The 55,697-nt window shown below is 74.3% G+C and carries 55 protein-coding genes, 1 other RNA gene and 1 riboswitch (2 of these 57 running past the window's edge); of the genes, 40 read left to right on the forward strand and 16 right to left on the reverse strand.

Annotation, left to right across the window (positions count from 1 at the left end):
* Together BMW62_RS06315 and BMW62_RS06320 are read left to right on the forward strand one after the other, a co-directional pair.
* Positions 1-167, forward strand: partial view of a putative bifunctional diguanylate cyclase/phosphodiesterase gene (locus BMW62_RS06315; RefSeq protein WP_091929999.1) — the 3' end only. The gene continues 1,591 nt to the left of window position 1, outside the view; 167 of the gene's 1,758 nt are visible here — the last part of the coding sequence; its start codon lies beyond the left edge, outside the window; it ends in the stop codon at positions 165-167.
* Positions 168-451: 284 nt separating this feature from the next.
* Positions 452-1,480 (forward strand): lipase family alpha/beta hydrolase, encoded by a 1,029-nt coding sequence (locus BMW62_RS06320; protein ID WP_091930000.1) that lies wholly within the window; start codon positions 452-454, stop codon positions 1,478-1,480.
* Positions 1,481-1,500: 20 nt separating this feature from the next.
* On the opposite strand, the gene BMW62_RS06325 is transcribed toward BMW62_RS06320, so the two are convergent.
* A complete protein-coding gene (locus tag BMW62_RS06325; protein ID WP_091930001.1) occupies positions 1,501-1,791 on the reverse strand; it encodes a DUF6343 family protein in 291 nt (96 codons plus the stop codon).
* Positions 1,792-1,837: 46 nt separating this feature from the next.
* Here BMW62_RS06325 and prfB point away from each other — a divergent pair, with 46 nt between their 5' ends.
* From prfB to BMW62_RS06380, 11 genes are all read left to right on the forward strand, one after another.
* Complete coding sequence (gene prfB, locus BMW62_RS06330; RefSeq protein WP_091930002.1) at positions 1,838-2,950, forward strand: peptide chain release factor 2; 1,113 nt, start codon at positions 1,838-1,840, stop codon at positions 2,948-2,950.
* Positions 2,951-3,133: 183 nt separating this feature from the next.
* Positions 3,134-3,823, forward strand: coding sequence for a cell division ATP-binding protein FtsE (gene ftsE, locus BMW62_RS06335; RefSeq protein ID WP_091930003.1), 690 nt, complete (start codon positions 3,134-3,136; stop codon positions 3,821-3,823).
* Between the two features lie 57 nt (positions 3,824-3,880).
* Positions 3,881-4,765, forward strand: a complete 885-nt coding sequence (ftsX, locus tag BMW62_RS06340; protein WP_091930004.1) for a permease-like cell division protein FtsX — start codon at positions 3,881-3,883, stop codon at positions 4,763-4,765.
* Positions 4,766-4,907: 142 nt separating this feature from the next.
* Positions 4,908-5,384, forward strand: a complete 477-nt coding sequence (gene smpB, locus BMW62_RS06345) for an SsrA-binding protein SmpB (RefSeq protein ID WP_091930005.1) — start codon at positions 4,908-4,910, stop codon at positions 5,382-5,384.
* A gap of 66 nt (positions 5,385-5,450) precedes the next feature.
* Positions 5,451-6,371, forward strand: a complete 921-nt coding sequence (locus BMW62_RS06350; RefSeq protein ID WP_091930006.1) for an NADP-dependent oxidoreductase — start codon at positions 5,451-5,453, stop codon at positions 6,369-6,371.
* Positions 6,371-7,264 carry an amidohydrolase family protein gene (locus BMW62_RS06355; protein WP_091930007.1) on the forward strand — a complete coding sequence of 298 codons (894 nt, stop codon included), beginning with the start codon at positions 6,371-6,373 and terminating at the stop codon, positions 7,262-7,264. The genes BMW62_RS06350 and BMW62_RS06355 overlap by 1 nt, the downstream gene beginning before the upstream one ends.
* Positions 7,261-7,641 (forward strand): VOC family protein, encoded by a 381-nt coding sequence (locus BMW62_RS06360; protein WP_091930008.1) that lies wholly within the window; start codon positions 7,261-7,263, stop codon positions 7,639-7,641. Before BMW62_RS06355 ends, BMW62_RS06360 begins: the two co-directional genes overlap by 4 nt.
* A 44-nt stretch (positions 7,642-7,685) precedes the next feature.
* Positions 7,686-8,684 (forward strand): GNAT family N-acetyltransferase, encoded by a 999-nt coding sequence (locus BMW62_RS06365; protein WP_170852236.1) that lies wholly within the window; start codon positions 7,686-7,688, stop codon positions 8,682-8,684.
* Between the two features lie 9 nt (positions 8,685-8,693).
* Positions 8,694-9,572 carry an SCO6745 family protein gene (locus tag BMW62_RS06370; RefSeq protein ID WP_091930010.1) on the forward strand — a complete coding sequence of 293 codons (879 nt, stop codon included), beginning with the start codon at positions 8,694-8,696 and terminating at the stop codon, positions 9,570-9,572.
* Between the two features lie 116 nt (positions 9,573-9,688).
* Entirely contained in the window at positions 9,689-11,335 is a 1,647-nt protein-coding gene (locus tag BMW62_RS06375) for an SLC13 family permease (RefSeq protein WP_091930011.1), read from the forward strand.
* Positions 11,336-11,660: 325 nt separating this feature from the next.
* On the forward strand, positions 11,661-12,812 hold the full coding sequence (locus BMW62_RS06380; RefSeq protein WP_091930096.1) for a magnesium and cobalt transport protein CorA: 1,152 nt from the start codon (positions 11,661-11,663) through the stop codon (positions 12,810-12,812).
* A gap of 146 nt (positions 12,813-12,958) precedes the next feature.
* Here BMW62_RS06380 and BMW62_RS06385 read toward each other — a convergent pair whose 3' ends face one another.
* The gene (locus BMW62_RS06385) at positions 12,959-13,855 is read right to left on the reverse strand and encodes an aminotransferase class IV (RefSeq protein WP_091930012.1); all 897 of its coding nucleotides are present in this window, start codon (positions 13,853-13,855) and stop codon (positions 12,959-12,961) included.
* Positions 13,856-13,858: 3 nt separating this feature from the next.
* On the reverse strand, positions 13,859-14,596 hold the full coding sequence (locus tag BMW62_RS06390) for a sulfotransferase-like domain-containing protein (RefSeq protein ID WP_211435012.1): 738 nt from the start codon (positions 14,594-14,596) through the stop codon (positions 13,859-13,861).
* A 93-nt stretch (positions 14,597-14,689) separates the two neighbouring features.
* Here BMW62_RS06390 and ssrA point away from each other — a divergent pair.
* The 8 genes from ssrA (at position 14,690) to BMW62_RS06430 (ending at position 22,275) form a co-directional block, all read left to right on the forward strand.
* Positions 14,690-15,064, forward strand: a transfer-messenger RNA (tmRNA) gene (ssrA, locus tag BMW62_RS06395).
* Between the two features lie 239 nt (positions 15,065-15,303).
* Positions 15,304-15,398, forward strand: a riboswitch (SAM riboswitch).
* Between the two features lie 252 nt (positions 15,399-15,650).
* Complete coding sequence (locus BMW62_RS06400) at positions 15,651-16,667, forward strand: methionine ABC transporter ATP-binding protein (protein ID WP_091930013.1); 1,017 nt, start codon at positions 15,651-15,653, stop codon at positions 16,665-16,667.
* Positions 16,664-17,323, forward strand: a complete 660-nt coding sequence (locus BMW62_RS06405; protein ID WP_091930014.1) for a methionine ABC transporter permease — start codon at positions 16,664-16,666, stop codon at positions 17,321-17,323. Before BMW62_RS06400 ends, BMW62_RS06405 begins: the two co-directional genes overlap by 4 nt.
* A 62-nt stretch (positions 17,324-17,385) precedes the next feature.
* A complete protein-coding gene (locus tag BMW62_RS06410; protein WP_091930015.1) occupies positions 17,386-18,201 on the forward strand; it encodes a MetQ/NlpA family ABC transporter substrate-binding protein in 816 nt (271 codons plus the stop codon).
* 76 nt (positions 18,202-18,277) lie between these two features.
* Positions 18,278-18,874: a sugar O-acetyltransferase gene (locus BMW62_RS06415; protein WP_091930016.1), complete on the forward strand. Its 597-nt coding sequence runs from the start codon at positions 18,278-18,280 to the stop codon at positions 18,872-18,874.
* Positions 18,871-19,434 carry a TetR/AcrR family transcriptional regulator gene (locus BMW62_RS06420; protein ID WP_091930017.1) on the forward strand — a complete coding sequence of 188 codons (564 nt, stop codon included), beginning with the start codon at positions 18,871-18,873 and terminating at the stop codon, positions 19,432-19,434. Before BMW62_RS06415 ends, BMW62_RS06420 begins: the two co-directional genes overlap by 4 nt.
* Before the next feature lie 19 nt (positions 19,435-19,453).
* Complete coding sequence (locus tag BMW62_RS06425; protein ID WP_091930098.1) at positions 19,454-20,692, forward strand: MFS transporter; 1,239 nt, start codon at positions 19,454-19,456, stop codon at positions 20,690-20,692.
* A gap of 68 nt (positions 20,693-20,760) precedes the next feature.
* A complete protein-coding gene (locus BMW62_RS06430) occupies positions 20,761-22,275 on the forward strand; it encodes an adenylate/guanylate cyclase domain-containing protein (protein ID WP_211435013.1) in 1,515 nt (504 codons plus the stop codon).
* Positions 22,276-22,476: 201 nt separating this feature from the next.
* Here the strand turns inward: BMW62_RS06430 and BMW62_RS06435 are convergent, their stop codons facing one another.
* Together BMW62_RS06435 and BMW62_RS06440 are read right to left on the reverse strand one after the other, a co-directional pair.
* The gene (locus tag BMW62_RS06435; RefSeq protein WP_170852237.1) at positions 22,477-23,535 is read right to left on the reverse strand and encodes a potassium channel family protein; all 1,059 of its coding nucleotides are present in this window, start codon (positions 23,533-23,535) and stop codon (positions 22,477-22,479) included.
* A 74-nt stretch (positions 23,536-23,609) separates the two neighbouring features.
* The gene (locus BMW62_RS06440) at positions 23,610-25,352 is read right to left on the reverse strand and encodes a class I adenylate-forming enzyme family protein (RefSeq protein WP_091930018.1); all 1,743 of its coding nucleotides are present in this window, start codon (positions 25,350-25,352) and stop codon (positions 23,610-23,612) included.
* Positions 25,353-25,434: 82 nt separating this feature from the next.
* Between BMW62_RS06440 and BMW62_RS06445 the strand changes: the two genes are divergently transcribed.
* Both BMW62_RS06445 and BMW62_RS06450 read left to right on the forward strand, forming a co-directional pair.
* Positions 25,435-26,289 (forward strand): patatin-like phospholipase family protein, encoded by an 855-nt coding sequence (locus BMW62_RS06445; RefSeq protein WP_091930019.1) that lies wholly within the window; start codon positions 25,435-25,437, stop codon positions 26,287-26,289.
* A 133-nt stretch (positions 26,290-26,422) separates the two neighbouring features.
* The gene (locus BMW62_RS06450) at positions 26,423-27,574 is read left to right on the forward strand and encodes a glycerophosphodiester phosphodiesterase (protein WP_091930020.1); all 1,152 of its coding nucleotides are present in this window, start codon (positions 26,423-26,425) and stop codon (positions 27,572-27,574) included.
* Between the two features lie 95 nt (positions 27,575-27,669).
* Here the strand turns inward: BMW62_RS06450 and BMW62_RS06455 are convergent, their stop codons facing one another.
* Both BMW62_RS06455 and BMW62_RS06460 read right to left on the reverse strand, forming a co-directional pair.
* A complete protein-coding gene (locus BMW62_RS06455; protein ID WP_211435014.1) occupies positions 27,670-29,265 on the reverse strand; it encodes a long-chain-fatty-acid--CoA ligase in 1,596 nt (531 codons plus the stop codon).
* A 62-nt stretch (positions 29,266-29,327) separates the two neighbouring features.
* Entirely contained in the window at positions 29,328-29,981 is a 654-nt protein-coding gene (locus tag BMW62_RS06460; RefSeq protein ID WP_091930021.1) for a TetR/AcrR family transcriptional regulator, read from the reverse strand.
* 110 nt (positions 29,982-30,091) lie between these two features.
* Between BMW62_RS06460 and BMW62_RS06465 the strand changes: the two genes are divergently transcribed.
* The 3 genes from BMW62_RS06465 to BMW62_RS06475 all read left to right on the forward strand — a co-directional run bounded on the left by BMW62_RS06465 (position 30,092) and on the right by BMW62_RS06475 (position 33,339).
* Entirely contained in the window at positions 30,092-31,312 is a 1,221-nt protein-coding gene (locus BMW62_RS06465; protein ID WP_091930102.1) for an acyl-CoA dehydrogenase family protein, read from the forward strand.
* On the forward strand, positions 31,309-32,301 hold the full coding sequence (locus BMW62_RS06470; protein ID WP_091930022.1) for an acyl-CoA dehydrogenase family protein: 993 nt from the start codon (positions 31,309-31,311) through the stop codon (positions 32,299-32,301). The genes BMW62_RS06465 and BMW62_RS06470 overlap by 4 nt, the downstream gene beginning before the upstream one ends.
* Positions 32,302-32,409: 108 nt before the next feature.
* Positions 32,410-33,339, forward strand: a complete 930-nt coding sequence (locus BMW62_RS06475; protein WP_091930023.1) for an enoyl-CoA hydratase-related protein — start codon at positions 32,410-32,412, stop codon at positions 33,337-33,339.
* A 3-nt stretch (positions 33,340-33,342) separates the two neighbouring features.
* On the opposite strand, the gene BMW62_RS06480 is transcribed toward BMW62_RS06475, so the two are convergent.
* From BMW62_RS06480 to BMW62_RS06490, 3 genes are all read right to left on the reverse strand, one after another.
* Complete coding sequence (locus BMW62_RS06480; protein WP_244523873.1) at positions 33,343-33,981, reverse strand: response regulator; 639 nt, start codon at positions 33,979-33,981, stop codon at positions 33,343-33,345.
* A 1-nt stretch (position 33,982) separates the two neighbouring features.
* On the reverse strand, positions 33,983-36,061 hold the full coding sequence (locus BMW62_RS06485) for a sensor histidine kinase (protein ID WP_091930024.1): 2,079 nt from the start codon (positions 36,059-36,061) through the stop codon (positions 33,983-33,985).
* A 98-nt stretch (positions 36,062-36,159) separates the two neighbouring features.
* Positions 36,160-36,786, reverse strand: a complete 627-nt coding sequence (locus tag BMW62_RS06490; RefSeq protein ID WP_091930025.1) for a hypothetical protein — start codon at positions 36,784-36,786, stop codon at positions 36,160-36,162.
* 648 nt (positions 36,787-37,434) lie between these two features.
* Between BMW62_RS06490 and BMW62_RS06495 the strand changes: the two genes are divergently transcribed.
* Positions 37,435-39,138: an OmpL47-type beta-barrel domain-containing protein gene (locus tag BMW62_RS06495; RefSeq protein ID WP_091930026.1), complete on the forward strand. Its 1,704-nt coding sequence runs from the start codon at positions 37,435-37,437 to the stop codon at positions 39,136-39,138.
* A gap of 59 nt (positions 39,139-39,197) precedes the next feature.
* Here the strand turns inward: BMW62_RS06495 and BMW62_RS06500 are convergent, their stop codons facing one another.
* Entirely contained in the window at positions 39,198-39,698 is a 501-nt protein-coding gene (locus tag BMW62_RS06500; RefSeq protein ID WP_091930027.1) for a MarR family winged helix-turn-helix transcriptional regulator, read from the reverse strand.
* An 86-nt stretch (positions 39,699-39,784) separates the two neighbouring features.
* Between BMW62_RS06500 and BMW62_RS06505 the strand changes: the two genes are divergently transcribed.
* On the forward strand, positions 39,785-40,348 hold the full coding sequence (locus tag BMW62_RS06505) for a YceI family protein (RefSeq protein WP_091930028.1): 564 nt from the start codon (positions 39,785-39,787) through the stop codon (positions 40,346-40,348).
* 132 nt (positions 40,349-40,480) lie between these two features.
* Here BMW62_RS06505 and BMW62_RS06510 read toward each other — a convergent pair whose 3' ends face one another.
* Entirely contained in the window at positions 40,481-41,008 is a 528-nt protein-coding gene (locus BMW62_RS06510; protein WP_091930104.1) for a GNAT family N-acetyltransferase, read from the reverse strand.
* Between the two features lie 65 nt (positions 41,009-41,073).
* Here BMW62_RS06510 and BMW62_RS06515 point away from each other — a divergent pair, with 65 nt between their 5' ends.
* The 5 genes from BMW62_RS06515 to BMW62_RS23130 all read left to right on the forward strand — a co-directional run bounded on the left by BMW62_RS06515 (position 41,074) and on the right by BMW62_RS23130 (position 45,241).
* The gene (locus tag BMW62_RS06515) at positions 41,074-41,415 is read left to right on the forward strand and encodes a hypothetical protein (RefSeq protein ID WP_091930029.1); all 342 of its coding nucleotides are present in this window, start codon (positions 41,074-41,076) and stop codon (positions 41,413-41,415) included.
* 102 nt (positions 41,416-41,517) lie between these two features.
* A complete protein-coding gene (typA, locus tag BMW62_RS06520; protein WP_091930030.1) occupies positions 41,518-43,407 on the forward strand; it encodes a translational GTPase TypA in 1,890 nt (629 codons plus the stop codon).
* Positions 43,408-43,653: 246 nt separating this feature from the next.
* Positions 43,654-44,178 (forward strand): DUF5994 family protein, encoded by a 525-nt coding sequence (locus BMW62_RS06525; RefSeq protein ID WP_244523874.1) that lies wholly within the window; start codon positions 43,654-43,656, stop codon positions 44,176-44,178.
* Between the two features lie 76 nt (positions 44,179-44,254).
* Positions 44,255-44,755 (forward strand): NAD-dependent epimerase/dehydratase family protein, encoded by a 501-nt coding sequence (locus tag BMW62_RS23125; RefSeq protein ID WP_244523875.1) that lies wholly within the window; start codon positions 44,255-44,257, stop codon positions 44,753-44,755.
* A 126-nt stretch (positions 44,756-44,881) separates the two neighbouring features.
* Entirely contained in the window at positions 44,882-45,241 is a 360-nt protein-coding gene (locus tag BMW62_RS23130) for a hypothetical protein (protein WP_244523876.1), read from the forward strand.
* Positions 45,242-45,330: 89 nt separating this feature from the next.
* On the opposite strand, the gene BMW62_RS06535 is transcribed toward BMW62_RS23130, so the two are convergent.
* Together BMW62_RS06535 and BMW62_RS06540 are read right to left on the reverse strand one after the other, a co-directional pair.
* Positions 45,331-46,302, reverse strand: a complete 972-nt coding sequence (locus tag BMW62_RS06535; RefSeq protein WP_091930032.1) for a sulfite exporter TauE/SafE family protein — start codon at positions 46,300-46,302, stop codon at positions 45,331-45,333.
* A 305-nt stretch (positions 46,303-46,607) separates the two neighbouring features.
* Positions 46,608-47,171: a sigma-70 family RNA polymerase sigma factor gene (locus tag BMW62_RS06540; RefSeq protein WP_091930033.1), complete on the reverse strand. Its 564-nt coding sequence runs from the start codon at positions 47,169-47,171 to the stop codon at positions 46,608-46,610.
* Between the two features lie 74 nt (positions 47,172-47,245).
* Between BMW62_RS06540 and BMW62_RS06545 the strand changes: the two genes are divergently transcribed.
* From BMW62_RS06545 to BMW62_RS06565, 5 genes are read left to right on the forward strand one after another with little or no spacing between them, the layout of a single operon-like run.
* Positions 47,246-47,887: a zf-HC2 domain-containing protein gene (locus BMW62_RS06545; RefSeq protein ID WP_091930034.1), complete on the forward strand. Its 642-nt coding sequence runs from the start codon at positions 47,246-47,248 to the stop codon at positions 47,885-47,887.
* Positions 47,884-49,668 carry a copper resistance CopC/CopD family protein gene (locus tag BMW62_RS06550; protein WP_091930105.1) on the forward strand — a complete coding sequence of 595 codons (1,785 nt, stop codon included), beginning with the start codon at positions 47,884-47,886 and terminating at the stop codon, positions 49,666-49,668. Before BMW62_RS06545 ends, BMW62_RS06550 begins: the two co-directional genes overlap by 4 nt.
* 40 nt (positions 49,669-49,708) lie before the next feature.
* Positions 49,709-50,440 carry a YcnI family copper-binding membrane protein gene (locus tag BMW62_RS06555; RefSeq protein WP_091930035.1) on the forward strand — a complete coding sequence of 244 codons (732 nt, stop codon included), beginning with the start codon at positions 49,709-49,711 and terminating at the stop codon, positions 50,438-50,440.
* Positions 50,437-51,120: an SCO family protein gene (locus BMW62_RS06560; protein WP_091930036.1), complete on the forward strand. Its 684-nt coding sequence runs from the start codon at positions 50,437-50,439 to the stop codon at positions 51,118-51,120. The genes BMW62_RS06555 and BMW62_RS06560 overlap by 4 nt, the downstream gene beginning before the upstream one ends.
* The gene (locus BMW62_RS06565; protein WP_091930037.1) at positions 51,117-52,193 is read left to right on the forward strand and encodes a hypothetical protein; all 1,077 of its coding nucleotides are present in this window, start codon (positions 51,117-51,119) and stop codon (positions 52,191-52,193) included. Before BMW62_RS06560 ends, BMW62_RS06565 begins: the two co-directional genes overlap by 4 nt.
* Before the next feature lie 17 nt (positions 52,194-52,210).
* Here BMW62_RS06565 and BMW62_RS06570 read toward each other — a convergent pair whose 3' ends face one another.
* Positions 52,211-53,035, reverse strand: coding sequence for a phosphocholine cytidylyltransferase family protein (locus BMW62_RS06570; protein WP_244523877.1), 825 nt, complete (start codon positions 53,033-53,035; stop codon positions 52,211-52,213).
* Positions 53,013-54,143, reverse strand: a complete 1,131-nt coding sequence (locus BMW62_RS06575) for a CDP-glycerol glycerophosphotransferase family protein (RefSeq protein ID WP_091930039.1) — start codon at positions 54,141-54,143, stop codon at positions 53,013-53,015. Before BMW62_RS06575 ends, BMW62_RS06570 begins: the two co-directional genes overlap by 23 nt.
* A 465-nt stretch (positions 54,144-54,608) precedes the next feature.
* Here BMW62_RS06575 and BMW62_RS06580 point away from each other — a divergent pair, with 465 nt between their 5' ends.
* Together BMW62_RS06580 and BMW62_RS06585 are read left to right on the forward strand one after the other, a co-directional pair.
* Positions 54,609-55,400 carry a M23 family metallopeptidase gene (locus tag BMW62_RS06580; protein ID WP_091930040.1) on the forward strand — a complete coding sequence of 264 codons (792 nt, stop codon included), beginning with the start codon at positions 54,609-54,611 and terminating at the stop codon, positions 55,398-55,400.
* A 29-nt stretch (positions 55,401-55,429) separates the two neighbouring features.
* A protein-coding gene (locus tag BMW62_RS06585) for a helix-turn-helix domain-containing protein (RefSeq protein ID WP_091930041.1) crosses the window boundary here: on the forward strand, positions 55,430-55,697 show its 5' portion. It continues 167 nt past the right edge of the window; 268 of the gene's 435 nt are visible here — the first part of the coding sequence; its start codon is at positions 55,430-55,432; its stop codon lies beyond the right edge, outside the window.

The following is a 55,697-nucleotide window of genomic DNA, read 5'->3' on the forward strand; positions in this document are numbered from 1 at the left end:
TGCGCAGCCTGGCCGAAGGCGTGGAGACGGCCGCGCAGCTGCGGCGGGTCGTCGACCTGGGCTGTTCGTACGCCCAGGGATTCCACCTCGGCCGGCCGGTGCCGGCCGAGGAGTTCCTCGGGTGGATGCGCGCCAACGGCGGGCGGCTGGACCTCTCCGCCGGCTGAGGCGTCAGCAGGGGCGCGCTCGGCCGGGGGAAGTCCCCGCCCGTCATGGATGACCGCCGGTTCCGGGTCGGGATCGCCCGGCAGGGGGTCGCTGCACCATGTCCGCTCGCGGGTCGAGCCGGGCCAGGGAACGTCGAGCCGCGTGGGAACGCGGCTGGACGTTCCCTGGAGCGGCCAGAGGTGTCCCACCTCCCTGTGGCACCGACCACAACCCTCCGGGCGCCCGCTCGTTGTGCCCGGCGAGCGAGCGCGCGAGGGCGCGCCCCGGCCCGAGGAGACGCCCGATGCAGAGGTCCCGGCTGCTGACCGCACTGACCGCCGCGCTGGCCGCCGTCGTGCTGACCGGTGGCGCCGCCACGGCCGCGCCGGCCCCGACGACGGGGGAGTACGCCCCGCTGGACCAGCGCGGCCCGGCGCTCTCGGTTCCGCAGACCGACCTGCGGGCGAGCCTCACCTGCAACGGCTCCCTGCGCGGGCTGCGGCAGGACCCGATCCTGCTCGTGCCCGGCACCACGATGGATCCCTACGTCGGGTTCGGCTGGAACTACATGCGGGCCTTCGACCAGCGCGGGTGGCGCTGGTGCGCGGTGACCCTGCCCTTCGACGCCACCGGCGACATCCAGGTGGCCGGTGAGCACCTCGTGCACGCCATCCGGACGATGAGCCAGCAGGCGCGGCGCGACGTCGACGTCGTCGGCTGGAGCCAGGGCGGGATGGTGCCGCGCTGGGCGCTGCGCTTCTGGCCGGACACCCGGGATCTCGTCGACGACCTCGTGGGCCTCTCCCCGTCCAACCACGGCACGGTGCTGGCCGACGCGTCCTGCGGCACCGGCCCGTGCACGCCGGCCAACCACCAGCAGGCCTCGCAGTCGGAGTTCCTGCGCGCGCTCAACAGCGGGGCAGAGACCTTCGCCGGCGTCGACTACACCGTCGCCTACACCGCCGCCGACGAGATCGTCGTCCCGAACACCCCGCCGGTGGCCAGTTCGGCGCTGCGCACCGGTGCCGGCCGGATCGCCAACATCGCCACCCAGGAGGTGTGCCCGGCCAACGCGGCCGACCACTTCGCCATCGGCAGCTACGACCCGGTCGGCTACGCGATCGTGGTCGATGCGCTCACCCACGACGGGCCGGCCGAGCGCGGCCGCATCCCGCTCACCACGTGCGCCCAGGTGTTCCAGCCCGGCGTGGACCCGGCGACCTTCGCGGCCGACCACGCCGCCTTCGTCGGGTACGCCGTCGACAGCGAGGGCGACGCGCCGGAGGTCGACGACGAGCCGGCGCTCGCGCCGTACGTGCGCGCCCGCCGCTGAGCCGGCGCCCGGGCTCGCTGTCAGCCCGGTTCGCCGCGCGCCTTGCGCCGCAGCACCACCACCAGGTCGACCGCCGCGACGACGGCGAGCACCAGCAGGACGATCCCGGGCCAGGTGGGCAGGTCGGCCACGGCCAGCCAGCCCAGCCCGGCGAGCAGGCAGAAGACGAGGCCGAAGCCGGCCAGCACCGCGCGCAGGGTGAGCGCCGAGCGGGCCGGGCGAGCCCCGCCGATGCCGGCCGTGGGGTCGTGGTGGTCGGGCAGGCCGCGCGCGTAGTCCTCCCGCGAGCGGGGTCGGTCAGGTTCGCTCATGGCACGCCTGCCTACCCGCGGCGGGGGCGCACTACCCTGGGTCGACGTGGCCGCTGACTTCTCCGTCGTCCTGGACGAACTCGACACGACCCTGACGTCGATCGAGGCCGTCCTCGACGTCGACCGACTCCGCCGCGAGGTGGCCGAGCTCGAGCAGCAGGCCGCCGCACCGGACCTCTGGGACGACGTCGAGGCCGCGCAGGCGCTGACCTCCAAGCTCTCCTACATGCAGGGCGACGTGCGCCGGGTCGAGGAGCTGCGGAGCCGGCTCGAGGACGTCGGGCTGCTGCACGAGATGGCCGCCGAGGAGAACGACGACGCCACGACCGCCGAGACCGAGCGGGAGCTGGAGAGCCTGCGCAAGGCCATCGACGAGCTCGAGGTGCGCACCCTGCTCTCCGGTGAGTACGACTCCCGCGAGGCGCTGGTGACGATCCGGTCCGAGGCCGGCGGCGTCGACGCGGCGGACTTCGCCGAGATGCTCATGCGGATGTACCTGCGCTGGGCCGAGCGCCACAAGTACCCGACCGAGGTGCTCGACATCAGCTACGCGGAGGAGGCCGGCATCAAGTCGGCCACCTTCTCGGTCAGGGTGCCCTACGCCTACGGCACCCTCTCGGTCGAGCAGGGCACCCACCGGCTGGTGCGCATCTCGCCGTTCGACAACCAGGGCCGCCGGCAGACCTCGTTCGCCGGCGTCGAGGTGCTGCCCGTCGTCGAGCAGACCGACCACGTCGACATCCCCGAGAACGAGATCCGGGTCGACGTCTTCCGCTCCTCGGGCCCCGGTGGGCAGAGCGTGAACACCACCGACTCCGCCGTCCGGATGACGCACATCCCCACCGGCATCGTGGTCTCCTGCCAGAACGAGAAGAGCCAGATCCAGAACCGCGCCGCGGCCCTGCGCGTCCTCCAGGCCCGGCTGCTCGTGGTCCGCCAGCAGGAGCAGAAGGCGGAGATGGACGCGCTCAAGGGCGAGGGCAGCAGCTGGGGCAACCAGATGCGTTCCTACGTGCTACACCCCTACCAGATGGTCAAGGACCTGCGCACCGAGCAGGAGACGGGCAACACGACCGCGGTGCTCGACGGCGACATCGACGCGTTCATCGAGGCCGGCATCCGGTGGCGCCGTCAGCAGGAGGCCGTGCCGTCGTCCTGACCCGGCCTGTCTCCTGAGCCGGCGTGCCTCGCTGATCGGGGCATCCGGACCCGTCGTCCCCGTCACAGGAAACTGACAGTTCCTGGGTTTGACGAGGCCAGCGGGGCGGGCAAGACGACGTGCTGCGCGCGTTCCTCCCGGAACGGCGCATCCTGGGTCGCGGGGCAGGTACCGTGGCCCCTCGTGATCGAACTGCAACACGTCACCAAGCTGTACCCGGCCAGCGGCCGGCCTGCCCTCGACGACGTCTCCACGGAGATCGAGAAGGGCGAGTTCGTCTTCCTCATCGGGTCGTCGGGGTCGGGCAAGTCGACCTTCCTGCGGCTGCTGCTGAAGGAGGAGGACCCGACGTCGGGCACGATCACGGTGAACGGTCAGACGCTGGGCACGCTCAGCAAGTGGAAGGTGCCCAAGCTCCGCCGCACCATGGGCTGCGTCTTCCAGGACTTCCGCCTGCTGCGCAACCGCACGGTGGCGCAGAACGTCGCGTTCGCCCTCGAGGTCATCAACAAGCCGCACCGCACCATCAAGCGGGTCGTCCCCGAGGTGCTGGAGATGGTCGGGCTCGAGGGGAAGGCCAACCGGCTGCCCGGTGAGCTCTCCGGTGGTGAGCAGCAGCGGGTCGCGATCGCCCGCGCGTTCGTCAACCGGCCGCTGGTGCTCCTGGCCGACGAGCCGACCGGCAACCTCGACCCGGAGACCAGCGAGGGCATCATGCTGCTGCTCGAGCGGATCAACCGGACCGGCACCACGGTGCTGATGGCGACGCACGACTACCACATCGTCGACTCCATGCGGCGCCGCGTCATCGAGCTCAACGGGGGAGTCCTCACCCGCGACCAGTCGCGCGGTGTCTACGGCGTGGGCCGCTAGCAGCGCCCGCCGCACCACCGCCGACCGCGTCCGAACGCACTCCACGACAGGGAATCCATGCGCGTCAACTTCGTGCTCTCCGAGGTGGCCACCGGGCTTCGTCGCAACCTGACCATGACGGTCGCGATGATCCTGACGACGGCCATCTCGCTCGGCCTCATGGGCACCGGCCTGCTCATCGCCGGGATGATCTCCGAGATGAAGGAGATCTACTACGACAAGGTGCAGGTCTCCATCTTCCTCGCCGACGACGTCACCGACGAGCAGCGGCAGGCGATCCAGGGCGAGCTCGAGTCCTCCGAGGAGGTCGCGAGCTTCCTCTACGAGTCGCGCGAGGAGGCCTACGCGCGCTTCCAGCAGCAGTTCAGCCAGCAGCCGGAGCTGGTGGCGAACACCCCGCCGGACGCGCTCCCGGAGAGCTTCCGCGTCGAGCTGGTCAACCCCGAGCGCTACGAGGTCATCGCCGCGCAGTTCCCGAACGGCGAGAACGGTGTCGACCAGGTGCGCGACGAGGGCGAGTTCCTCGACCGGCTGTTCAGCCTGCTCAACGGCGCGCGCAACGCGACCATCGCCGTCGCGGTGGTGCAGGCGCTGGCGGCCCTGCTGCTGATCTCCAACACCATCCAGCTCGCGGCGTTCAACCGGCGCAACGAGACGAACATCATGCGGCTGGTCGGCGCCTCCCGCTGGTACACCCAGCTGCCGTTCATCCTCGAGGCGGCGATCGCCGGTCTCGTCGGTGGCCTGCTCGCCGCGGGCGGCCTGATCCTCACCAAGGTGCTGTTCATCGACCGCACGCTCTCCGGCCCGATCCGGGCGGGGATCATCCCGCAGGTCGAGTGGGACGCGATCATCACCAACAGCGTGATCGTCTCGGGGGTGGGCGTCGCCCTGGCCGGCATCGCCGCCTACGTGACGCTGCGGCTCTACGTCCGCATGTAGCCCTGGGCGGTCTGGCCGTCTCGACCGGTCCGCCGGCACGCCGAGTGCGACGAACTCGTGGTCATCGAGCGCTGATGGCCACCAGTTCGTCGCACTCGCGATCCGCGGGGAGGGGCGCGCGCCGCCCGGTAGCCTGGTGCCCATGCCGCGGGAACAGGGGCGCAAGTTCATCGCCCAGAACAAGAAGGCGCGGCACGACTACTCGATCCTCGACACCTACGAGGTGGGCCTGGTGCTCACCGGCACCGAGGTGAAGAGCCTGCGGGCCGGCCGTGCCTCGCTCGTCGACGGGTTCGCCTCGATCGACGACGGCGAGGTGTGGCTGCAGCACGTGCACATCCCCGAGTACACGCAGGGCACCTGGACCAATCACGCCCCGCGCCGCAAGCGCAAGGTGCTCATGCACCGCGAGGAGATCGACAAGCTGATGGGCAAGACCCGCGAGGGCGGCCTGACGCTGGTCCCGCTGGACCTGTACTTCAAGGACGGCAAGGTCAAGGCCACCCTCGCCCTCGCCAAGGGCAAGAAGTCCTACGACAAGCGGCACGACCTCGCCGAGCGCGATTCCCGCCGGGAGATCCAGAAGGCGTTCGGCCGCTACGTGAAGGGCCGTCGCTGAACCTCGCCTGAACGGCGTCCGGGGACGGGCATGCGGCGCTGACGGCGGCGCGCATACGGTGAGCCCATGAGAGGCATCGCCTACGACCGGTTCGGCGGGGTCGACGTGCTGCGGCTGCGGGACGACCTGCCCGAGCCGCCCGTCGGCCCCGACACGGTGCTGGTGCGCACCCGCGCCGCGGGCGTCAACCCGGTCGACATCGGCATCCGCGAGGGCGGGCTGGCCGCGTTCTTCCCGCACCACTTCCCGATCGTGCCGGGCTGGGACCTCGCCGGCGTCGTGGAGTCCGTAGGCCCGGCCGTCGTCGACTTCGCCCCCGGCGACGAGGTGTTCGGCTACCTGCGCCGCGACGACGTCCAGTGGGGGACGGCGGCCGAGCTGGTGCCCGCCCCGCAGCGCTGCCTGGCGCACAAGCCGGGGTCGCTGTCGTTCACCGAGGCCGGGGGCGTGCCGCTGGCCGGGCTGACCGCCTACCAGGCGCTCACCGAGGCCCTCTCCGTCGGCGAGGGCGACCGGGTGCTGGTGCACCGTGCATCCGGCGGCGTCGGCTTCTTCGCCGTGCAGATCGCCGTCGCCCTCGGCGCGCACGTCATCGGCACCGCGAGCCCCCGCAACCACGGCTTCCTCGCCGAGGCCGGCTGCGCCGAGGTGCTCGACTACTCGGCCGGCCCGATCAGCGGGCAGCTCTCCGAGCCCGTCGACGCCGTCCTGGACCTCAACGGCGGGGACACGCTGGCCGACGCGCCGAAGCAGGTGCGTGACGTCTCCCGGATCGCCGGCGTGGTGGACCCCTCGGTCAACGGGATGGGCGGGCGCTACGTCTTCGTGCGCCCGGAGCGGCACGACCTGGAGGAGCTCGCCCGGATGGCCGACGCCGGCCAGCTGCGGGTCGCCGTCGCCAGGGCGTTCCCGCTGGAGCAGACCGCGCAGGCCCACGAGCTCGTCGCCGGTGGCCACGTGCGCGGCAAGGTCGTCGTCACCCTCTGATGACGGTCCAGCCACCCGTCGACGACGGCGACGTCCCGCGGTACTGGCGCGAGCTGGGGCTGCCCGGGCTGGTCGACGTGCACGTGCACGTCCTGCCCGAGCGGGTGCAGGCGAAGGTCTGGCAGTACTTCGAGGCGGCCGGCACGCACTACGGCGCGGAGTGGCCGGTGGCCTACCGGCTGCCCGAGGAGGAGCGGCTCGCGGTCCTGGAGCGGCTGGGGGTCCGCGCCTTCCCGACGCTGCCCTACCCGCACAAGCCGGGCATGGCCGCCTGGCTCAACGAATGGTCGGCCGGGTTCGCCGCGGGCCGCCCGCAGGTCCTGCAGTCGGCGACGTTCTTCCCCGAGCCGGGCGTCGCGGGCTACGTGGCCGAGGCGCTCGACCGCGGTGCCCGGGTGTTCAAGGTGCACGTGCAGGTCGGCGCCTTCGACCCGCGGCACCGGCTGCTCGACGACGTCTGGGCGCGGCTGGAGGAGACCGGCACACCGGTGGTCATCCACTGCGGCTCGGGACCGCTGGCCGGCGAGCACACCGGCCCGGCACCGATGAGCGGCCTGCTCGAGCGGTTCCCGCGGCTGCAGCTGGTGATCGCCCACCTGGGCATGCCCGAGTACCGGGAGTTCCTCGGCCTCGCCGAGCGCTACGAGCGGGTGCACCTGGACACCACCATGTTCGCCACCGACTTCACCGAGCGGCTGATGCCCTTCGACCGGGCCGACCTCCCGCGGCTGGCGGCGCTGCGCGACAAGGTGCTCCTCGGCAGCGACTTCCCGTCCATCCCGTACCCCTACGCCCACCAGCTCGCCGCGCTGCACCGGCTCGGGCTGGGGGAGGAGTGGATCCGCGCGGTCCTGTGGCGCAACGGCGCCCGGCTGTTCACGATCGAGGCGTGACCCCGAGCGCCCGGCTGACCGCGACCGTCCTCGGCACCCCGGACCCCCAGGGGCTGGCCCGCTTCTACCAGCGCCTGCTGGGCTGGCCGATCCGCGACGACGACCCGCAGTGGAGCACGCTGCGGCCCGAGGACGGCGGCCCCGGGTTGTCCTTCCAGCGGGAGGACGACCACGTCCCGCCGGTGTGGCCGCCCGAGCCCGGCACCCAGCAGATGCAGCTGCACCTCGACCTCCAGGTCGACGACCTGGACGCCGCCTCGGCGGTCGCGGAGGAGGCCGGTGCGCGCCGGGTCGGCGGGCACACCGACGCCGATGAGGACGTCCGTGTCTTCACCGACCCCGCCGGCCACCCGTTCTGCCTGTTCGTGCGGCTGTAGAAAACCGCTCGTCCCGTAGCGGGTGGCTGCCTACCCTCTGGACCGTGCCCGCGCTGCCCGCCGTCCCCGACGCCCTCACCGTCCGCCCGCTGAGCCCCGACGACGCCACGGCGGTGGCCGAGCTCCTGGGCGCGGCCGAGGCGCTCGACGACACGGGGGAGTTCCCCGACGCCGACGACATCGCCGAGGAGTGGACCGGCTGGGGCGTCGACCCCGCGCGCGACGGGGTCGCCGTCACCGGCGCGGACGGCGCGCTCGCCGCCTACGCGGTGGTCTCCGCCAGCCCCACCTTCCGCGGCTCCTACCGGATCCACCTCGACGGCCGGGTGCACCCCGACCGGCGCGACCGGGGCATCGGGACGGCGCTGCTGGGCTGGGAGCTCGCCCGCGGCACGGAGGTGCACGCCGAGCGGCACCCGGAGGCCCCCGCCCAGCTGGTGGTGGGCGTCACGGGCACCCAGCCGGGGCTGGAGCGGCTCGTCGAGCGCAGCGGGCTGACGGCCGAGCGCTGGTACCGCACCATGGAGCGGCCGCTCACCGACCTGCCGGAGGCCCGCCAGGTCCCGGGCGTGCAGGTCGTGCCGTTCTCCTGGGACCGCGACGACGAGGTGCGGCGCGCGCACAACGCGGCGTTCACCGAGCACCACGGGTCCAGCGAGCGCGACGCCGAGTCGTGGCAGCGGCTGTTCACCGGCAGCCGCGCCTTCCGCCCCGACCTCTCCGTGTTCGCGGTCGCCGACGGCGCCGTGGCCGGCTACCTCCTGGCCTACGTGTACGAGGCCGACACCCGGGCGCGCGGCTACCGGGAGGTGGTGCTCGGCCAGATCGGCGTGCTGCCCGGGGCCCGCGGCCGCGGCCTGGCATCGGCGATGATCGGCGAGAGCCTGCGCGCGGCCGCGGCGCAGGACTGCCGCACGGCCGCCCTCGACGTCGACAGCGACAACGTCACCGGGGCGCTGCGGCTCTACGAGAGCCTCGGCTTCGGCACCGTGCGGACCCGCGTGGCGTGGTCCCTGTCACTGCCGCCGGTGGCCGCTGGCTAGGGTGCGCCCATGGTCAGCGCCGAGCAGCCCGAGCCCGCCTTCGACCCCGCCCTCGTGGGCCGCGCCCACCGCGCGATCGACCCGCTGCACTCGCAGCTCTACTTCGCGCCGGAGCAGGACGAGCACCTCGGCGCCCTCGGGCTCCGCACGGGCCGGATGGTCTACTTCGCCGGCCGGGCGGCCGCCATGGGCGCCGTCGGCGCCGGCGTCGTGACGGCCACCTTCTACAACTTCGCCCCGTCGCTGGTGGCGCACATGATCCCGCGCGCCTGGACGCTGGCCACGCCCGAGCAGGTGCTCGCCGCCCGCCTGGACGCCGCACGCGCGTCGCTCACCCGGCTGCTCGGCGAGGAGGTCGCCGGATCGCCCGAGGTGGCCGAGCTCGCCGGGCTGCTGCGCGAGGCGTGCGCCGACCTCAGCGCGGAGGGCCGCCCGCTGTTCGCCGGGCACGCCGACCTGCCGTGGCCCGAGGAGCCGCTGCTGGCGCTGTGGCACGGCACCACCCTGCTGCGCGAGCACCGCGGGGACGGGCACGTCGCCGTCCTGGTGCACGCCGGGCTGACCGGGCTGGAGGCCCTGATCACCCACTGCGCGACCGGCCGCGGGTTCACCGTGCCCGCGGCCAAGGCGACCCGCGGGTGGAGCGACGAGCAGTGGGACGCCGCGTGCGCCGCGCTGGCCGAGCGCGGTCTGCTCGACGACGCCGGCCTGACCGAGGAGGGCGAGGAGCTGCGCGCCCGCATCGAGGTGCAGACCGATGCGCTCGCCGCGGATCCGTGGCTGCAGCTGGGGGCGGAGAGGACCACGCGGGTGGTCGAGCTCGGCAAGGGCCTGTCGCGCGTCATCACCGCCAACGGCGCCTTCGGCCAGGGCATCTTCGGTCGCTGACCCGGCCTTCCGACCCCCGCTTCGGCCACCCGTAGGGGCCCGCCGCGAGCCTGCGAGTGGTGGGGAGCGGGGGGTCCTTCTAGGGTCATGCCGGATCCCGGCCCGAGGGAGGCGCCATGACCGCGACCGAGCGCGAACAGGGTGGGGTCCAGGCCGCCGCGCACGGGGGCCCCGGGTGGCGCACCGACGTGGACGCCGCATTCCGCGGCAGCGCCACCTACCGCAGCCTGGGGGAGCAGCAGCTCAGCCCGGCCGAGGAGCGGTTCGAGAAGGGCCGCCGCACCGTCGGCCTCTTCCTCGCGCCGCTGGTCACCCTCGTCTTCGCGCTGGTGCCGATCGACCTCCCGCGCGACCAGCACCTGCTGGCCGCGATCCTGCTCGGCGTCATCGTCCTGTGGATCACCGAGCCGGTTCCCATCCCGATCGGCGGCCTCATCGGCGTCGGCGCGATCGCCGTTCTGGGGGTGGTGCCGGCCGACGACGCGCTGGCGCCGTTCGGGTCGACGACGGTGTTCACCTTCATCGGCGCGTTCATCCTCGCCGCGGCCATGCTCAAGCACGGGGTCGCGCGGCGGTTCGCGATGTTCATCCTGTCGCTGACGTGGGTCGGCGCCTCCACCGCGCGCGTGATCATCGCCTTCGGCTTCATCACCGCGGTGCTGTCGGCGTTCGTGTCCAACACCGCGACCGTGGCCATGCTGCTGCCCACCGCGATCGGCATCCTGTCGGTCATCGCCAAGCTGCTGCAGGACAAGGAGCTGGTGAAGCCCGACTTCGACCCGCTGCGCCTGCGGGTCGGCGTCGCGCTGATGCTGATGCTCGCCTACGGCGCCGGCGTCGGCGGCCTGCTCACCCCGGTCGGCAGCCCGCCCAACCTGATCGGCCGCGGGCTGATCGAGGAGGCCACCGGCGAGCGGATCGGTTTCCTCGACTGGATGCTCATGGCGCTGCCGATCTGCGCGCTGATGTTCGTCGCGCTCGTCATCGTGCTGCTGCTGGTCAACAAGCCGGAGATCAAGCGGATCGAGGGCGTGCACGAGTACGTGCAGAAGGAGCGGGCCGAGCTCGGCCCCTTCTCCGGCGCCGAGCGGAACACCCTCATCGCCTTCGGCGTCACCGTGGCGCTGTGGATCTTCCCCGGCGTCATCGCGCTGACCGCCGGCACGGAGTCCGACCTCTACGCCACCATCAGCGACCGCCTCGACGAGGGCATCGTCGCCGTCCTCGGGGCCTCGCTGCTGTTCCTGCTCCCCACGGACTGGAAGCGCCGGGAGTTCACGCTCAACTGGAGCGATGCCGCCACGATCGACTGGGGCACGATCCTGCTGTTCGGCACCGGCATCATCTTCGGCTCGCTGCTGGCGAGCACCGGGTTGGCCGAGACGATCGGCCAGGCCTCGGCCGACGGGCTGGGGCTCACCAGCACGATCGCGATCACCGTCTTCGCGGTGATCCTGGCGATCATCATCAGCGAGACGACGTCGAACACGGCGTCGGCCGCCGTCGTCGTGCCGATCATCATCCCGGTGGCCGTGGCCGCGGGCATCAACCCGTTCGTACCGGCGCTGGCGGCCACCTTCGCGGCGTCGTTCGGGTTCATGCTCCCGGTGTCGACGCCGCAGAACGCCATCGTCTACGGCTCCGGCGTCGTGCCGATCACCAAGATGATCCGGTCGGGCATCTCCTTCGACGTCCTCGGCGCGATCCTCATCGTGCTTCTGCTGCCGCTGCTGGTCGACCTGGTGCTCGGCGTCGCGGGCTGACGGCGGAGCCGCCCCCTCACCCGTGTGGGCCATCGCACGTCCGGCTCCCCGTGGTCGGCGTGGGACGATGGTCGACGGCCGAGAACACGTGGGCGGAGGCGCCCGGACCCGGGAGGGGGACGTCGTGCGCAGCGAACCTCCCAGTACCGATCCCCAGGTCCTCTCCGCCGGCTGACCGGTCTCCCCGCGCCCGCCCCGCACGCCGTGCCGGGCCCGCAGGGGAGGCCGCCCGTCCCGCCCTGCCCGCACCCGGGCCGGGGCGGCCACGGGGGCGAGGAGGGCCGCTCCGGTGCCCACCGCCGTCCCCTCGCCCCGGGAGCCCGTCATGACCGAGCGCCGCCTCGCGCCGCTGACCGCCCTGACCACGCTGGGCCGCCGCCCACCGCGCCCGGTCCCCGTGCCGACGCCGAGCGGCGCCACGGCGTCCGCGGTGCTGTCCGACGCGCCGGCCGTCCCCTCGCGGATCGTGGACAACGCCGTGTACTCCGAGGGCCGCCGCGTGGCGACGCCGGAGTCGCCCGCCGAGAGCCGGGAGGAGCTCCTCCACGGGGAGGGGCGGCTGGCCTGGCTGGGGCTGTACCGCCCGGGGCCGGGGGAGCTCGGAGGCCTCGCGGAGCTGTTCGACCTGCCGGAGCTGGCGGTCGAGGACGCGATCAAGGCCCACCAGCGGCCGAAGTTCGAGCGCTACGGCAGCACGTTGTTCGTCGTCCTCAAGGCCGCGCGGTACCTGGACGCCGCCGAGGAGGTCGAGTTCGGCGAGCTGCACCTGTTCCTGGGGCCGGACTTCGCGATCACCGTGCGGCACAGCGAGTCGCCGGACCTGTCGCGGGTGCGGCGCCGGCTGGAGAGCGACCCGGAGCTGCTGGCCCGGGGCAGCGAGGCGGTGCTCTACGCGACGCTGGACGCCGTCGTCGACGGGTACCGGCCGGTGGTCGACGGGCTGGCCAACGACATCGACGAGATCGAGACCCAGGTGTTCGGGGGCGACCCCGGCGTCTCGCGGCGCATCTACGAGCTGTCCCAGGAGGTGCTGGAGTTCCAGCGGGCCGCCCAGCCGCTCACCGGCATCATCGCCGCGCTCACCGCCGGGTTCGACAAGTACGGCGTCGACGAGGAGCTGCGCAGCTACCTGCGCGACGTCGCGGACCACGTCATCCAGGTCAACGAGCGGGTGGAGGGCTTCCGGCTGCAGCTGCGCGACATCCTCACCGTGAACGCGACCCTGGTGGCGCAGCGGCAGAACGAGGAGATCCGCGAGCTCACGGAGACCTCGATCGCCCAGGGCGAGGAGGTCAAGAAGATCTCGGCCTGGGCCGCCATCCTCTTCGCGCCGAGCCTCGTCGGCGGCGTCTACGGGATGAACTTCGACCACATGCCCGAGCTCGACGAGGTCTGGGGTTACCCGTTCGCGCTGCTGCTCATGGTGGGCGTCAGCCTGACGCTCTACCTGGTCTTCAAGCGCCGCGACTGGATCTGAGGACCGGCCTTCCCCCACGCCTCGCACGCTCGGCGCGGGACCTCGAAGGCCGGCCGGCGCAGGCTCGGGACGGCAGCCCGTCCCCCGGGGTCCGACGGCCACCCTCCTCCCCGGCCAGGCCACCCGCGCGGGACCGACCCCGGCGGTCAGACGACCGGGGTACCGCTGCTCGCGGTCAGCTCCCCGTAGGCGGCCGAGAGCTGCCGCGTCAGGAGGCCCGGCTCGCCGGTGCCGATCCGCCGCCCGTCGACGGCGAGCACGGGCGTGAGCTCACCCATCGTGCCGGTGACGAACGCCTCGTCGGCCGCGTACAGCTGGGTCGCCGAGAAGTCGCCGACCTCGGTGGGGATGTCGGCCGTGGCCAGCCGGAGCACCGCGGCGCGGGTGATGCCCTCCGGGCACGCCCCGGTCGTCGGGGTCCGCAGCACGCCGCCGGCGGCGAAGAAGACGTGCGTCGCGTTGGTCTCGGCCACGAAGCCGCGGGCGTCGAGCATCAGCGCGTCGTCGGCGCCGGCGACGTTGGCCTCGATCTTGGCGAGGATCGAGGTGAGCAGGTTGTTGTGGTGGATCTTCGGGTCGAGCACGTCGGGGGTGGGCCGGCGGACGCTCGAGGTGACCAGCGTGATGCCGCCGGTGTCGTAGACCGGTGGCTTGTGCTCGGCCAGCACGATCAACGTCGGGCCGCTCCGGTTGAGCCGCGGGTCCATGCCGCTGGTCACCTTGGCGCCGCGGGTCAGCGTGAGCCGGACGTGCACGCCGTCGGTCATGCCGTTGGCGGCCAGCGTGCGGCGGATCTGCTCCACGATCGCGGTGTCGTCGGGGATCTCGGCGAACGCCAGGGCCTGCGCCGAGCGGCGCAGCCGGGCCAGGTGCTCCTCGAGGGCGAAGATCCGGCCCTGGTACAGCCGTAGGCCCTCCCACACCGCGTCCCCGCCCTGGACGACGGAGTCGAACGGGCTCACGCCGGCCTCGTCGCGGTGGGCCAGCCGGCCGTCCACGTTGACCACCAGGTCGCGGTTGCGCTCGTCGAACTGCTGCAGCACGGGTCAGCTCCTCAGCCGGCTGTCGGCCAGCTCGTCGTAGTGGGGGAGGCACTCGGCGGCGAGCCCGGCCAGGGACCCGGGCAGCTCCACGGGTGCGTCGCGGTACGGGCCGAAGCCGGTGGAGGTGTCCACGCTCGCGTACCAGTGCGGCGCCCACACGCCGTCGGTGTCCCGGCGGCCGGGCGGCCAGGACAGCATGCGTTCGTCGAACGGGACGTCCAGCGCCGCGCACAGGGCGGTGAGGACGCCGCGCGGGTCGCGCAGCAGGTCGTCGGAGTCCACGACCGGGCCGCCGAAGCGGCGGTGCAGCGCGACCTGCTGGGCGAGGCCGAGGTCGGCCAGGGTCGGCTGCTCGCGCACCCGCGCGTAGGAGGCGAGCAGCCGGCGCGGGTCGCGGATCAGGAAGGCGTGCCGCAGCCCGGCGAAGGCGTCGAGGTCGACCTCCGGCAGCACGTGGTGGGTCATGTGCTTCTGGTAGGAGAGGGTGGCGCCGTCGGGCAGGTCGTCGTCGGTCAGGGTGCGGACGACGGTGCGCCAGTCGGTGGGCTGGCTGGCGATCACCTCGTCGCGGCCCGGGTGGTCCAGTCCGGTCGCGGCCAGGTAGTACGCGTAGAGCGGCTCGTCGACGACGACGGTGTCGGGGCGGTTCTCCCAGGCGCGCATGGTCGCCGTCGACAGGGTGCGCGGCCCCGACCACATCGCGATCCGCACCGGCGTCGTCGTCCGGCCGGTCCCCGTCATGCAGGCATCGTGCCGGACGGCGGGCTGGTGGGCAGCAGAACGCCGGGAACAACCGGCTGGACGGGGCCGTTACCCTGACTGCACAACTGCACAGGGGGTGATTGGTCTCGACTTCGGTCGGGTGTCCAGGGGAAGCGAGCCGAGGAAGCCAACGATGAGCTCGTTAACCACGCGTTGGAAACAACACAAGCGCCGACTCCAGTCAGCGCGAGTTCGCCCTCGCTGCCTAAGTAGCGAGGCGACTCTGTCAGCCCGGGTTCGTCATCGGCCCGGATCCTGGCATCAGCTAGATGACTCACCGTGAGTGCCGGTCGCGGGCGTTCACGGGACATCTCACAGCGACTGGGCCCGTCACATCGACTCGTCCGCGAGATCGATGGGGTCGAGCAGAGGCAGTAGCGGACTGCGCTCGGAGAAGCCCTGGATATGCGTCGAAGGACGCGGGTTCGATTCCCGCCACCTCCACCCCGCTCCACCACGAAGGGCCCGGTCGGCAGACCGGGCCCTTCGTGCGTCCGGGGCCCGCGTGCAGCGCGCCCGTCGGTCAGGAGGGCCGGCTCGGCGGCGCCCCACCGGATCCGCCCGGGGCAGTGCCCATCCCGCCGCCGCTCGGCGTGGTGGTGGTGTCGCGCTTGGGTGTGCTGTGTGAGTGACGTCGCAGGTCGCGGACGAGAAAGGCCCCGACCTCCTCCGTAGACTCGCTCCCGCAACCATCCGGAGCGGCTGAGAGACCTGGCTCGTCGACGTCGCAGCAACCCCCCGCATCGGCGGGCGCGGGTGCTACTGCCAGGACCGATGGAGGAACACCATGCGGTACGAGCTGCTCTCGTGGGCCCGCCGGCACGTCGACCTGTGCCGGACCGGCACAGCCATGTGCCGCTGAGGCCTCCCGCCTCCCGCCTCCTGGCGTCGCCCGCCCCACCGGACGGCGGGCGCGCACCCCAGCCACCGCGCACCCCAGCCACCGCGCACCGCGGGCGACCACGCCCTCGCCGGGGACCCCCGGCGGCGTCGCCGCGCGCCCGTGCCTGCTCAACCCCGAGGACCGCACCCCGTGATCGAACTGAACGACGTCCGCAAGGTCTTCCCTGCCCGCGGGCAGGCCGGCGAGGTCGTCGCCGTCGACGGCGTCAGCCTGGCGGTGGACCGCGGCGAGTTCGCCGGCGTCGTCGGCCCCAGCGGCTCGGGCAAGAGCACGCTGGTGCGCCTGGTCAACCTGCTGGAGCGGCCCACATCGGGCTCGGTGACCGTCGACGGGCAGCTGCTGACCGAGCTGCCGGACGAGCAGGTCCGGCAGGCGCGGCGCTCCATCGGGATGGTCTTCCAGCACTTCGAGCTGCTCGACTCACGCACCGCCGCGGGGAACGTGGAGCACCCGCTGGAGCTCTCCGGCATGGGCCGGGCCGAGCGCAGGCGGCGGGCCGGGGAGCTGCTGGACCTCGTGGGGCTCGGCGACCGCGCCGGCGCCCGCCCCGCCCAGCTCTCCGGCGGCCAGAAGCAGCGCGTGGCCATCGCCCGCGCGCTCGCCGTCCGGCCGACGGTGCTGCTCTGCGACGAGGCCACCTCCGCGCTGGACCAGGCGAGCACCACCGGCGTCCTGGAGCTGCTGCGCCGGGTGCGGGACGAGCTCGGCCTCACGGTCCTCCTGATCACCCACGAGATGTCCGTCGTCAAGGCCGTCTGCGACAGCGCCGTGCTGCTGGACCGGGGGCGGGTCGTCGACGGCGGCCGGCTGGCCGACGTCCTGACCCGGCCGGGTTCGCCGCTGGGCGACGCCCTGCTCCCGGCGCCGGTGGCGGACGCCGGTGCCGCGCACGACGGCGCCCTGCTGCGGGTGACCGTCACCGACCGGACGCCGGAGACCCTCGTCCTCCAGACGCTGATCGGCGAGCTGGGCCTGGCCGTCGAGATCGCCGGCGGGTCGGTGGAGACCGTCGCCGGTGGCCGCTACGGCCGGCTGCTCCTGCGGGTCACCGGAGGAGTCGCCGGGCTGGACGACGCCGTGCACCGGTTGCGGGCCGGCGGCGTCCTGGTCGAGCGCGTGGCCGCGACCGCCGAGGTGGCCCGGTGAGCGACTGGAACCGCATCTGGCCCCAGCTGCTGGACGCCACCTGGGAGACCCTCTACATGGTCGGGGTCGCGGCCCTGGTCACCGTGCTCCTGGGCGTCCCGCTGGGCGTGCTGCTGACCGTCACCGCGCCAGGCGGGCTGGCTCCGCGGCCGCTGCTGCACCGGCTCGTCGGCCTGGTCGTGAACCTCGGCCGCGCGCTGCCGTTCATCATCCTGCTGGTCCTCGTCGCCCCGGTCACCCGCGGCATCGTCGGGACGACGATCGGCTCCACCGCGGCGATCGTGCCGCTGACCATCGGCGCCGTCCCGTTCCTCGCCCGGCTGGTGGAGACCAGCCTGCGCGAGGTCGCCGCCGGCAAGGTGGAGGCGGCGCTGTCGATGGGCGCCCGCCGGCGTGACGTCGTGCGCACCGTGCTGCTGCCGGAGGCCCGGCCGTCGCTGGTGGCCGGCATCACGGTCACCGTCGTCGCGCTGATCAGCTACTCGGCCATGGCCGGTGCAGTCGGCGGCGGCGGGCTGGGCGACTTCGCCATCCGCTTCGGCTACCAGCAGTTCCGCACCGACATCACCCTCGCGACCGTCGTCCTCCTGCTCGTCATCGTCCAGGCCCTCCAGTGGGCCGGGGACCGCTGGGCGCGCTCGCTCGCGCACGCCTGATCCGACCGCCACGGCGTCCGCCCGGCCGCCGTCCCACCCCGCCACAGAGGAGAAACACCACCATGCGCACCCGCTTCCCCGCCCTGCTGGCCGCGTCGGCGATGACGGCCCTGCTCGCCGCCTGCGGCGGCGAGGCCGAGCTCTCGGCGGCCGACGAGCCGCTGCGGGTGGGCGCCTCCCCGGTCCCGCACGCGGAGATCCTGCGCTACATCGACGAGAACCTCGCCGAGGACGCCGGGCTGGACCTGGAGATCGTCGAGTTCACCGACTACGTGCAGCCCAACGTGGCCCTGGACGACGGCTCACTGGACGCCAACTACTTCCAGACCACCCCGTACCTGGAGGAGCAGGAGGCCAGCGCCGGATACGACTTCGAGGCGCTCGACCCGGTGCACATCGAGCCGCTGGGCATCTACTCGAGCACGCTGACCGACCTCGCCGACCTGCCCGACGGCGCGACGGTGGCCATCCCGAACGACCCGACCAACGCCGCGCGGGCGCTGCGGCTGCTGGAGGCCAACGGCCTCATCACCCTCGCCGACACCGGCGACGCCGCGCCGACCTCGCTGGACATCGAGGGCAACCCGAAGAACCTCGAGATCTCCGAGGTCGAGGCCGCGCAGGTGCCCCGGTCCCTGGCCGACGTGGACATCGCGGTCATCAACGGCAACTACGCCATCGAGGCCGACCTGGTCCCGGCCGAGGACGCGTTGGCGCTGGAGGAGGGGGAGGGCAACCCCAACGCCAACCTCCTGGTGGTGCGCACCGGCGACGAGGGGGACGAGCGCATCCAGGAGCTGGAGGGGCTGCTGCACTCGGACGAGGTGCGCCAGTTCATCGAGGAGAACTACGAAGGAGCCGTCCTCGCCGCGTTCTGACCGCCGGGGCGGGGCACCTGCACGGGCGTCCCGCCCCGCGCACCGGCACCCGCGGCGTATGTGTACGCTCGTTCCTATGAGCTCCCGGCCCGGTGCGGGCGATCCCCGGACGATGCGCGAGCGGATGCTCGCCGGCGACCTCTACATCGCCGACGACCCCGAGATCGCCGAGGAGAGCGCCCGGGCCCTCGACCTGGCCGACGCCTACAACGCGACGTCGGTCCGCCAGGGTTCGCTGCGCCGGCAGCTGCTGGCGGAGCTGCTCGGCGCGGTGGGGGAGGGGACGGAGATCCGGCCGCCCCTGCGCGTCGACTACGGCAGCAACATCCGCATCGGCGCCCGCTGCTTCGCCAACTTCGGCCTGGTCGCCCTCGACGTCGCCCCCATCACCATCGGGGACGACGTGCAGATCGGGCCCAACGTCCAGCTGCTCACGCCCACCCACCCGGTGGAGCCGGGCCCCCGTCGGGACAAGTGGGAGGCGGCCGAGCCGATCGCCATCGGCGACAACGTCTGGCTCGGCGGCGGGGCGATCGTGCTGCCCGGCGTCACCATCGGGGAGAACACCGTCGTCGGCGCCGGCGCGGTGGTCACCCGCGACCTGCCGGCCGACGTGGTGGCGGTCGGCAACCCGGCACGCGTCGTCCGCCGGCTGGACGACCCCGCCCGGTGAGCGCCGACCCGACGACGGTCCGCCGTCCCCGTCGGCACGACCCCGGGCGGCGCGACCGGCTGGTCGACACCACGCTCGACGTCATCGCCGCGCAGGGGGTCGCGACGGCCACGCACCGGGCGATCGCCCGCGCCGCCGACGTGCCCCTCGGGTCGCTGACGTACCACTTCGGCTCGCTCACCGAGCTGCTCGCCGCCGCCTTCACCCGGCACGTGGACGACGTCGCGGCCCGATTCGACGCGCGCATGGCGGCCGCCCCGGATCGCGCGGCGGCGCTGGAGGCGCTCGTCGAGCACCTCACCGGCGACCTGCTGGGCTCGCAGCGCGACCTGGTGCTCGCCGTCGAGCTGTACGTCGCCGCGGCCCGCGACGCCGAGCTGCGCGCGGTCACCCAGGACTGGATGTCGCGGAGCCGCCGCAGCCTGGAGCGGCACCTCGACCCGGTCACCGCCCGCGAGGTCGACGCCCTCGTCGAGGGGCTGGTCCTGCACAGCGCGCTGTCCACCGACCCGATGGACGCCGCGCAGATCCGTGCCGCGCTGCTCCGGTTCGCCGGCTGACCGGGAGCTGGAGCCCGCCATGTCCTTCGCACCCGCGTCCGTCGAGCCCCCGCGGCTGCGTCGCGCCCGCCGCGCCGTCGCCGCCTGCTTCTTCCTCAACGCCGTCTTCTACGCCGGGCTCGTGCCCCGGCTGCCCGCCGTCAAGGCCGAGCTCGAGCTGAGCAGCACCGCGCTGGGCGCCGCGCTCGCGGCCGTGCCGCTGGGCGCCCTGGTGGCCGGGCTGTCGTCGGCGGCGCTCAACCGCCGGTTCGGCTCGGGCCGGGTCGCCTCCTACGGTCTGGCGCTGCTCGGCGCGGTCGTGTGGACGGTCTCCGTGGCGCCGAACTGGCTCGGCCTGGCCGCCGCCTTCCTGGTGGTCGGCGCCCTCGACGCCGTCGTCGACGTCGCGCAGAACGCGCACGGCCTCCGCGTGCAGCGGCTCTACGGCCGCTCGATCATCAACTCCTTGCACGGCGTCTGGAGCATCGGCGCGGTCACCGGTGGGCTGCTCGGTTCCGCGGCGGCCGGGCTGGACATCCCGCTGCCCGTGCACCTCGGCGCCTCGGCCGTGGTCTTCGGCGCCGTCGCCCTGGTCGTCTCCCGTGGCGTGCTGCCCGGTTCCGACGAGCCCGAGCCGGTCGCCGAGGAGGCGCCGCGGGAACGCCCGCGACGGCGGGCCGCGGTCCCGGCCCTGGCGGTGCTCGGCCTGCTCGCCGCCTGCGGCGCGCTGATCGAGGACGTCGGCGCGTCCTGGAGCGCGCTCTACCTGCGCACCGAGCTCGCGGCCGGCGCGGCCGTCGCCGGGCTGGGCTTCGTCGCGCTGTCGGCGGCGATGACCGTCGGCCGGCTGACCGGCGACCGCGTGGTCGACCGGTTCGGCGAGCGGCGGGTAGCGCAGGCCGGAGGTGCGCTCGCCGCGGGCGGCCTCGGCGTCGCGCTCGCCTGGCCCTCGGTGCCCAGCACGCTGATCGGGTTCGCGCTGGCCGGTCTCGGCGTCGCCACCCTGATCCCGGCCGTCTACCACGCCGCCGACGAGCTCCCCGGCCTGCCGCACGGCCAGGGTCTGATGGTGATCAACTGGCTGCTGCGGATCGGCTTCCTGCTCTCCCCGCCGCTGATCGGGGTCGTGGCCGACGCCTTCAGCCTGCGGGTCGCGCTGCTCGGGGTCGTCCTCGCCGGCATCGGCGCGCTGGTGCTCGGGCGTGCCCTGCCGGGTCGTCCCGCCGCCGCTCCCACCCCGGCGGGGAACCGGCCGGACGGGGGCGGGTCCGCTCGGTGATCATGGTCCGGTGACCTCGATCGGGTGCCCGCCCGTGCCGTGCGCGGGCCGCGCTCGTTGAGCCGGACGTGACCACCGCGGGCGAGGACGTGCGCCGCCGGCTGACCGGCATGGCCGGGTGGGCGCCGAGCGGCCGGCTGGCCGTCCCGGTCATCGTGGGCCTGGTCATCGCGGCCAACCTGGTCGGCGTCGGCACCGTGGTGGTGCTGCTCCTCGGGGTCGAGGGCGACCGGGGCAGCACCGGCCGCGCCGAGGTGCTGTGGGCGGCCGCGGCCTACCTCGCGGTCGCCCTGCCGCTGGCCGTGCTCGCCGGGCTGGGGCGCCAGCGGGCCACGAACCGCTGGCTCACGGCCGGCCGCGGGCCCACGGTCGAGGAGGCGCGGCAGGCGCTGCGGCTCCCGCTGGACACCGCCCTGGTCGCCGCCGTCGTCTGGCTGCTGGGTGCGGTCCTGATGGGAGCGGTCGCGGCGCTCACCTTCCCCGACGCGCTGGTCGGCGCCCGCGTCGCCGTCGCCGTGCTGCTCGGCGGGGTGGTCACCGCCGGCGTCACCTACCTGCTGGTCGCCCGGGCGGCCCGCGCCGTCACCGCCCGCGCGCTGGCCGCCCACCCGCCCGCGGGCGCGCTCACCCTCGGGGTCCGCATCCGCCTGCTGCTCACCTGGGGGCTCACCAGCGGGGTGCCGATGGTCGGCGTCGTCCTGCTGTACCTGGACCCGAGCAACCCCGACGGCCCCGGGCGCGCCGCCGTCGTCTTCCTCGTGGTGGTCGCGCTGCTGGTCGGCGCGCTGGCCACCGTGCTCACCGCCCGCGCCGTCGGGCAACCGCTGCGCGACCTGCGCCGGGCCGTGCAGCAGGTCGGCGCCGGCGACTACGCCGTCGACGTCGTGGTGGACGACGCCGGGGAGATCGGCCTGCTGCAGGAGGGCGTCAACTCCATGGCCGCCGGCCTGGCCGAGCGGGAGCGGTTGCGCGACCTGTTCGGCCGGCACGTCGGGACGACGGTGGCCCAGCGGGCGCTGGCGACCGGTGTCTCGCTGGGCGGGGAGGAGCGGACCGTCGCGGCGCTGTTCGTGGACGTCGCCGGCTCCACCGCGCTGGTGCGCCGCACGGGGCCGGAGGAGATGGTCGGCCTGCTCAACCGGTTCTTCGGGGTCGTCGTCGACGCCATCGAGGACGAGGGCGGGCTGGTGAACAAGTTCGAGGGCGACGCCGCCCTCTGCGTCTTCGGCGCTCCGGCCGACCACCCGGACCCGGCCGGGGCCGCGCTGCGGGCGGCCCGGCGCATCTGCGACGCCGTCGCCACCGCCGGGGAGGTCGACGTGGGGGTGGGCGTCGCGTGCGGCCGGGTGTGGGCCGGTCAGGTGGGGGCGGCCAGCCGGCTGGAGTACACGGTGATCGGCGACCCGGTGAACGAGGCGGCGCGGCTCACCGACCTGGCCAAGGAACACCCGGGCCGCGCGGTCGCCAGCGAGCCGACGGTGCTGACGGCGGCACCGGGGGAGCAGGTGCACTGGCAGGCCGACCGGGAGGTGCATCTGAGAGGACGGGACGAGCCGACCCGTACCTGGGTGCGGGTGCGCTGACTGCAGGGTCGTCCCGAGTGGGCCCCGGAGGGTCCCCGAGGCACGGCCTGGACTCCGCGCAGCGGGTCCTGACGACGGGGGGCCGGAGGCTCCCCAGAGGAAGGACGGGCAGGGCTCAGCGGTGCAGGGGAACGGCACGTGGCCGCGGTGTCGTCCGGAGGACGACGATGTGATGGCGGTGCGATCCGGAGGATCGCGATGTCACTGCGTCGGCAGCTGCATCGCCTTGCCGGGCTCGTGCGCCTTCACGACGACGAGCACGTCCTCGGGCTGCAGGGTGCCGATCAGCGGGTCGTCGAAGCGCAGCGTGCGCCCGCCGCGGGTCACCGACAGCACGATGTCGCGCAGCTGGCGCGGGCCGAGCCCGACCTCGTCGGCGGTCGCCGTCCGCTGGTGCAGGTCCAGGCCCTGGCCGCCGGTCACGAGGTCCTCGACGACGGCGACCACCCGCGGGCTGTCGGTGGAGAGACCCAGCAGCCGGCCGGACGTCGCCGACGTGGTGATGACGGTGTCCGCACCGGACTGCCGCAGGAGGTTCGCGTTCTCCTCCTCGCGGACGCTGGTGGTGATGGGGACGCTCGGGTTGAGCTGCCGCACGGTGAGGGTGATCAGCACCGAGGCGTCGTCCCGGTTGGCCGCGACGATGACCGACCGGGCTCGCTCGACGGCGGCCCGGCGCAGCACCTCGGTGCGGCCGGCGTCGCCGACGATGCCGGTGAGGCCCATGGCGTTCGCCTCGTCGATGGCGCGCGGCTCGGGGTCGACCACGACGATCTTCTCCAGCGGGGTGCCGCTGGCCTGCAGCGAGCGGATGGCGCTGCGGCCCTTGGTGCCGTAGCCGCACACGATGACGTGCTGGCGCACGCGGGACCTCCAGCGGTGGATGCGGAACTCCTCGCGCGAGCGCGCCGTCAGCGCCTCGAGGGTCGTTCCGATGAGGACGATCAGGAACATGATCCGCAGCGGCGTGATCAGCAGGACGTTGGTCAGCCGTGCTCCCGGGGTGACCGGCGTGATGTCGCCGTACCCGGTGGTGGAGAGCGAGACCGTCGCGTAGTAGGCGGCGTCGAGGACGGAGATCGGGCCGCCCTTGCTGTCCTCGTAGCCGTCCCGGTCCAGGTAGACGACGAGGATGACCACGGCGAGCACCACCGCCGCGATGACGACGCGGCGCCACACCTGGCGGACCGGCGTCTGCTCGACGTGCGCGATCCGGACACCGGTGTGCTCGGTCTCCAGTCCGTTCCGCTGCTCGTCCACGCCGCGGACGATAGTGAGTGCGGCGCCCGGCCGCGTGCCGCCGCACCCGAACGGGTACGGCGGCACGTGCCGGCTCAGCCCTCGACGGCCTCGCGCTCGCGGGCGGCGAGCTCCCGCTTGAGCACCTTGCCGGCCGCCGAGACCGGGATCGCGTCGATGAACCGGACGTCGCGCAGCCGCTTGTAGGGGGTCACCTTGCCGTTGACCGCGGCCATGACGGACTCGATGGTCAGCGCTGCGCCGTCCGCGTCGTCCTTGCGCACCACGTAGGCCACCGGCAGCTCGCCGGCCTCCTCGTCGGGCCGGCCGACCACCGCCGCACCGGCGACCCCCGGGACGCCGAAGAGGACCTCCTCCAGCTCGCGCGGGAAGACGTTGTAGCCCTTGTAGAGCAGCATGTCCTTGGTCCGGTCGACGATCGAGAGATAGCCGTCCTCGTCGAGGATGCCGACGTCGCCGGAGTGGAACCAGCCGTCGGCGTCGATCGACTCGGCCGTGGCCTCGGGGCGGTGCGCGTAGCCGCGCATCACCTGGGGGCCGCGGATGCAGACCTCGCCCCGCTCGCCCGCCGGCAGCGGGTCGCCGCCGCCGAGCGGGCGGATGGTGATCTCGGTGTCGAAGATCGGCACCCCCACGGTGCCCGGCTTGCGGGTGCCCGAGCGGAAGGTCGGGTTGCCGGTGGCCATCATCGTGACCTCGGTCAGCCCGTAGCCCTCGCCGATCGTGGCGTTGGGCATGAGCGCCTGCATCTTCTCGATCAGCGTGACCGGGAGCGGAGCGGCGCCGCTGCTGATGCCGCGGACGCGCGAGAGGTCGGCCTCGGCGAACCCGGGCACCTGCAGCAGCGCCACGAAGACCGGGGGCGCGCCGCCGATCGAGGTCACCTCGTACCGGACCATGTCCTCGACGTACTTCACCGGGTCGAAGCGCATGTGGATGACGGTCATCGTGCCGCCCATGACCATGCCGTTGAGGTAGCCGATCGCGCCCATCGCGTGGAACCACGGCGTCAGGTTGATGATCCGCGCCTCGCCGAGCCGGGTCGGGCACTCGTCGGGGCCGAGCACCTGCTGCAGCGTCACGTCCCCCTCCTCGTCGAGCGCGGGGAGGGCCCCGGAGGTCCAGCAGCCCGACTGCAGGACGTTGGTCACGACCTGGCGGTGCGGCAGCTCCACGCCCTTGCTGACGCCGGTCGTGCCGCCGGTGTAAGCCAGGTGCGCCAGGTCGGTGGCGACGTCGATGCCGGCGTCCAGGTGCCGGTCGGCCGGGTCACCGGCCAGGAGGTCGGCGAGGTCGACGTCGGTCGGCTCGAGGCTGTCGAGGCGGGCGGCGAAGTCGAGGGTGTGCGCCTCGCCGGTGACGACGACCGTCTCGACCCGGGTCTGCGCGATCGCCCCCCGGACGAAGGGCAGCACCTGGTCCCAGGTGATGAGCGCCTTGGCGCCGGCGTCGTTCAGCTGGGCGGCGAGGTCGGCGGCCGGCAGCAGCGGGTTGGTGGGGGAGAAGGTGGCGCCCGCCAGCATGATCCCGTAGTAGAGCGGCGGGTACTGCCGGCAGTTCGGGATGTGGACGGCGACGACGTCGCCCCGCCCGATGCCGTGGTCGGCCAGCCAGCCGGCGACCGCGTGCGCGCGGGCGCCCAGCTCGGTGAAGGTGAGCGCCACGTCGTGGTCGACGAAGGCCGTCCGGTCGCCCCACCGGCGCACGGCGGCCCGCAGGATGGAGCCCACCGGCGCGCTCGGGTAGTCCAGGGACCGGGGCAACCCGGGCGGCCAGCTGGCCGTCGTGGGTGCCGGGGCGGACTGCACGGTGGTCATTCGTTTCCTCTCGTCGGGTGAGCTGAGCCACAGGGTGGCCCAGCTCACAGCGCCTGTCGAGGGGTCTGTGAGGATGAGCCGCATGAGCGACCAGCGGACCGCCCTCGTGCTCGGCGGCGGGGGCATCACCGGCATCGCCTGGGAGATCGGCGTGCTCGCCGGGCTGGCCGAGGCCGGGGTGGACCTCACCGCGGCGGGTCTCGTCGTCGGCACCTCGGCCGGCTCGGTCGTCGGCGCGCAGCTCACCAGCGGCGCCCCGCTCGAGGAGTTGTACGCGCGCCAGCTGGAGCCCCCGGCACAGGAGAAGGTGGCCCGGATGACGCGCAGCAACCTCGCGCGCTACGCCTGGGCGATGGTCGTCAGCCGCGGCCGCGACGTCGAGTTCCGGCGGCGCGTGGGCTCGCTCGCCCTGGCCGCGGAGAAGGCCGGCGCCACGCCGACCGAGCAGGAGCGGCTCGACGTGATCGGCTCGCGGCTGGTGTCCCGCGAGTGGCCGGAGCGGGAGCTCCTCGTCACCGCGGTGGACGCCACCACGGGTGAGTTCCACACCTTCGGCCGGGAGTCCGGCGTCCCGCTGGTGCAGGCCGTCGCGGCGAGCTGCGCGGTGCCCGGCGTGTACCCGCCGGTCACCATCGACGGCCGCCGCTACATCGACGGCGGCATGCGCTCGGCGGCCAACGCGGACCTCGCCCAGGGCTGCGACCGGCTGGTCGTCCTGGCCCCCATCCCGCGCGGGGTCGGCCCGATGGCCAGCGTCGACGCGCAGGTCACCGGCATGGTGTCGGCCCGCGTCGCCGTCGTCGCCCCGGACGAGGCCGCCCGCGCGGCGATCGGCCGCAACGTGCTGGACCCCGCCGCCCGGGAGCCCGCCGCCCGGGCCGGGCGCGCCCAGGCGGCGTCGGTGCTGGCCCGCGTGGGCGAGGCCTGGGCGGGCTGACCGGCGGCACGGGCGCGCCACCAGGTCGTCACCGGGAGTTGTGGCGGGTGACGCGGCCCCGGCACCTGGGCTCGCTGGGATCAGCGCGCGGAGCCGCCGGCGAGGGTCGCCGTCCGAGCCCGCGGGAGTCCCGATGTCCCGAGCACGCCGCCTGCGTGCCACGGTCGCCGCCGTCGCGGTCGCCGTCCCCCTGTCCCTCGCCGTCCCGGCGGCCGTGCCCGCCACCGCCGCGCCGCGGCCGCCGGCTCCCGAGCCCGGCACGGCGCTGGCCGACGACCTGCTCGTCGTGGGCCACCGGGGGGCCTCCGGCTACCGGCCGGAGCACACCCTCGCCGCCTACGAGCTCGCCGCCCGGATGGGCGCCGACTACATCGAGCCGGACGTCGTGAGCACCGAGGACGGCGTGCTCGTCGCCCGGCACGAGAACGAGATCTCCGGGACGACGGACGTCGCGAGCCGGCCGGAGTTCGCCTCCCGCCGCACCACCAAGGTCATCGACGGCGCGCCGCTCACCGGCTGGTTCACCGAGGACTTCACCCTCGCCGAGCTGCGCACCCTCCGGGCCGTCGAGCGGCTGCCCGAGGTGCGGGAGGAGAACACCCTCTACGACGGCCTCTACCAGGTGCCGACCCTCGACGAGGTGCTCGAGCTGCGGGCCCGGCTCACCAAGGAGCTCCGCCGCGAGATCGGCGTCTACGTCGAGACCAAGCACCCCACCTACTTCGATGGCATCGGCCTCTCCCTCGAGGAGCCGTTGATGGCCGACCTGCAGGAGGCGCGGGTGCACAAGCACACCTCGCCGGTCTTCATCCAGTCCTTCGAGACGGCGAACCTGCGGGAGCTGGAGGAGAGGGGGGTGCGCGTGCCGCTGGTGCAGCTGCTGTCGGGCTCCGGGCAGCCCTACGACTTCACCGCCGCCGGTGACCCGCGCACCTACGCGGACCTCACCACCGCGGAGGGGCTGCAGGAGATCGCCGGGTACGCCGAGGGCGTGGGGCCGGAGAAGAACCAGGTCATCCCGCGCGACGCCGACGGCACGCTGGGCACCCCGACCGCACTCGTCGATGACGCGCACCGCGCCGGGCTGCTCGTGCACCCGTACACGTTCCGCAACGAGAACGTGTTCCTGCCGCCGGCGCTCCGGGACGGGGCCGAGGCCGACGACTACGGCCGGGCGCTGGAGGAGCACCTCGCCTTCTGGGAGGCCGGCATCGACGGGATGTTCACCGACAACCCCGACACCGGCGTGGTGTCCCGGGACCTGTTCGAGACCGACGCTCCCTGACCCTGCCGCCCGGGCGCGACGGTGTGCGCGGATGTGCGGTTCCGGACGCAGTCCCTGCACATCCGCGCACATCGTCGCCGGGGACGGGGCAGGCGTCAGACGACGGGGTCGGCGACGAGCGAGCCCGCCGAGTGCTCCTGCCGCAACGCGGTCTTGAGCACCTTGCCGCTCGGGTTGCGGGGGAGCGCCCCCACCACCGAGTACTCCCGCGGGTTCTTGTAGCGGGCCAGCCGCTCCCGGCAGAACGCGGCCAGCTCCTCGGCCGTCGGCGGGTCGGCCGCGTCGCGCGGGGCGACGACGGCCAGCGGCGCCTCGCCGTAGCGGGTGTCGGGCACGCCGATCAGCGCGACCTCGGCGACCTTCGGGTGGGCGGCCAGCACGTTCTCCACCTCGGCGCAGTAGATGTTCTCCCCACCAGAGATGATCATGTCCTTCTTGCGGTCGACGACGTAGAAGTAGCCGTCCTCGTCCTGGCGCACCAGGTCGCCGGAGTGGAACCAGCCACCGGCGAACGCCTCCGCGGTCGCCTCGGGCTTGCCCCAGTACTCCTTCATCACCATCGGGCTGCGGTAGACGATCTCGCCGACCTCGCCCTGCGGCACGTCCTCCATCAGCTCGTCGACGACGCGCACCTCGACGTTGAGGATCGGGGTGCCGACCGAGCCGATCTTGCGCACCGCGTCCTCCCCGCGGAGCAGGCAGGTGACCGGGCTGCACTCGGTCTGCCCGAAGGCGGTGACCACCTCCGCCTGCGGGAAGGCGTCGATGAGCGTGCGCAGCAGGGTGGTGGACGCCGGGGCGGCGCCCCAGGAGACCCGGCGCAGGGCGGAGAGGTCGCGCGCGGCGAGGTCGGGCACCGCCAGCACCGCGGCCCACATCGCCGGCACGAGGAAGATGCTGGAGACCTTCTCCCGCTCCATCAGGTCGAGGGTCGCCGCCGGGTCGAAGGCGCCGGACCGGAGGATCACGTGGACGCCGCCGAGCAGCAGCGGCGGCAGGCCGCCGGCCAGCCCGGCGATGTGGAACAGCGGCGCACCGGGGACGGCGACCCGGTCGTCCGGATCCCAGCCCAGCGTCGTGATCTGGCTGAACGCATGCATGATCAGGTTCCGGTGGGTCAGCACCGCGCCCTTGGGCCGGCCGGTCGTCCCCGAGGTGTACATGACGAAGGCGGCCTCGTCCTCGTCCACGGCGACGTCGAGCGGCTCCCCCTCGGCCGCGGCGAGCGCCGACGCGTAGTCCTCGCTGCCGGGCCCGGCGTCACCGCCGTCGATGACCAGCGCCGTCGCGACGTCCGGGGCCTGCTCGCGCGCCTTGGCTGCGACCTCCGCCAGCGGCGCGTCCACGACCAGGGCGACGGCGCCGGAGTCGGTGAGCACGTAGGCGACCTCGTCGGCGACCAGCCGGAAGTTGACCGGGACGACGACCGCCCCCAGCCGGATGCCGGCGAGGTAGGCCTCCCACGTCTCCGGGCCGTTGAGCGCGAGCACGGCCACCCGGTCGCCGGTGCGCACCCCGCGCGCGTGCAGCGCCCGGGCCAGCCGGTCCACCCGCTGATCGAGCTCGGCGTAGGAGCGGCCCGATCCCTCGAAGCGCAGCGCCGGCGCGTCCGGGCTGGTGCGGGCGTGCCGGGCCAGCATGTCGCTCATGGTCATGCCGCGGCCGTGCAGGACGGGGATCTGGACGCTCACGGGCTTCTCCTCAGCCGGGGCAGTGTGACCCGCGTCATGCTGGTGGCCGCGAGCCGGGGCGGTCAACCCTGACTGTCGAGGTCGAGCAGGCGGGCGGCGAGCCGCTTCCAGAGCGCCAGGTGCGGGTCGGTGGCGGCCGGCCGGTCCTGGAACGCGTAGACCAGCGCGACCCCGCGCATGCTGGTGAACAGCAGCTCGCAGAGGTCGGCGTAGGCGGGGGCGCCGGCGATCTCGGGCCCCCAGATGCCGTCGGCCACGGCGGCGATCGAGGCCCGCAGCCGGCGCTCCTCGCCGCGCAGCGCCGCCCGCAGCTCGGGGTCGGTGCGGGCCGCCGTCCAGAGCTCCATCGCCGCCCAGAACGGGGGCTCCTGGAAGGTCGCCCACATCAGGTCGATCGCGCGGTCCACCCGCTCGCGCCCGGTCGGCCCGTCCTCCATCAGCGCCGCGGCCCGGCGGCGCACCTCGTCCAGCTGCGTCGTGGACAGGTGCTCGGCGGCGGCGACCAGCAGCTCGGCGCGGGACGGGAAGTGGTGCAGCAGCCGGCCGCGGGAGACCCCGGCGCGGGCCTGCACGGCGAGCGTCGAGGCGCCGGCGAACCCGTCCTCGACCAGGCACGCGACGGCGGCGTCGAGGATCAGCAGGCGGCTGCCGGCGGTCCGCTCCGCGCGCGAGCGGGGCCCGGGAGCGGCGCCGGCGGCGGCGGGCTCGGCGCTCATCCGCGGAACAGTAGGCGGTGCACGCGGCCCGGAACAGTCACCGTTGACCGTTCCGGGTGACGCCTGTCACGCTGCGGCCGATCCCCCGCTCACCGACGAGAGGCGTGCCCGTGGACTTCGACGACAGCCCCGGCGAGGCCGGGTACCGGGCGCGGGTGCGCGCCCTGCTCGAGGAGCACGCCGGCGAGCTGCTGCACCTCGCGCCCGGCCAGGAGGGCATCGACGCCCGCACGCACGAGGCGGAGATGCGCCGCACCCAGCGGGTGCTCGCCGAGGCGGGGCTGGTCGGCGTCACCTGGCCCCGCGAGTACGGCGGGCAGGGGGGCACGCTGGTGCAGCAGGCGATCGTCGCCCAGGAACTCGCCCGCGCGCGGGTGCCCGGTTTGATCAACCACATCGGGATCGGCATGTGCGGGCCGACGGTCATCGCCCACGGCAGCCAGGAGCAGCGCGACCGCCACCTCGCCCGGCTGCTGCGCGCCGACGACGTGTGGTGCCAGCTGTTCAGCGAGCCGGCCTCGGGCTCGGACCTCGCCGCGCTGCGCACCACCGCCGTCCGCGACGGCGACGGCTGGGTGGTCAACGGCCAGAAGGTGTGGACGACGCTGGCGCACGTCTCCGACCACGGCATCCTGCTCACCCGCACCGACCCGGAGAAGCCGAAGCACGCCGGTCTCACCATGTTCGTCGTCGACATGCACGCCCCCGGCGTGACGGTGCGCCCGCTGCGCCAGATGGGCGGGCGGGCCGACTTCAACGAGGTCTTCTTCGACGACGTCCGCATCCCCGACGAGGAGCGGCTGGGCGAGCCCGGCGAGGGCTGGCGGGTCGCGCTGACCACGCTGATGAACGAGCGGGTGGCCATCGGCGGGGCCGGGGGCGCCATCGGCGCGCCGGTGGAGGAGTTCGCCCAGCACGCGCGCGAGCGGCTGCCGCGGCTCGACCCCGAGCGGCAGGTGCTGGCCCGGCAGGCGGTCGGGCGGGCGGTGGTCGCGGCGCTCGCCGCCCGGTACACCGGCTACCGACGGCTCACCGTGCTCAGCCAGGGCGGCATCCCCGGACCGGAGGCCAGCGCGGGGAAGCTCGCCGGCACCGAGGCCGGCCTGCTCATGGCCGACGCCGGGGTGCGGCTGCTCGGCGACGACGCAGTCTACGCCGCCACGGCCGACGGTGACGACCGCTGGCAGCGCACCCAGTCGTGGCTGCCGGGCATCAGCATCGCCGGCGGCACCGACCAGGTCCTCCGCAACATCCTCGGCGAGCGGGTGCTGGGTCTGCCGCCGGAACCCCGCAGCGACAAGACCGCTCCTTTCTCGGGAGGGAAGCGATGAACTTCGACCTCGACGCCGACCAGCGCGACATCGCCGACGGCGCCCGCGACTTCTACCGCGGCAACGCCTCGCCGGCCGCGGCGCGGGCGGGTCTGGAGGGCGGGCGACTCGAGCCCGGCCGCAAGGCGCTGGCCGACATCGGCTTCCTGGGCATCACCGTCCCCGAGTCCGCCGGCGGCTCCGGGCGCCCGCTGCTGGACCTCGCCGTCGTCGCCGAGCAGGGCGGCGCGGTCCTCGCGGCGCCCTCGCTGGTCACCGCCGCGCGCGCCGCCGTCCTCCTCGCCGACGCCCCCGACCTGGCCGCGCAGCTGGCCGACGGGTCGACGGCCTTCGCCGTGCTCGACGGCGCCGTCGACGGCTCCGCCCCGTCGGTGGACGCCGCCGACGCGACGCTCTTCCTCGGTCTCGACGGCGGTGACCTGGTCGTCGGCGAGGGCGAGGTCCTGCCCGGCCGGCCGGTGGACGCCACCCGCGGGCTGGCGTCGGTCCGGCTGACCTCCCGCCGGGTGCTGACCCCGGACGCGGGCGAGCTGTGGGCCCGCGCCCGGCAGGTGGGCGCGGTCGTCATGGCCGCGGAGGACCTCGGCGGCGCCGAGCGGTGCGTGCAGCTGGGCGTGGCCTACGCCCAGGAGCGGGAGGCGTTCGGCCGCCGGATCGGCTCCTACCAGGCGATCAAGCACATGCTGGTCGACGCGTGGGTCGGGGTGGAGCAGCTGCGCTCGCTGGTCTGGTGGGCCGCGTGGGCGGCGGACTGCAACCCCGACGAGCTGCCGCTGGCGGCATCGGCGGCGAAGGCCTGCGCGGCGGTGACCTTCGAGCGGGCAGCGAGCACCCTCATCCAGGTGCACGGCGGCGTCGGCTTCACCTGGGAGCACGACGCGCACCTGTACTGGCGGCGGGCCAAGGTCGACCGGCTGCTGCTGGGGGACGAGGCCGAGCACCTCGACGCCGTCGCCCGCCTGGCCGTCACCGGCGCCCTCGGCAGCTGACCAGGCCGCGGCACCCTCAGGCATAGGAAGCTTTACATGCGGCTCTGGCCCCAAAACCGCATGCATAGCTTCCTATGCCCTGAGGGGTCAGGTGACGGCTGACCACCCTTGCCATTCGCTGACAGGAGGAAGACCACGGACCTCACCGAGCTGCGGTACGAGGTGGCCGACGGCGTCGCCACGGTGACGCTGCACCGGCCCGACCGGCTCAACGCCTTCACGCTGACCATGGCCGACGAGCTCACCCGGGTCGCGGCGGCCGCCGACGCCGACGACGACGTCCGGGTGGTGGTCGTGACCGGCGCCGGGCGGGCGTTCTGCGCCGGCGCAGAACTCGCGGGCGGTCCCGACACCTTCGGTGACCGGCGCACCCGCGTGCGCCCGCCCGGCCCGCTGAGCGAGGAGATCGGCGGCTACCCCCGCGACGCCGGGGGAGTCGCCTCGCTGCCGTTCGCCGCGCTGCGCAAGCCCGTCATCGCCGCCGTCAACGGGCCGGCGGTGGGCATCGGCGCGACCCTGACCCTGCCGATGGACATCCGGATCGCCGCGGAGTCGGCCCGGTTCGGGTTCGTCTTCGGCCGGGTCGGCATCGTGCCGGAGGCGGCGTCCTCGTGGTTCCTGCCGCGGGTGGTCGGCATCAGCCAGGCGATGGAGTGGGTGGCCACCGGCCGGGTGTTCGACGCCGCCGAGGCGCTGCGCGGCCGGCTGGTCTCCCGCGTGGTGCCCGATGACGAGCTGCTGCCCACCGCGTACGCGCTCGCCCGGGAGGTCGCCGACAACACCAGCGCGGTCGCCGTCTCCGCTGCCCGGCAGCTGCTGTGGTCGATGCTCGGCGCCGCCTCGCCGTGGGACGCGCACCGCGCGGAGTCCCGGGCGCTGGTCGAGCTGGGGGACGGGCCGGACCCGGCCGAGGGAGTGGCCGCCTTCCTGGAGAAGCGGCCGCCGCGCTTCCCCGGCCGGCTGCCCGACGGCGAAGTCGCCGGCGTGCCCCGCTGGCCCCTGCCGCCGGACGACGTCACGCCGTCGTCCGGAACCTGACCTTCAGCCCCCCAGGCCGGCCTCCCGCGCGCGGATCATCGCCTCGGCCCGGTCCCTGACCTGCAGCTTGGCGAAGATCGCGGAGACGTAGTTCGCCACCGTCTTCGGGCTCAGCGACAGGGCGCGGGCGATCGACGGGTTGGGGTTCCCCTGGGCCAGGAGTCGCAGGATCTCCCGCTCGCGGTCGGTCAGCGACGGGAACACCTGGGGAGCCGGCCGGGGCTGGGCGAAGAACGCCAGCACCCGGCCGGCCACGGTCGGGCTGAAGATCGCCTCCCCGCGGGCCACCGCCCGGATCGCCCCGGTCAGTTCCTCCTCGTCGGCGTCCTTGAGGACGTAGCCGCGGGCGCCGGCCCGCAGCGCCATGAACACCGAGTCCTCGTCCTCGAACAGGGTGAGCACCAGCACGCGCACGTCGCGGACGGCGGCGGTGATCGCCCGGGTGGCCTCGATGCCGCTCATGCCCGGCAGCTGCAGGTCCATGAGGACGACGTCGGGCCGCAGCTGCCCCGCCTGCGCCACCGCGTCCTCGCCGGAGACCGCCACCCCGACGACCTCGAGGTCGGCCGCCGTGTCCAGCAGCGCCAGGACGCCCTTCCGGAACAGCGGGTGGTCTTCGACCACCAGCAGGCGCGCGACCACGTCAATGCCCTCCGCTCAGTGGCAGCCGGGCGCGCACGCGGGTGCCGCTCCCCGGCGCCGGCAGCACGTCGCACCGGCCGCCGGTCTCCGCCGCCCGCTCGCGCATCGACGACATCCCCACACCGGGGAGCAGCTCCGCAGGGAGCCCGCGACCGTCGTCGACGACCTCGACGGTCAGCTCGCCGTCGTCGGCGGCCAGCCGGAGCGTGCAGGTTCGGGCCGCCGCGTGCCGGACGACGTTGGTCAGCGCCTCCTGGGCGATCCGGTAGGCCGCCACCTCGACCGCCGCGGGGAGCGGGGGCAGCTCGCCGTCGACCTCGACGCCCGCTCGGAGGCCGTCGCCGTCGGCGCTGCACCGCTCGGTGAGGCGCTCCAGCGCGCCGACCAGCCCCAGCTCGTCGAGGGCGGGCGGTCGCAGGTCGTGCACGAGCCGGCGCACGTCGGCGATCGCGGTGCGCAGCTCGGCGCGCAGCTCCCCGGCCAGGGCCTCGGCGCGCGCGGGATCACGGTGGATGAGGGTGCGCAGCACGCCGGTCTGCACGGTGAGCCCGGCCAGCTGGGCACCCAGGCCGTCGTGCAGGTCGCGGCGCAGCCGGCGGCGTTCCTCCTCCCGCGCGGTGACCAGCCGTTCCCGCGAGCGCCGCAGGTCGGCGGTGAGCCGCACCGCGGAGACGGCCACCCCGGCCTGGCGGGCCAGGTCGGAGAGCAGCCGCCGGTCGGCGGCGGAGAACGCGGTCTCGCCGGGTCGCAGGCCCAGCCGGAGCTCGCCCACCTCCTCGCTCCGGTAGAGCAGCGGGAGCGACCGGGTGCCCGGCACCGGGGAGCCCGACTCGACGGCCGGTTCGCCGTCCCCCAGCACGATGGCGGCGTAGGGCAGGCGGAGGGACTCCCGGACGGTCGTGACGATCGCCGGCAGGACGTCGTCCGGCGCCAGCGTGCTCTCCAGCCGCTCGCCGAGCCGGGACAGCGCGGCGTAGGGCTCGGTCCGCCGGCCGTACAGCAGCCGGTTCACCCCCCGCTGCAGCCGGTCGTGCGCCGGGGCGAACCCGACGGCGACCAGGCCGGTCGCCACCAGGGAGACCAGCAGGTCGTCGTCCCGGCGCAGGACCGCCCCGAGGTAGCCGACGACGAGCACGTACCCGCCGACGACGAGGGCGGTGAGCGTGCCGTAGACCAGCGTCCGGTTGAGGACGACGTCGATGCCCTCGAGCCGGTACTTCAGGACGGCGACCGCGATCGCCACGGGCAGGGCGAGCAGCAGCCAGACGAACACCGCGGAGCTGACGAGCGGGAGGACGCCGTCCAACGGCGCGAGGACTGCCGGCGCCACGGCGAAGAGGAACCACGTCATCTGCAGCCGCTCGTCGCCGCGCGAGCGCCGGAACCGGACGACCACGGACACGACGGCACCGATGATGCCGGCGGCCAGGACGATGCCGAGGACGGCGAAGACCGGCAGCTCCTCCACCGGCGCCAGGCCCGGGACCCCGATCGGGTTGTCGATCCGGTAGTCGACCTCCTGCCCGCTGAGCGAGCCGGTGAGCATCCCGAGGACGCAGATCGCGCCCAGGGCCGCGCCGGGCAGCACGGCGACCGGCCACCAGCGGGGGGAGGGCAGCCGCCCGTCGGGGAACAGCAGCGGGAGGTAGAGGAAGAGCAGCCCGAGGACCGCGTACCAGTACCAGCTCTGCAGCCAGGCGCCGGCGACGGCGAGGGCGTCGGGCCGGCCGCGGGTGGTCATCACCCAGGCCGCGTAGGCGTCGCCGGCCGGGACCACGCCGACGAGCAGCGCTGCCGAGGCCATCAGCCAGCCGACCGCGTTGTGCGGGCGGCGCAGGACCAGCAGCGCCCCCAGCGCCGCGAAGAGCCCGAACCCGCCGAGGATCGGCACCGCCTCGGCCGGATCGAGACCCGGGCCGCCCAGCCGGGCGTCGAGCACGAGGTACGCGACGGCGCCGGCCAGGTACACCGGGAGCACCGCCCAGGCGAACAGCCGGGGCAGCACGGCGGCGCCCGGCGGTCGGCCGCCGGCAGCCCGCCGCGGCGGGGCGGGGGCGGGCGCGGTCACGCGGGTCGTCACCTGGTCGCTCCCTTCGGCGTGGGCACGATGCGCGCCGGAACGGCGCGGCGTCAACGGAGGGCCGCGCCGGGCGGCGCGGCCCTCCGCGGGGGAGTGGGTCAGAACGCAGGTGCCGGCTCGTGCCGGATGGCCGGAGCCGACTGCAGCGACCGGCCGAGCAGCACCCAGGCGAGGCCGGCGGGCACGCTGATCGCGGCCCAGAACCAGGCGTCGTTCTCGGGGCTCACGAGGCCCCCGAGGGCGCCGATCCCGATGCCGAGCGGGAGGGCGAGGGCGAGCAGCAGACCACCGGCGCGGGCGAGCGAGCCGGCCCGCCGCCGGACCACGGCGACGCCGAGCAGCACGCCGCCGATCGTGGAGACGAGGAACCCGAGGAGGAAGGTGATGTGCCCGAGCGCCACCTCGGCGCCGCCGGTGGTGATCGACGCGACCTCGATCGCGTTGCCGACGGCCATGGCGGCCAGCCCGGCCCCGGTCAGCGCGGTGCCGACGGCGCCGGCCCGCCCCGCGTCGCCGCCCAGCGCCCGGCGGAGCGCGGCGAGCCCGGCCAGGATCAGCACCGGCGGCAGGACGAGGAAGACCCAGGCGGCGGTCGCGCTCGCGAGGGGGATGGCCCCGGCTCCGGCGCCGTCGGCCAGGACGGTGGCCCAGGCGACGGGCAGCAGCGCCCAGAGGGCGCCGCCGACGAGGCCGCCGGTGGCGGATCGGGAGGTCGTGGTCGACATGGGAGGTCCTTCCGGAGCGGGGGATCGGTGCGGTCCCGACGCTGCCGTCCGGGAGATCCCGGGTACCAGGGAGCGCGATCCCGATCCGGCCGGGAAGTTCGCCCGTCCGGATCAGCCGGCGACGACTCGGCCTCGCGTCTCCTCTCGGGCGCGGCCGCGCGCCGGCGGCGCACCGGTGACCACGGCACCGGGAAGACCGGCGGCGCCGACCCGACCGGCAGGCCGACTCCGGCCGACCGGCCCCGGAGGCGGGTGACCGTCGACCGCGATCCTTCGACGTCCCCGGCGCGTCAGGGCACGCGGTTGGGGTCCAGGTGGCGCAGGATGGTTTCCCCGAAGTCGCGCTTGGCGGCCACCTGCGCGCGGGGAAGCCGGTCGCACGGCTCGCGGCGGCGCCGGGGTGAGCTGCCGACGCCCGCGACCCCGAGGCCCGGAGGCGGGTCGTCCCGTCCTCGCGCAGCCGAGTCTTCGCGGTCCGTAGGCGCAGCGACCATGCGCACGTGATCGTGGACGCCTGGTCATCGGCGCGCGATTCGGGGAGGGGACGTCCCGGACGGCGCCCGAGCGGTGCGCGAGGCCGTTGACCGGCTCCCGGGGACAACAGAACACTGCCCAGCGCCAGCCGCCATCCGCAGAGAGAGCCCTCCGATGAGCGCTTCCCGCATCCGTCCCCGTCCCCTCCCCCTGGGACTGGTCCTCGCCGGCGTGGGCACCTGCGTGCTCGTCCCGACGGTCGCCGGAGCCGCGGAGAACGTGAGCAGCGACTACCGGGTGGGGTGCACCGTGGCCGCTGACGACTCATCCGGCTCGAGCGACGACCCGGCGGGGGTGTCGTACGACGGCACGCGCAACGACGTGGCCGCCTCCCCGGCGGCGCATCTCGTCACGGGCAGCACCACCGCCCGGTACTCAATGGGCTCCTTCCGCGAGGACTGCGACGTCAACGGCGGGTACCGGGACCAGCTCACCGTCCGTCCCGGAACCAGCGGGCTGTCCGAGGGCGAAGAGATTACGGTCCAGGTCACCATCGAGGCGCGCGGCTCGGTCGGGGAGGTGTGGGGCAGCGACGTCTCGTTCTCCACCCTGTCCCGGTACGACGCCGAGGCCTCCATCCGATCGCTGGACGACTGCACGTATGACGGCGAGGGCACCTTCTGCACCGAACCGCTCAACTTCTCGATGGAGCGCGAGCGGCAGGTCTACGGCAACGCGCCCGGCTCGGTCGACCTCTACTACGACCACTCCCACGAGCTCACCGCCGACGGCGCGGAGGTCTCCTACGACTCCGTGTCCGAGGAGTACACGCTCTGTTCCAGCTATCCGCACAACTGCGGCTCCGGGCAGGGAACTCCGCCGCCGGCTCCCGACGAGACCTTCGTGGCCACCGCGACGCTCGTCGTCGGCTCCACCTACCTGCTCCAGGGCGATGCCACCGCGCTGACCAGTGCCGGCTACTACTGGCCGAACGAGGGAGGTGACCAGCTGTCGGCGTCGGCCGCCGTGGACAGGTTCCTCCTCGAAGTGAATGCCACCGCCGAATTCGCGGATGTCGAGCTCGCGTACGCATCCGCCGGGGCGTCGGCGGACACGACTGCTCCGTACGTGACCGCCGAGATCTCGCCGGCGCCGGTCGGCGGCTGGAACACCACCGCCCCGACGGTCACGCTGACGGCCACTGACGGTTCCGGCGTCCAGTCGATCACCTACAGCGCGACCGGGGCCAAGACCACGGAGGAGACCACCGCCCCCGGGGACGCCGCGTCCTTGCTGATCGACGTCGAGGGCATCACCGAGATCACCTACCGGGCGATCGACGTGGCCGGCAACGTCTCCGAACCGCAGACGGTGACCGTCCGGCTCGACGCGACCGCCCCCACCATCACCGGCGCCGAGGACGTCACCGTCCGGGCCGACGAGCCCGGCGGCGCTCCGGTGACCTTCGAGGTCACCGCGACGGACAACCTGGGCGGCCCGGTGAGCGTGTGGTGCGTCCCCGCGTCAGGCACCACCTTCCCGGAGGGGCCGACCACGGTGACCTGCACCGCGACCGACGAGGCGGGCAACGCCTCCTCCGCCGGGTTCACCGTCACGGTGACTCCACCCGACCCGATGGAGGAGCTCGGCGAGGCGATCACCGAGATCGCCGTGCCGGCCGGCATCAGGAACGCCCTGCTGTCGAAGTACGACGAGGCGCTGGCGAGGTTCGCGGCGGGTGACACCGCAGCCGGCTGCGGGGCCCTGGGTGCTCTCGACAACCACGTGTCGGCCCAGGCCGGGAAGAAAATCTCGACCGCGGACGCGGCCCTCCTCCGCGACCTCGTCGACGGGGCACGCGCCGAGAACGGCTGCTGAGGGAGTCCGCCGGACGGCGGGCGCCCGACCCAGCGTCGGGGCGCCCGCCGTTCCGCGTCTCAGGGCATGCGGGTCGGGTCCAGGTGGCGCAGCAGCGTCTCGCCGAGGTCGCGCATGGCGATCACCTGCGTGGGGGAGAGCTGGTCGAACAGCTCCCGGCGCACGCCCTCGACGTGCACCGGCGCCGCGCCCTCCAGCGCGGCGAAGCCCTCGTCGGTCAGGACGGCGAGCTGGCCGCGGCCGTCCTCGGTGCAGACCTGCCGGCGCACCCAGCCGCGCTCCTCCAGCCGGGACACCGCGTGCGAGAGCCGGCTGCGGGAGGACAGGCACCGGTCGGCGAGCTCGCTCATGCGCATCATCCGCTCGGGCGTCTCGGAGAGGGCGACGAGGATCTCGTAGTAGGCGTGCGAGATGCCGGTGCGGTGGCTGAGCTCGCGGTCGAGCCGGTCGAGCAGCAGCTGCGCGCTGTAGAGCCAGGCCCGCCAGGCCTGCTGCTCCTCCGGGTCGAGCCAGCGCGGCTCACCCGTGGGGAGGGACTCCGGTGACACCGACGTGGTCATGTCGTCAGGATACTGGCGGAATAGTCAAGCGCTCAACTACGCTCTGGGTCAGCGAAGGTCCACCGCTCAACCACCTGGGAGACATCATGACCAGCAGCACCACCGTCCAGATCCCCGGCTACATCGCCGGCACCTGGGACATCGACGCCAGCCACTCCACCGTCGGCTTCTCCGTCCGCCACATGATGGTGAGCAAGGTCCGGGGTTACTTCCGCGAGTTCTCCGGCGAGATCGTGACCGCCGAGGACCCGGCGCAGTCCCGCGTCACCGCGCAGGTGGACATGGACTCGATCGACACCCGCCAGGAGCAGCGCGACGCGCACATCAAGTCCGCGGACTTCTTCGACGTCGGCAACCACACCGAGATGACCTTCCGCTCCACCACGGTGAAGACCGACGGCGCCGACTGGACCGTCGAGGGCGACCTGACGATCAAGGGCATCACCAAGCCCGTCGTCCTGGAGCTCGAGCTCAACGGCTTCGGCCCTGACGCGTACGGCGGCACCCGCGCCGGCTTCAGCGCCAAGACCGAGATCTCCCGCAAGGAGTACGGCGTGGACATCGACATGCCGATGGACGGCGGCGGCGTCGTCGTCGGCGACAAGATCACCGTCGAGCTCGAGATCGAGGCCGTGCTCCGCACCGCGTAAGAACGCCGAACGGTGTGCGTTGATGCGTAGTTCTTGACCGATTTCCTACGCATCCGCGCACACCGTCGGGTGCGCGCTCACCCACGGGGGGTCCCGGACGCAGCGGCGTCCGGGGCCTTTCGCGTCCGCGGGCTACGGAGCCCCAGGGTCGAGCACCTGGAAGAGCACGTGGTCCTGCCACCGGCCGGCGATGCGCAGGTACCGCGGCGCCAGGCCGTAGCGGGTGAACCCGTTGCGCTCGAGGACCTTCTGGGAGGCCGTGTTGTGCAGCAGCGTGCCGGCCTCCACCCGGTGCAGGCCGAGGTCGCCGAACGCCCGCCGCAGCATCTCGGCGACGGCGCCGGTGGCCAGCCCCCGGCCGTTGCTCGCCGAGGCGACCCAGTAGCCGAGGCTGCACGACCGGAAGGCGCCGCGGACGACGTTGTTCAGCGTCACCCGGCTCGCCACCGCGCCGGCGTCGTCCAGGACGACGCAGGGAAACGCGAGCCCGGCCGCGTGCCGGTCCAGCGCCGCCCGGACGTCGGCCCGCTGCCCCACCTCGGTGTACCACTGCTGGTCGCGGGCCGGTTCCCACGGCGCCTGGAACTCCCGGTCCTCGCGGACGAGGTCGGCCAGGGCGGGGGCGTCGTCGAGCGCCAGGAGGCGGGTCCGTGCGGGCACCCCGTGACCCTGCCAGGCGGCCGGGCGGCGCCGCGGTCGGCTCGTCGACAGGGACACTGGGGGACATGTCGACCTCCGCTCTCGCCCGCGTCCCCGCCTCGCTCCTGGTCGCCGTCGGTCTCGCCGCCGGCTTCGGGATCGCGCAGGGCACCGGCGTCCGGGCGCTCGGCGGCGCCGTCTTCGCCGTCTGCGGCGTCGGCGCCGCGTGGATCGCCGCCCGCCGGCGCGGTCCCGCCGTGACCGCGGGCCTCGCCGCCCTCTACGTCGGGGCCTTCGTGCTGGCGCACGTGCTCGCCCTGGGCGCCGGGTTCCCGGCCTGGTTCGCCGTGAGTCTGGTCACTGTTGCCGCCGCAGGGGTCACCTTCGGGGTGGTCGACCGGTCGCGGGCAGCGGTCCCCGCGCGCTGAGCCCCTAGAGTGGAGGGAAGGTCGCGGCTCCGGTCGCTGTTGACCTGATGCCCGCGCGCGTCCGCGCGGCGCGCCCCCGAGCTGCCCGAGGTGCCCTTCCGCATGCCCACCCGCAACGACCTGCGCAACGTGGCGATCGTCGCCCACGTCGACCACGGCAAGACGACCCTGGTCGACGCCCTCCTCCGTCAGGCCGGCGCGCTCGGCCGCGCCAAGGGCGAGGGGACGGACAACGACTCCACGCAGGACCGCGTGATGGACTCGATGGACCTCGAGCGCGAGCGCGGCATCACCATCCTGGCCAAGAACACCGCGATCCGCCTGGCGGACGAGGACGGCAACCCCGTCGTCGTCAACATCGTCGACACCCCCGGCCACGCCGACTTCGGCGGTGAGGTCGAGCGCGGCCTCTCCATGGTCGACGGCGTCGTGCTGCTGGTCGACGCCTCCGAGGGCCCGCTCCCGCAGACCCGCTTCGTGCTGCGCAAGGCGCTCGGCAAGGGGATGCCGGTCATCCTCGCGGTCAACAAGACCGACCGCGGTGACGCCCGCATCGAGGAGGTCGTCGACGAGAGCTACGAGCTGTTCATGGAGCTGCTCGAGGACACCGGGCTGGACGTCGACGCGCTCGAGTTCCCGATCGTCTACTGCAACGGCCGCACCGGGCAGGCGTCGCTCAACCGCCCGGAGAACGGCACCGTCCCCGACAGCCCGGACCTCGGCCCGCTGGTGAAGACGCTGCTGGACACCATCCCGGCGCCGGAGTACGACGCCGAGGAGCCGCTGCGCGCGCAGGTCACCAACCTCGACGCCTCGCCGTTCCTGGGCCGCCTGGCGCTGCTGCGCATCCACTCCGGTGAGATGAAGCGCGGCCAGCAGGTCGCCTGGTGCAAGGTCGACGGCTCGATCAAGAACGTCAAGATCACCGAGCTGCTGGTCACCGAGGGCCTCACCCGCACCCCGGCCGAGAGCGCCGGCCCCGGCGACCTGGTCGCCATCGCCGGCATCGAGGACATCATGATCGGCGACACGCTCGCCGACCCGAACGACCCGCGCCCGCTGCCACCGCTGACCGTCGACGAGCCCTCGATCTCGATCACCATCGGGATCAACACCTCGCCGCTGTCGGGCAAGGCGGGCAAGAAGCTCACCGCCCGCCTGATCAAGAACCGGCTCGACCAGGAGCTGGTCGGCAACGTGTCGGTGCGGATGCTGCCCACCGACCGCCCCGACACCTGGGAGATGCAGGGCCGCGGCGAGCTGGCGCTGGCCATCCTCGTCGAGCAGCTGCGCCGCGAGGAGTTCGAGCTCACCGTCGGCCGGCCCACCGTCGTCACCAAGACGATCGACGGCAAGCTGCACGAGCCGGTCGAGCGGGTCACGATCGACGTCCCCGGCGAGTACGTCGGCACCCTGACCCAGGCGCTCGCGGTCCGCCGCGCGCGGCTGGAGAACCTGGTGCACCACGACACCGGCTGGGCGCGGATGGAGTACATCGTCCCCTCGCGCGGGCTCATCGGTTTCCGCACCGAGTTCCTCACCGAGACCCGCGGCACCGGCGTCCTGAACCACAACCTCGAGGGCTACGAGCCGTGGATGGGCGACATGCGCGCCCGCCCGACCGGCTCGCTCGTCGCCGACCGCCAGGGCGCGGCGACGACGTACTCGATGTTCTCGCTGCAGGAGCGCGGCTCGCTCATGGTCGAGCCGGGCACCGAGGTCTACGAGGGCATGATCGTCGGTGAGAACTCCCGTCCGGACGACATGGACGTGAACATCACCAAGGAGAAGAAGCTCACCAACATGCGCAAGTCCACCTCCGAGGAGCTGGAGCGGCTGATCCCGCCGAAGATCCTCAACCTGGAGCAGGCGCTGGAGTTCTGCGCCGAGGACGAGTGCGTGGAGGTCACCCCGGCCGGCGTCCGCATCCGCAAGGTGGTGCTCGACCAGACCGAGCGCGGCAAGGCCAAGAACCGCAAGCCCAAGCCCTAGAAGGACCCGGCTGCCCCCCACGCCACGCTCCGCGCGGCGCGGGTCCCTGCAGCCCGGCCGTTCCAGCACGTCGCCGCTCCGCCCCTGTCTCGCACCGCGGGACGGGGGCGGAGTGCTGTGCGCGGAAGGTCACGAATCGTGATGACCGGCCGATGGAGCGCGGCACGCCAGCCCCACGCTCCCCAGGAGGGGTGTGTCGTCGCGCCTACGTTCTCCTCGGGGTCATGTGCCGTGGCCCGGGGACGAGTGGACGAGAGGCGGCCGACGCTCATGGCGACGATCACCCGTACGGGGCCGGCGACCGAGGGGTTCCGGGGTGGGATCGACGTCCGGGTGAGCCTGCGCGCCGACGCGGGGTCGGGTGGGTCGGCCTTCGACGGCGCGTGGTTCCCGCGCAGCCGCGACCTCGCCGTCGAGCTGCCCGAGTTGATCGCGGCCCTGGAGCGGCACGGCGTGCGCGTGGAGCGCTTCACGTACGCCCTCGACGCGTGGCAGCCGGCGCCGCGGAAGCTCGAGGTGCTCGGCCGGACGGTGCGGGCCGGTGGTTTCCGCAGCATGGACCCGCAGGTCGTCTGCCTCACCTGGGCCGGCGGCAACCGCCGCGCCGACCTGCTGGTCGTCCCACCGGAGACCGACGTGCTCACCGGCGCTCGGGCGCTGCGGCTGTGCACGCGCCGGGGCCTGCCCTCCTCGCCGCAGATGGTGCTCGCCGCGGCCCGCTCCACCCCGCTCCCGCAGGTGCCCACTCTGCCGGCGTCCCGCGCGGTGTAGCGGTTCGGCCCACGGCGGATCCGCTCTCGGCGGAGTCGCTGGACGCCGGGGGAGCGGTCGCGCTGGAGTGACCGGCATGAGACTCCTCGTCCTCGGCGGCACCCAGTTCCTCGGCCGGCACGTCGCATCCGCGGCGCTCGCGCGCGGCCACGACGTCGCCACCTTCATTCGGGGGGTGTCCGGGCCGCCCCCGGCGGGGGCCCGGGCGCTGCACGGCGACCGCGACGACCCCGAGGCGCTGCCCCGGGCGCTGGGGGAGTGGGCGCCCGACCTCGTCGTCGACACCTCCGCGCGGACCCGCGCCGCCGCCCGGCACGCCGCCGCCGTCCTGGGCGGGGTGCACGGGTACGCCTTCGCCAGCAGCCTCAACGCCTACCGCGGCTGGCCGCCCGGCCCGGTGGGGCCCGAGGACGGCGAACCCACCTGGGACACCGAGGACGACGACTACGGCCCGAACAAGGCCTTCGCCGAGCGGGTGATCGGCGCACGCGTGGGCCGGGGTTTCCTCACCGCGCGGGCCGGGCTGGTCGTGGGCCCCTACGACTACGTGCACCGGCTGGGCTGCGAAAGGACCTGACTGCCCCCCACGGCTCGCGAGCTCGCCGCGGGCCCCTGCAGCCATGCCGAGCCGATCGCGCTGGTCGACGCCCGGGACCTGGCCGGCTGGCTGGTGGAGGTGGCCGAGGCGGGGACCGGTGGCGCCGTGAACGCCACGGGCCCGGTCGGCATGACCACGCTCGGCGGCCTGCTCGACCTCTGCCGCGAGGTCACCGGGGGTGACGCGGAATGGGTGCCGGTGCCCGAGGCGGACCTGCTCGACGCCGGCGTCGAACCCCGGACCCACCTGCCGCTGTGGCTGCCTGCCGAGCTGGCGCGCACCGCGTGGGACGTCGACACCACGCGGGCCCGGGCCCTCGGGCTGCCCAGCCGCCCGCTCGCGCAGACGGTCGCCGACACCTGGGCCTGGCAGCAGGGTGACCGCAGGCCGGTGTACTCGCCCCACGGGCTGCCGCGGCCCGGTCTCCCCGCGGAGCTCGAAGCCGCCCTGCTGGGGCCGCGATGATCAGCTCACCTGGTCATGGCGCGTCCTCCCTCACCTCCTGCGGTGAAGGAGGACGCTGCACGATCAGGTTCGCTGATCCCAGCGGGGGTTCAGTCGCGCGGGGCGCTCGGACGGCCGGCGCCGACGGGCTCGTCGGTCGACGCGTCGGCGACGTTGCGCTCGGCGAGCTCCGCGACGGCGTCGGCCGACTCGATCGCGGCGTCCTGCCGGTACCGGCGGTAGGAGTGGACGACGGCCAGCACCCATACCACCCCGAGGAGGGCGTAGACCACCGCGTTCACGGTGTCGCCGGCGTCGATCCAGTCGCTGCGCAGCAGCGTGCGGGCGTTGGTCAGCACGATCATCCCGCCGACCAGGGAGCCCAGCAGCCGCGGCGGGATGTGCCGGACCAGCCACGCGGCGATCGGGGCGGCGACCAGGCCGCCCGCGAGCAGGCCGGCGACCCACATCAGGTCGATGCCCTGGGAGCCCAGCGCCAGCAGGAAGCCGGCGCTGGCCGCCAGCGCGACGAGGAACTCGGAGGTGTCGATCGAGCCGATGACCTTGCGGGGCTCCATCCGGCCGCTGGCCAGCAGCGCGGGCGTGCCGACCGGACCCCAGCCGCCGCCACCGGTGGCGTCGACGAAACCGGCCACCAGGCCCAGCGGGCCCAGGAAGCGCTTGCGGATGGGCTTGCCGACGTTGCGCCGGTCGATGCCGCGCAGCGTGAAGCGCACCAGGACGTAGGCGCCCAGCGAGACCAGGATCAGCGACATGACCGGCGCGGCGATCTCGGTGGAGAGGCCGGCCAGGAAGTGCGCACCGGCGAACGCGCCGACCGCCCCGGGCAGGCCCACCCGCGCGACGACCTTCCAGTCGACGTTGCCGAACTTCCAGTGCGAGAGCCCGGAGGCGAGCGTGGTGCCGATCTCGGCGAGGTGGATGGTCGCCGACGCCGCCGCGGGGTTGGTGCCGATGGCCAGCAGCAGCGTCGTCGAGGTGACGCCGTAGGCCATGCCCAGGCTGCCGTCGACGAGCTGGGCGCCCAGGCCGGCGAGGGCGAGCAGGATGAGGGTCTTCACGGGCGCTGACTCCGGCTCTCACGGGCACGGACGCGCAGGGGCGACCGCGTGGAGGGGGACGGTACGGATCCCGCCGGAACGGCGGGAGGGAATCAGCAGCCCGGACAGGCGGCGGTGCAGACGCGCAGCAGGTCGACGTGCCGGCGGCTCACAAGGAGCAGCATCGTCGTCCGCGTCACGGCGCAATGTCTACCAGATCGATGGACTTATGCGCACGGCCGTTCCCGGTGCGTGGGACGGACCCGGCAGGCGCGCGGCCGCCGGGGAGCACAGGTGTCGGCAGGTGGCCGACGCCTGTCGTGCGGTCAGCCGTGCGCGGTCCCGCTCCGGCCGGCGTCGTCGTTCACCCGGGCGAGGGAGTCCACGAGGTCGGCACGCGCCCGGGCGACGCGTGACCGGATGGTGCCCACGGGGCAGCCGGCGACCTCCGCGGCCTCGGCGTAGGGCAGCCCCAGCAGCTGCGTGAGTACGAAGGCCTCGCGCCGGTCGGGGTCCAGCCGGGCCAGCAGGTCGGCCACCGCCGCGCTCTCGCCGACGGCGTCCCCGACGCCCTGAGGGGCCAGCAGCTCCAGGTCGGCGGGCTCCCGGACCAGGGTCAGCCGCCGCCGGCGCCGCGAGCGCAGGGCGTCCGCGCAGACCCTGCGGGCGATGGCCAGCAGCCACGTGCGCACCGACGAGCGGCCCTCGAAGCGGTGCAGGGACCCGAACGCCCGCAGGTAGGTCTCCTGGGTGAGGTCGTCGGCCGAGGCCGGGTCGCCGAGTGCCGCGCAGAGCCGCCAGACGTCGGTCTGCGTCTGCCGCACGAGGGATGCCGCGGCCAGCGGGTCGCCGTCGGCGGCGTCCGCGGCCACGCGTGCCAGGTCGTCCATGTCCTCGTCGGGGTGTCGCGGGAAACTCCGGGGGAGCCGGGAACCGGACGGCGCCCGGCGGCGACTAATGAACCATGCCGTGCCACCTGTGCCGCGAGGCGCTCTCCTCGCGTCTCGACGGCGAGCCGCTCGGGATGCCCGCCGAGGAGCTCGACGCCCACCTGGCCGCGTGCGCCGACTGCGCCGTCTGGGCGGCCGCCGCCGAGCGCGTGACCCGCCGGGCGCGGCTGGCGCCGGCGCCCGCCGTCCCCGACCTGACCGCGACCGTCCTCGGGGCCCTGCCCCGCGAGCTGCCCGGTGCCCGGGCGGCCGCGCGCGCCCGGCTGACCGGCTCCGCGCTGCGCCTGGCGCTGCTGGTCGTGGGCGTGGCCCAGGCGACGCTGGCCTGGCCCCTGCTCGCCTCGGGCGCCGGGGCGATGAGCGCCCCGGTGCACATGGCACGCGAGAGCGGCGCCTGGAACCTGGCGCTGGCCGCGGCGTTCCTCGCCGTCGCGGCCGGCCCGCGGCTGGCCGCCGGCGCGCTCCCCTTCCTGGGGTCCTTCGTCGCCTTCCTGCTGCCCGTAACCGTCGCCGACCTGCAGGCCGGGCACGTGCACGCCGACCGGGCCCTGACCCACCTGCTGCTCCTGGCCGGCACCGTCCTGGTCTCGGCCGTCGCGTGGCGGGGCCGCCGCCGGGCCGTCCCCGCGGTCGCCGGCCGGCGGGTCCCCGCGTGAGGCGCACCGCGGTCCTGCTCGCGCTGCTGGTCGCCGGCTGGTTCGGCGTGGGCATCGGCACCGCCGGGCCGGCGGCCGCGCACGCCACGCTGGTCGCCACGACCCCGGGGGAGGGCGCCCGCGTCGACACCGCCCCCGACGAGGTGACGCTGCAGTTCACCGAGGGCGTGTCGCTGGGCGCCGGGTACGCCCGCGTGCTGGGCGCCGACCAGCAGCGGGTGGATGCCGGGAACGCCTCGGTCGACGGCGGGGTCGTGACCATCCCGCTGCGCGGCGGGCTGCCCGACGGCGGGTACCTCGTCACCTACCGCGTGATCTCCGCCGACTCGCACCCGGTCTCGGGGGCCTTCTCCTTCGCCGTCGGTGACGGCGAGCTCCTGGCCGCCGGGACCGCGGACGCCGGCACCGCCACCGATCCCGTCGTCGGGACGCTGCTGCCCGTCACCCGCTGGGTCGGCTACGCGGGGCTGGCCCTGGCGCTGGGCGTGCCGGTCCTGGTGGCGGTCTGCTGGCCCGCGGGCCGGGAATCCGCGCGGCTGCGGGGGCTGGCGACCGGCGGCGCGGCAGCCGTGGCGGTCTCCGCCCTCGCCGGGTTCCTCCTGCAGGGCCCCTACGCCGCGGGCACCGGGCTCGGGGCGGTCGCCGACCCGGCGCTGCTCGGCGCGACGGCGCGGACGGGGGTGGGCTGGGGTGCGCTCGCGCGCGTCGTCCTGGCCCTCGCCCTGCTGCTGGTGCTGCGCCGGGCGTGGCGGGCGGCGACCGGGCCCGGGCGCGGGACGACGGCCCTGGTGGCGGCGCTCGGCGGCGGGTTGGTGCTGGCCACCGCGGCGGTGGGCCACCCGGTCGCCGGGCCGTGGCCGGTCCTGGCCGTGCTGGTCGCGGCGGTGCACGCGGGGGCGATGGCGGTCTGGTTGGGCGGCCTCGCCGGCCTGCTCGCCGCCGCGGTGCGGCCGGGAGCCGAGCCCGCCGCGGTGGCCGCTGCGCTCCCCGGGTTCTCCCGGCTGGCGTTCGGCGCCGTCGTCGCGCTCGTGGTCTCCGGGGTCGTGCAGTCGGTGCGCGAGGTCGCGTCCCCCACGGCCCTGGTGGAGACGACGTACGGCCGGCTGCTCGCGGTCAAGCTGCTGCTCGTGGTGGTCGTCCTGGCCGCGGCCGGGATCTCCCGCGTCTGGGTGCAGCAGCGGCTGGGCGTCCGCCGTCCCCGCAGCCGCCGGACGACGACCGTGCACGCCTTCGCCTCGGGCGTGGCCCCCGAGCGCGCCGAGCCCGTCCCGGAGGAGGTCGCGGCCGCCGCCGAGCGGGACCGCGTCCAGGCGGAGGCCGCGGGCGAGCACCTGCCGGCGCTGCGCCGCTCCCTGCTCGTGGAGGCGGTGCTGGCCGCCGTCGTCCTGGCGCTGTCGGCGGTGCTGGTCGCCACACCCCCGGCCCGCACGGCGCTGGCCCAGCCGGTGGAGGTCGTGCTCCCGCTGCAGGGCGGCTCCGGGAGCACGTCGGGCAGCCTGCAGGTGCAGGTCGAGCCCGCGCGGCCCGGCGGGAACTCCCTGCACGTCTACCTGTTCGACGAGGCCGGGCGGCTCACCCAGCCGGCCGACATCCGCGTCACCCTCACCGAGCGCAGCCAGCAGATCGGCCCCCTCGACGTCGCGCTCCAGCCCGCCGGTCCCGGCCACTTCGTGGGCGACGGCATGACGATCCCGGGCGCCGGCACCTGGACCCTCACCGCCACCGTCCGGCTGGACGAGTTCACCGCCCTCACCGCGGCCACCGACTTCCCCGTGCGCTGACCGCCCCCTCGACCGCTCCACCCCGATGAGAAGGAGATCCATGTCCTCGACCCGCCTGCTGCCCCGGGCAGCGGCCGTGCTGCTCGCCGTCCTCACCGCGTTCTGCGGAGCCGTGGTGTTCGCCACGTCCGCCACCGCGCACGTCACCGTCTCCTCCGACGACGCCGCCCCCGGCGGCTACGGGAAGCTCACCTTCCGGGTGCCCAACGAGAGCGACACCGCCAGCACCACCGCCCTGCGGATCCAGATCCCCGAGGAGGCGGCGATGGGCTCGCTGCGGGCCCAGCCGGTGCCGGGCTGGACGATCACCACGGAGACCACCGAGCTGGCCGAGCCGATCGAGGTGCACGGCCGCGAGCTCAGCTCCTACGTCTCGGTCGTGGAGTACCGGGCGGCCGACGGCGGCGGCATCGCGCCCGGTCAGTTCCAGGAGTTCGCCCTCTCCGGGGGGCCGTTCCCGGAGGCCGAGCAGCTCAGCTTCCCGGCGGTGCAGAGCTACAGCGACGGTAGCGAGTCGGCCTGGATCGAGCCCGCGGTCGCCGGTCAGGACGAGCCCGAGCGCCCCGCCCCGGTGCTGTCACTGGCCGCCGGCGCCGCGCAGGACGGCCACGGCACCGCGGACGCCGAGGTCGCGGCGGCCGACGACGGGACGGCCGAGCACTCCGCCGACCCTGGCTCGGTCGCGCTGTTCCTCGCGATCCTCGCGCTGCTCGTCGCCGTCGCCGGTGTCGTCCTCGGCATCCGCGCGTCCCGACGTACCGTGTCCTCGTGATCCCCGCCGTCCGCCGACGCTCCCGCCGGGCCGCACCGGCGCTCCTGCTCACCACGGGCCTGCTGCTCGCGGGCTGCGGGGGTTCGGCGGACGGCGCGGCCGACCCCGCCGCGGCCGGGGGGCACGACCACTCCGGGGATGCTCCGGCGGTCGTCGAGGGGCCCGAGGACCGCTACGCCGGGCTCGACCTCCCCGAGCCCTACCGCCGGCCGTCGTTCACCCTGACCGACACCACCGGCGCGAAGTACGACTTCCGGGCAGCCACCGCGGGCCGCCCGACGATGCTGTTCTTCGGCTACACCAACTGCCCCGACATCTGCCCCACCACGATGGCCGACGTCGCGGTGGCGCTGCGTGGGCTGGACCCGGCGCTGGCCGAGCAGGTGCAGGTGGTCTTCGTGACCACCGACCCGGCGACCGACACCCCGCAGGTGCTCGGGGAGTACCTCGACCGGTTCGACGCCGACCTGCCCACCTCGTTCGTCGGTCTCACCGGCGACCAGGAGGCGGTGGAGCGGGCGCAGCTCGCGGCCGGGGTGCCGCAGGCCGAGGACAACGGCCGGCTGCACTCGACGATGCTGCTGCTGTACGGCGCCGACGACGCGGCGCACGTGGCCTTCAACGCGGGCAACACCCACCAGGACATCGCCGAGGACCTCCAGGTGGTGGCGGGCGCGTGAGCCGTGGCCTCGGCCGGCTGCTGGCGGTCCTGGCCGCCGTGGTGGCGGTCCTGGCCCTCGCCGGGCCGGCGTCGGCGCACGTCGGTGGCGAGGCGGCTGGCAGCGACTTCGACGCCCGCGTGCTGCAGGTGACCCCGCAGCTGCCCGGGGTGAGCGTGCGCTCGCTGCAGTTCGGCGACGAGCTGGAGCTGGTGAACACCACCGACGTCGAGGTGCTGGTCCCGGGGTACTCCGACGAGCCCTACCTGCGGATCGGCCCCGACGGGGTCTGGCGCAACGCGAACAGCCCGGCGACCTGGATCAACCTGGACCGCTACGGGCGGACGGCGCTGCCCGCCTCCGCCGACGCGGACGCCGCGCCCGACTGGGAGCAGGTCTCCACCCAGCCCTCCTACGTCTGGCACGACCACCGCACCCACTGGATGAGCGAGGGCGTCCTCCCGCCGCAGGTCGCCGCCGACCCCGGCCGCGAGCACGTGGTCTCGGAATGGGTCGTGCCGCTGCGGCACGGGTCGACCGAGGTGGAGGTCGCCGGCGTGCTGACCTGGAGCCCGCCGCCCCCGCCGTGGGGAGTGTGGCTGCCCGTGGCCGCGCTGGTGCTGGCCGCCGCGGCCGCGGGCCTGCTGGCGCGCACGCCGCTCCCGCTGGGGGCGCTCCTCGGCGTCGGTGCGCTCGCGGCGGTCTGGCACGCGGTGGCCACGCCCGAGCCACCCGTGACCGTCGGCTCCCACGCCGGTGCCGTCGTCTCGGCGCTCCTGCCGGCGGGGGCCACGCTGCTGTGCGCCGTCCTGGGGCTGCGGGCCGCCTGGCTGGGCCGGGGGGCGATGACCGGGCTGCTGGCGGTCGTCACCGGGTGGCTGCTGCTGGTGCAGGGCCTGCCCGACGTCGACGTGCTGTGGTCGGCGAACGTGCTCTCGGCTGGGCCGCAGCCCCTGGCGCGGGTGGCCGTGACCGTGCTGGCGTCCCTGGGCGTGGGACTGCTGGTCGGCGGCATCGCCGCGGTCCGCCGGTTCCGGGAGACCCCGGCCGCGCCCGCGGGAACCGCCGCCGGCCGGCCGTTGCCGGCGGCCTGACGGCGGGTCCCGCGGCGTCAGGCGATGTCGGCGACGACGTTCGCCGTCCCGCCGCCGAACAGCGTGTTGGCCCGCTGGAGGTCTCCCTCGAAGTCCACCTCGACCGCGGCGTACTGCGAGATGTCGACGGGGCGCACGCGCATGCCCGCCTCGGCGATCGCCGTCTCGATGCCCCGCTCGAAGTAGTCCTGGTGGGAGCAGGCCTCCAGGTGCTCGACGAGCAGGGCCTTGTCGGTCGAGGAGACGAAGTTGATGCCCACCGCCTCGCCGAGCCCACCGCGGACGGTCTTGGACAGCTCGCGGATGCACCCGTCGCCGTCGAGGGTGTACTTGACCTCCTCGTCGGCGACCGTGCTGGTGTCGACGCAGACGAAGCTCTGGTCGGCCACGACGTAGGGGAGGGCCACCTCGAGCACGGCCGGGTCGAAGACGACGTCGCCGTTGAGCCAGAGCACCCCGCCCTCCCGCGTGGTGCGCAGCCCGCGCAGCAGGCTCTTGGAGGTGTTGGTCGCCGCGAAGTCCGGGTTGTAGGCAAACAGCAGCTCGGGCGCCGCCTTCATGATCCGCTTGCTGCGGTAGCCCACCACCGCGGTGACCGACACGTCGGCGCCCAGTACGGCGCGCAGGCCCTCGAGCTGGCGCTGCAGGATGCTGCGGCCGTCGTCGAGCCGGGTCAGCGGTTTGGGATCCTGCCGGCCCAGCCGGGTGCCCATGCCCGCGGCCAGGATGACGACCTGCACCGACGGCGTCTGCTGGCGCCGGCCGGTCGTGCGGGCCGACAGGGGGGATCCACCCCGACGGACGGGGTTGAGGACGTGGTCACCGGTCCGCACGGACATCATCTCCCTCAGGGTTGGTGCTGGTGGTGTGCCCGGACGCGGCTGCGGTCGGGAGGAGGTCGAGGACGCGCTCGGTGGCGGAGCCGTCCTCGAGGTGGCAGAAGGTCTCGCGGAACCGGGCGTAGCGCCCGGCGTGCTCCGCGGCCACCGCGTCGACGCCCGCGATGGCGTCGATCAGCTCGTCGCTGGTGGCCAGCAACGGACCCGGTGCCACCGCCGCGAGGTCGAAGTAGAACCCGCGCAGCTGGTCGCGGTAGCGCGCCAGGTCGTAGACGAAGAACAGCACCGGTTTACCCGTGACGGCGAAGTCGAACATCGTCGAGGAGTAGTCGGTGACCATCAGATCCGCCGCCAGGTACAGCTCCGCGACGTCGAGGTGGTCGGAGACGTCGACCACCGGGGCGCCCGGCGGGAACTCCAGCCGGCTGGCCACCATGTTGTGCAGCCGCAGCAGGAGCACGTGGTCCCCGCCCAGCCGCGCGGTGAACGCCGCCAGGTCGATCGCGAGCGGGGGAGCCTCGCCGCCGCCCTGGAACACCAGGTCGTCGCGCCAGGTGGGGGTGTAGAGCACCGCGGTCCGCCCGTCGTCGAGACCGAGGTCGGCGCGGACCTCCTTCCGGACCGCGTCGCGCCGGGGGCTGCTCAGCAGGTCGTTGCGGGGATAGCCGGTCTCGGCGATCGGGCCGCGGTGCCCGAAGGCCACGCGCAGCCGGTCGGTCGTGGCCGCGTTCGGCGAGAGCAGCAGGTCCCACCGGGCGACGTCGAGGTCGGCGTTGGTCAGCCAGCCCTCCGGCCCGCCCTCGACGTCGTGGTGGATGCGCTTGAGCGGCGTGCCGTGCCACGTCTGCAGGTAGAAGGTCCCCGGCCGCTTGGTCCACGGCATGGAGATGCAGTCGTTGGCGATGACGAGGTCGGCCGTCTCCAGGGCGGCGCGGGCCTCCGGCGTCCCGTACAGCACCGTCCCGACGTCCGGGGGGAAGGTGTGCCGCGTCTTCTCGGTGCACAGCCAGGTGTGCTCGGTCTCCCGGTCGCCCCGGGCGGCGAGGGCCTCGTAGAGGGCGCGCGGGTTGTCGGCGTACAGCCCCCGGAAGCTGAAGTACGTGATCCTCACCGGCGGGGCGGAGGGGTCACGTGGTCAACGGGTCGGGCGTCGGTCAACGCAATCCCTCCTCCGGCCGTGTGCGGACACGATCGATCGCGGCGCCCCGGAGCGGGGGCCATGGGAACAGTGTGCGGGTACCGGCGCCGCTTGCGTCAGGTTCGCGTCCCGCGACGTCGACGGCGCGGCGCGGCCGACGGCGGGGACGTGCCGTCGGAGGCTCCTGAAGGGCGGCTTCGTGCCGGTGTCGGCGTCCATGATCGCCGATCGGCGCAGCGGCCCGACAGGCGGGTCGAACTACACCGGTGTCAGTTCTGCGTGTGACTCGTGGGGCACCAGGGGCTCGTGGTGCGGCTCGCGGCGGCGTGTCGCCGACGACGCGCCGAACAGGTGGTCACGAGCCAGTCACGGAATGTTTCGATGGGTGTGCCCCGATCGAGGGCGCGCACGTCAGGGAACGCGAGACGGACAGGGTGCATGGACGCTGGTATCGGCCCGGAGGCCCGCACGGAGCTGCTGGTGGCGGTGCGGCCCCGAACCGGTCGGGCGGCGCAGCGCCGGGCGCACCGGCGCCCGCCCCGCGCCGAGGCCCGGCGTAGCCCGGCGCTGCTCCTCGGCTCGCTGCTCCTCGGCGGCGTCGTCGCCGCGGGGGTGAGCCTGCAGGGCGCGCCCGCCGCCGAGGCCACCTCCGTGCTCGCCGCCCAGGACTCGCTGCTGACGGCCGAGGAGGGCCTCGAGGTGCTGCCGCAGGCCTCGATCACCGTCGCCGAGGCCCAGGCGCGCCTCCAGGAGGTCGCCGCCTCGCGTGCCGAGCGGCAGGCCGCCGAGGAGGCGGCGGAGGCCGCGGCGGCCGCGGCCGCGGAGGCCGCCCGCCCGAAGGCCGTCCTGCCTGTCGCCGGTGCCCGGCTGACCAGCGGCTACGGGAGCCGGTGGGGCACCTTCCACTACGGCATCGACCTGGCCGCGCCGATGCGCACGCCCGAGTACGCCGCCGCCGACGGCGTGGTGCTCCGCGCCGGCTCGGCCAGCGGGTTCGGCCTGGCGGTCTACATCCTCCACGAGAACGGCGACGTCACCGTCTACGGCCACATGGACAAGATCCTGGTCACGCCGGGGCAGTACGTGGAGGCGGGGGACACCATCGCGCTGCTGGGCAACCGCGGCCAGTCCACCGGTCCGCACCTGCACTTCGAGGTCCACAAGGGTGGCCTCGACGGCAAGCGGATCGACCCGATCCCGTGGCTGGCGGCACGTGGCGTCCGCCTCTGAGGCGTGCGCGGGCGTGGTCTGATCGCCCCGTGACCACCGCCGTCGAGGACAGCAACCGGCGGCTGCTGCGCGCGCGGGACGCCATCGACGCGCACTACGCCGAGCCGCTCGACGTCCCGACGCTGGCCCGCATCGCCCTGGTCTCGCCGGCCCACTTCATCCGCTCGTTCCGGGTGGCGTTCGGCGAGACCCCGCACCGCTACCTGCAGCGCCGCCGGGTGGAGCGGGCCATGTTCCTGCTGCGCACCGGCGACCGCAGCGTCACCGACGTCTGCATGGAGGTCGGTTTCTCCAGCC

This window comes from Blastococcus sp. DSM 46786 (assembly GCF_900109665.1).
Taxonomy (GTDB): domain Bacteria; phylum Actinomycetota; class Actinomycetes; order Mycobacteriales; family Geodermatophilaceae; genus Blastococcus; species Blastococcus carthaginiensis.

Coding starts and splice junctions, on each gene's coding strand:
- BMW62_RS06320 (WP_091930000.1), top strand. CDS start 452: ATGCAGAGGTCCCGGCTGCTGACCGCACTGACCGCCGCGCTGGCCGCC.
- BMW62_RS06325 (WP_091930001.1), bottom strand. CDS start 1,791: ATGAGCGAACCTGACCGACCCCGCTCGCGGGAGGACTACGCGCGCGGC.
- ftsX (WP_091930004.1), top strand. CDS start 3,881: ATGCGCGTCAACTTCGTGCTCTCCGAGGTGGCCACCGGGCTTCGTCGC.
- smpB (WP_091930005.1), top strand. CDS start 4,908: ATGCCGCGGGAACAGGGGCGCAAGTTCATCGCCCAGAACAAGAAGGCG.
- BMW62_RS06350 (WP_091930006.1), top strand. CDS start 5,451: ATGAGAGGCATCGCCTACGACCGGTTCGGCGGGGTCGACGTGCTGCGG.
- BMW62_RS06355 (WP_091930007.1), top strand. CDS start 6,371: ATGACGGTCCAGCCACCCGTCGACGACGGCGACGTCCCGCGGTACTGG.
- BMW62_RS06370 (WP_091930010.1), top strand. CDS start 8,694: ATGGTCAGCGCCGAGCAGCCCGAGCCCGCCTTCGACCCCGCCCTCGTG.
- BMW62_RS06375 (WP_091930011.1), top strand. CDS start 9,689: ATGACCGCGACCGAGCGCGAACAGGGTGGGGTCCAGGCCGCCGCGCAC.
- BMW62_RS06380 (WP_091930096.1), top strand. CDS start 11,661: ATGACCGAGCGCCGCCTCGCGCCGCTGACCGCCCTGACCACGCTGGGC.
- BMW62_RS06390 (WP_211435012.1), bottom strand. CDS start 14,596: ATGACGGGGACCGGCCGGACGACGACGCCGGTGCGGATCGCGATGTGG.
- BMW62_RS06410 (WP_091930015.1), top strand. CDS start 17,386: ATGCGCACCCGCTTCCCCGCCCTGCTGGCCGCGTCGGCGATGACGGCC.
- BMW62_RS06415 (WP_091930016.1), top strand. CDS start 18,278: ATGAGCTCCCGGCCCGGTGCGGGCGATCCCCGGACGATGCGCGAGCGG.
- BMW62_RS06425 (WP_091930098.1), top strand. CDS start 19,454: ATGTCCTTCGCACCCGCGTCCGTCGAGCCCCCGCGGCTGCGTCGCGCC.
- BMW62_RS06440 (WP_091930018.1), bottom strand. CDS start 25,352: ATGACCACCGTGCAGTCCGCCCCGGCACCCACGACGGCCAGCTGGCCG.
- BMW62_RS06445 (WP_091930019.1), top strand. CDS start 25,435: ATGAGCGACCAGCGGACCGCCCTCGTGCTCGGCGGCGGGGGCATCACC.
- BMW62_RS06450 (WP_091930020.1), top strand. CDS start 26,423: ATGTCCCGAGCACGCCGCCTGCGTGCCACGGTCGCCGCCGTCGCGGTC.
- BMW62_RS06460 (WP_091930021.1), bottom strand. CDS start 29,981: ATGAGCGCCGAGCCCGCCGCCGCCGGCGCCGCTCCCGGGCCCCGCTCG.
- BMW62_RS06470 (WP_091930022.1), top strand. CDS start 31,309: ATGAACTTCGACCTCGACGCCGACCAGCGCGACATCGCCGACGGCGCC.
- BMW62_RS06490 (WP_091930025.1), bottom strand. CDS start 36,786: ATGTCGACCACGACCTCCCGATCCGCCACCGGCGGCCTCGTCGGCGGC.
- BMW62_RS06495 (WP_091930026.1), top strand. CDS start 37,435: ATGAGCGCTTCCCGCATCCGTCCCCGTCCCCTCCCCCTGGGACTGGTC.
- BMW62_RS06500 (WP_091930027.1), bottom strand. CDS start 39,698: ATGACCACGTCGGTGTCACCGGAGTCCCTCCCCACGGGTGAGCCGCGC.
- BMW62_RS06505 (WP_091930028.1), top strand. CDS start 39,785: ATGACCAGCAGCACCACCGTCCAGATCCCCGGCTACATCGCCGGCACC.
- BMW62_RS06515 (WP_091930029.1), top strand. CDS start 41,074: ATGTCGACCTCCGCTCTCGCCCGCGTCCCCGCCTCGCTCCTGGTCGCC.
- typA (WP_091930030.1), top strand. CDS start 41,518: ATGCCCACCCGCAACGACCTGCGCAACGTGGCGATCGTCGCCCACGTC.
- BMW62_RS23125 (WP_244523875.1), top strand. CDS start 44,255: ATGAGACTCCTCGTCCTCGGCGGCACCCAGTTCCTCGGCCGGCACGTC.
- BMW62_RS06540 (WP_091930033.1), bottom strand. CDS start 47,171: ATGGACGACCTGGCACGCGTGGCCGCGGACGCCGCCGACGGCGACCCG.
- BMW62_RS06545 (WP_091930034.1), top strand. CDS start 47,246: ATGCCGTGCCACCTGTGCCGCGAGGCGCTCTCCTCGCGTCTCGACGGC.
- BMW62_RS06555 (WP_091930035.1), top strand. CDS start 49,709: ATGTCCTCGACCCGCCTGCTGCCCCGGGCAGCGGCCGTGCTGCTCGCC.
- BMW62_RS06570 (WP_244523877.1), bottom strand. CDS start 53,035: ATGATGTCCGTGCGGACCGGTGACCACGTCCTCAACCCCGTCCGTCGG.
- BMW62_RS06580 (WP_091930040.1), top strand. CDS start 54,609: ATGGACGCTGGTATCGGCCCGGAGGCCCGCACGGAGCTGCTGGTGGCG.